The sequence below is a fragment of the Ralstonia sp. TCR112 genome, assembly GCF_007997035.1.
Taxonomy (GTDB): domain Bacteria; phylum Pseudomonadota; class Gammaproteobacteria; order Burkholderiales; family Burkholderiaceae; genus Ralstonia; species Ralstonia edaphi.
Genome location: NZ_VOSS01000003.1, coordinates 56,798 through 114,468, shown reverse-complemented (window position 1 = coordinate 114,468; position 57,671 = coordinate 56,798). Strand labels below are relative to the sequence as shown.

Annotated in this window: 48 protein-coding genes, 1 tRNA gene and 3 pseudogenes (2 of these 52 running past the window's edge); 17 read left to right on the top strand and 35 right to left on the bottom strand. The window is 63.7% G+C overall.

Going from position 1 to position 57,671, the window contains the following annotated elements; translation table 11 throughout:
- A pseudogene (locus FUT88_RS01680) lies at positions 1–1,443 on the bottom strand (dipeptidase) (it extends 287 nt beyond the left edge of the window).
- A gap of 132 nt (positions 1,444–1,575) precedes the next feature.
- On the opposite strand from FUT88_RS01680, the gene FUT88_RS01675 reads away from it, so the two are divergent.
- Positions 1,576–1,968 carry a DUF4440 domain-containing protein gene (locus tag FUT88_RS01675; RefSeq protein WP_027677559.1) on the top strand — a complete coding sequence of 131 codons (393 nt, stop codon included), beginning with the start codon at positions 1,576–1,578 and terminating at the stop codon, positions 1,966–1,968.
- A 55-nt stretch (positions 1,969–2,023) separates the two neighbouring features.
- On the opposite strand, the gene FUT88_RS01670 is transcribed toward FUT88_RS01675, so the two are convergent.
- From FUT88_RS01670 to FUT88_RS01660, 3 genes are all read right to left on the bottom strand, one after another.
- Positions 2,024–2,099 (bottom strand) — tRNA-His (locus FUT88_RS01670).
- Between the two features lie 88 nt (positions 2,100–2,187).
- Complete coding sequence (gene dusA / locus FUT88_RS01665) at positions 2,188–3,222, bottom strand: tRNA dihydrouridine(20/20a) synthase DusA (protein WP_147213549.1); 1,035 nt, start codon at positions 3,220–3,222, stop codon at positions 2,188–2,190.
- A gap of 43 nt (positions 3,223–3,265) precedes the next feature.
- A complete protein-coding gene (locus FUT88_RS01660; RefSeq protein ID WP_147213548.1) occupies positions 3,266–4,375 on the bottom strand; it encodes an enoyl-CoA hydratase/isomerase family protein in 1,110 nt (369 codons plus the stop codon).
- A 146-nt stretch (positions 4,376–4,521) separates the two neighbouring features.
- Here FUT88_RS01660 and FUT88_RS01655 point away from each other — a divergent pair, with 146 nt between their 5' ends.
- Entirely contained in the window at positions 4,522–5,427 is a 906-nt protein-coding gene (locus FUT88_RS01655) for a sterol desaturase family protein (protein ID WP_147213547.1), read from the top strand.
- Here the strand turns inward: FUT88_RS01655 and FUT88_RS01650 are convergent.
- A complete protein-coding gene (locus FUT88_RS01650) occupies positions 5,420–6,289 on the bottom strand; it encodes a LysR substrate-binding domain-containing protein (protein ID WP_027677563.1) in 870 nt (289 codons plus the stop codon). The genes FUT88_RS01655 and FUT88_RS01650 overlap by 8 nt on opposite strands.
- Positions 6,290–6,476: 187 nt before the next feature.
- Here FUT88_RS01650 and FUT88_RS01645 point away from each other — a divergent pair, with 187 nt between their 5' ends.
- The 7 genes from FUT88_RS01645 (at position 6,477) to metC (ending at position 13,066) form a co-directional block, all read left to right on the top strand.
- Positions 6,477–7,313 carry a transporter substrate-binding domain-containing protein gene (locus tag FUT88_RS01645; protein WP_147213546.1) on the top strand — a complete coding sequence of 279 codons (837 nt, stop codon included), beginning with the start codon at positions 6,477–6,479 and terminating at the stop codon, positions 7,311–7,313.
- A gap of 16 nt (positions 7,314–7,329) precedes the next feature.
- Positions 7,330–8,022: an amino acid ABC transporter permease gene (locus FUT88_RS01640; RefSeq protein ID WP_147213545.1), complete on the top strand. Its 693-nt coding sequence runs from the start codon at positions 7,330–7,332 to the stop codon at positions 8,020–8,022.
- Between the two features lie 4 nt (positions 8,023–8,026).
- The gene (locus FUT88_RS01635) at positions 8,027–8,719 is read left to right on the top strand and encodes an amino acid ABC transporter permease (RefSeq protein WP_147213544.1); all 693 of its coding nucleotides are present in this window, start codon (positions 8,027–8,029) and stop codon (positions 8,717–8,719) included.
- 28 nt (positions 8,720–8,747) lie between these two features.
- Positions 8,748–9,503, top strand: a complete 756-nt coding sequence (locus FUT88_RS01630) for an amino acid ABC transporter ATP-binding protein (protein ID WP_147213543.1) — start codon at positions 8,748–8,750, stop codon at positions 9,501–9,503.
- Positions 9,504–9,577: 74 nt separating this feature from the next.
- Entirely contained in the window at positions 9,578–10,171 is a 594-nt protein-coding gene (locus FUT88_RS01625; protein ID WP_147213542.1) for a cysteine dioxygenase family protein, read from the top strand.
- 91 nt (positions 10,172–10,262) lie between these two features.
- Positions 10,263–11,852: a rhodanese-like domain-containing protein gene (locus tag FUT88_RS01620; protein WP_147213541.1), complete on the top strand. Its 1,590-nt coding sequence runs from the start codon at positions 10,263–10,265 to the stop codon at positions 11,850–11,852.
- Positions 11,853–11,878: 26 nt separating this feature from the next.
- The gene (gene metC / locus FUT88_RS01615) at positions 11,879–13,066 is read left to right on the top strand and encodes a cystathionine beta-lyase (RefSeq protein ID WP_147213540.1); all 1,188 of its coding nucleotides are present in this window, start codon (positions 11,879–11,881) and stop codon (positions 13,064–13,066) included.
- A gap of 73 nt (positions 13,067–13,139) precedes the next feature.
- Here metC and typA read toward each other — a convergent pair whose 3' ends face one another.
- A complete protein-coding gene (typA, locus tag FUT88_RS01610) occupies positions 13,140–14,960 on the bottom strand; it encodes a translational GTPase TypA (protein ID WP_027677570.1) in 1,821 nt (606 codons plus the stop codon).
- Positions 14,961–15,279: 319 nt separating this feature from the next.
- Between typA and FUT88_RS01605 the strand changes: the two genes are divergently transcribed.
- The 4 genes from FUT88_RS01605 to FUT88_RS01590 all read left to right on the top strand — a co-directional run bounded on the left by FUT88_RS01605 (position 15,280) and on the right by FUT88_RS01590 (position 20,234).
- Entirely contained in the window at positions 15,280–15,729 is a 450-nt protein-coding gene (locus FUT88_RS01605) for a MarR family winged helix-turn-helix transcriptional regulator (RefSeq protein WP_027677571.1), read from the top strand.
- A 69-nt stretch (positions 15,730–15,798) separates the two neighbouring features.
- The gene (locus FUT88_RS01600; RefSeq protein WP_147213539.1) at positions 15,799–17,328 is read left to right on the top strand and encodes an AdeC/AdeK/OprM family multidrug efflux complex outer membrane factor; all 1,530 of its coding nucleotides are present in this window, start codon (positions 15,799–15,801) and stop codon (positions 17,326–17,328) included.
- A 56-nt stretch (positions 17,329–17,384) separates the two neighbouring features.
- On the top strand, positions 17,385–18,674 hold the full coding sequence (locus FUT88_RS01595; protein WP_147213538.1) for an HlyD family secretion protein: 1,290 nt from the start codon (positions 17,385–17,387) through the stop codon (positions 18,672–18,674).
- A 3-nt stretch (positions 18,675–18,677) separates the two neighbouring features.
- Positions 18,678–20,234, top strand: a complete 1,557-nt coding sequence (locus tag FUT88_RS01590) for a DHA2 family efflux MFS transporter permease subunit (protein WP_147213537.1) — start codon at positions 18,678–18,680, stop codon at positions 20,232–20,234.
- A gap of 66 nt (positions 20,235–20,300) precedes the next feature.
- On the opposite strand, the gene truB is transcribed toward FUT88_RS01590, so the two are convergent.
- From truB to FUT88_RS01550, 9 genes are all read right to left on the bottom strand, one after another.
- Complete coding sequence (gene truB, locus FUT88_RS01585; protein WP_147213536.1) at positions 20,301–21,257, bottom strand: tRNA pseudouridine(55) synthase TruB; 957 nt, start codon at positions 21,255–21,257, stop codon at positions 20,301–20,303.
- Positions 21,258–21,259: 2 nt separating this feature from the next.
- Complete coding sequence (gene rbfA, locus FUT88_RS01580; protein ID WP_004626422.1) at positions 21,260–21,631, bottom strand: 30S ribosome-binding factor RbfA; 372 nt, start codon at positions 21,629–21,631, stop codon at positions 21,260–21,262.
- Between the two features lie 124 nt (positions 21,632–21,755).
- Complete coding sequence (locus FUT88_RS26505; RefSeq protein ID WP_261796856.1) at positions 21,756–22,505, bottom strand: translation initiation factor IF-2; 750 nt, start codon at positions 22,503–22,505, stop codon at positions 21,756–21,758.
- Entirely contained in the window at positions 22,433–24,649 is a 2,217-nt protein-coding gene (infB, locus tag FUT88_RS01575; protein ID WP_261796854.1) for a translation initiation factor IF-2, read from the bottom strand. Before infB ends, FUT88_RS26505 begins: the two co-directional genes overlap by 73 nt.
- Before the next feature lie 62 nt (positions 24,650–24,711).
- Positions 24,712–26,187, bottom strand: a complete 1,476-nt coding sequence (gene nusA, locus FUT88_RS01570; protein ID WP_147213535.1) for a transcription termination factor NusA — start codon at positions 26,185–26,187, stop codon at positions 24,712–24,714.
- Positions 26,184–26,672: a ribosome maturation factor RimP gene (rimP, locus tag FUT88_RS01565; RefSeq protein WP_024975916.1), complete on the bottom strand. Its 489-nt coding sequence runs from the start codon at positions 26,670–26,672 to the stop codon at positions 26,184–26,186. Before rimP ends, nusA begins: the two co-directional genes overlap by 4 nt.
- A 207-nt stretch (positions 26,673–26,879) precedes the next feature.
- Positions 26,880–28,664 carry a pseudouridine synthase gene (locus tag FUT88_RS01560; protein ID WP_147213572.1) on the bottom strand — a complete coding sequence of 595 codons (1,785 nt, stop codon included), beginning with the start codon at positions 28,662–28,664 and terminating at the stop codon, positions 26,880–26,882.
- Positions 28,665–28,754: 90 nt separating this feature from the next.
- Positions 28,755–29,597, bottom strand: coding sequence for an SMC-Scp complex subunit ScpB (scpB, locus tag FUT88_RS01555; RefSeq protein WP_147213533.1), 843 nt, complete (start codon positions 29,595–29,597; stop codon positions 28,755–28,757).
- Between the two features lie 487 nt (positions 29,598–30,084).
- Positions 30,085–30,828 (bottom strand): sulfite exporter TauE/SafE family protein, encoded by a 744-nt coding sequence (locus tag FUT88_RS01550; RefSeq protein ID WP_147213532.1) that lies wholly within the window; start codon positions 30,826–30,828, stop codon positions 30,085–30,087.
- A gap of 181 nt (positions 30,829–31,009) precedes the next feature.
- Here FUT88_RS01550 and fnr point away from each other — a divergent pair, with 181 nt between their 5' ends.
- On the top strand, positions 31,010–31,738 hold the full coding sequence (gene fnr, locus FUT88_RS01545) for a fumarate/nitrate reduction transcriptional regulator Fnr (RefSeq protein WP_147213530.1): 729 nt from the start codon (positions 31,010–31,012) through the stop codon (positions 31,736–31,738).
- A 21-nt stretch (positions 31,739–31,759) separates the two neighbouring features.
- Here the strand turns inward: fnr and FUT88_RS01540 are convergent, their stop codons facing one another.
- From FUT88_RS01540 to FUT88_RS01500, 9 genes are all read right to left on the bottom strand, one after another.
- Positions 31,760–32,014, bottom strand: a complete 255-nt coding sequence (locus FUT88_RS01540) for a hypothetical protein (RefSeq protein WP_004626404.1) — start codon at positions 32,012–32,014, stop codon at positions 31,760–31,762.
- A complete protein-coding gene (locus FUT88_RS01535) occupies positions 32,011–32,238 on the bottom strand; it encodes a FixH family protein (RefSeq protein ID WP_147213529.1) in 228 nt (75 codons plus the stop codon). Before FUT88_RS01535 ends, FUT88_RS01540 begins: the two co-directional genes overlap by 4 nt.
- 26 nt (positions 32,239–32,264) lie before the next feature.
- Entirely contained in the window at positions 32,265–33,728 is a 1,464-nt protein-coding gene (ccoG, locus tag FUT88_RS01530) for a cytochrome c oxidase accessory protein CcoG (RefSeq protein ID WP_147213527.1), read from the bottom strand.
- Entirely contained in the window at positions 33,725–34,648 is a 924-nt protein-coding gene (gene ccoP, locus FUT88_RS01525; RefSeq protein WP_147213526.1) for a cytochrome-c oxidase, cbb3-type subunit III, read from the bottom strand. Before ccoP ends, ccoG begins: the two co-directional genes overlap by 4 nt.
- A gap of 12 nt (positions 34,649–34,660) precedes the next feature.
- Positions 34,661–34,843: a cbb3-type cytochrome oxidase subunit 3 gene (locus tag FUT88_RS01520; protein WP_009238364.1), complete on the bottom strand. Its 183-nt coding sequence runs from the start codon at positions 34,841–34,843 to the stop codon at positions 34,661–34,663.
- 3 nt (positions 34,844–34,846) lie between these two features.
- The gene (ccoO, locus tag FUT88_RS01515; RefSeq protein ID WP_147213524.1) at positions 34,847–35,530 is read right to left on the bottom strand and encodes a cytochrome-c oxidase, cbb3-type subunit II; all 684 of its coding nucleotides are present in this window, start codon (positions 35,528–35,530) and stop codon (positions 34,847–34,849) included.
- A 10-nt stretch (positions 35,531–35,540) separates the two neighbouring features.
- Positions 35,541–36,998, bottom strand: a complete 1,458-nt coding sequence (gene ccoN / locus FUT88_RS01510; RefSeq protein WP_147213523.1) for a cytochrome-c oxidase, cbb3-type subunit I — start codon at positions 36,996–36,998, stop codon at positions 35,541–35,543.
- A 95-nt stretch (positions 36,999–37,093) separates the two neighbouring features.
- Entirely contained in the window at positions 37,094–37,273 is a 180-nt protein-coding gene (gene ccoS, locus FUT88_RS01505; protein ID WP_147213522.1) for a cbb3-type cytochrome oxidase assembly protein CcoS, read from the bottom strand.
- 10 nt (positions 37,274–37,283) lie between these two features.
- Complete coding sequence (locus FUT88_RS01500; protein ID WP_147213521.1) at positions 37,284–39,830, bottom strand: heavy metal translocating P-type ATPase; 2,547 nt, start codon at positions 39,828–39,830, stop codon at positions 37,284–37,286.
- 175 nt (positions 39,831–40,005) lie between these two features.
- Between FUT88_RS01500 and FUT88_RS01495 the strand changes: the two are divergent.
- A pseudogene (locus tag FUT88_RS01495) lies at positions 40,006–40,847 on the top strand (2-phosphosulfolactate phosphatase).
- Positions 40,848–40,874: 27 nt separating this feature from the next.
- Here FUT88_RS01495 and zapE read toward each other — a convergent pair.
- The 9 genes and pseudogenes from zapE to ugpB all read right to left on the bottom strand — a co-directional run bounded on the left by zapE (position 40,875) and on the right by ugpB (position 53,238).
- The gene (gene zapE, locus FUT88_RS01490) at positions 40,875–41,972 is read right to left on the bottom strand and encodes a cell division protein ZapE (protein ID WP_147213519.1); all 1,098 of its coding nucleotides are present in this window, start codon (positions 41,970–41,972) and stop codon (positions 40,875–40,877) included.
- A gap of 101 nt (positions 41,973–42,073) precedes the next feature.
- Complete coding sequence (gene lpdA / locus FUT88_RS01485) at positions 42,074–43,510, bottom strand: dihydrolipoyl dehydrogenase (RefSeq protein WP_147213518.1); 1,437 nt, start codon at positions 43,508–43,510, stop codon at positions 42,074–42,076.
- 186 nt (positions 43,511–43,696) lie between these two features.
- A complete protein-coding gene (gene odhB / locus FUT88_RS01480) occupies positions 43,697–44,950 on the bottom strand; it encodes a 2-oxoglutarate dehydrogenase complex dihydrolipoyllysine-residue succinyltransferase (RefSeq protein ID WP_024975929.1) in 1,254 nt (417 codons plus the stop codon).
- Between the two features lie 134 nt (positions 44,951–45,084).
- Positions 45,085–47,948, bottom strand: a pseudogene (locus FUT88_RS01475) (2-oxoglutarate dehydrogenase E1 component).
- Positions 47,949–48,239: 291 nt separating this feature from the next.
- The gene (gene ugpQ, locus FUT88_RS01470) at positions 48,240–48,992 is read right to left on the bottom strand and encodes a glycerophosphodiester phosphodiesterase (protein WP_147213516.1); all 753 of its coding nucleotides are present in this window, start codon (positions 48,990–48,992) and stop codon (positions 48,240–48,242) included.
- Positions 48,989–50,086, bottom strand: coding sequence for a sn-glycerol-3-phosphate import ATP-binding protein UgpC (locus FUT88_RS01465; protein ID WP_147213515.1), 1,098 nt, complete (start codon positions 50,084–50,086; stop codon positions 48,989–48,991). The genes ugpQ and FUT88_RS01465 overlap by 4 nt, the downstream gene beginning before the upstream one ends.
- A 10-nt stretch (positions 50,087–50,096) precedes the next feature.
- Complete coding sequence (ugpE, locus tag FUT88_RS01460; protein WP_027677598.1) at positions 50,097–50,945, bottom strand: sn-glycerol-3-phosphate ABC transporter permease UgpE; 849 nt, start codon at positions 50,943–50,945, stop codon at positions 50,097–50,099.
- An 18-nt stretch (positions 50,946–50,963) separates the two neighbouring features.
- Positions 50,964–51,845, bottom strand: coding sequence for a sn-glycerol-3-phosphate ABC transporter permease UgpA (ugpA, locus tag FUT88_RS01455; RefSeq protein WP_147213514.1), 882 nt, complete (start codon positions 51,843–51,845; stop codon positions 50,964–50,966).
- A gap of 76 nt (positions 51,846–51,921) precedes the next feature.
- Positions 51,922–53,238: a sn-glycerol-3-phosphate ABC transporter substrate-binding protein UgpB gene (gene ugpB, locus FUT88_RS01450; RefSeq protein WP_147213513.1), complete on the bottom strand. Its 1,317-nt coding sequence runs from the start codon at positions 53,236–53,238 to the stop codon at positions 51,922–51,924.
- A 197-nt stretch (positions 53,239–53,435) separates the two neighbouring features.
- Here ugpB and FUT88_RS01445 point away from each other — a divergent pair, with 197 nt between their 5' ends.
- Both FUT88_RS01445 and FUT88_RS01440 read left to right on the top strand, forming a co-directional pair.
- A complete protein-coding gene (locus FUT88_RS01445) occupies positions 53,436–54,329 on the top strand; it encodes an HAD family hydrolase (protein WP_147213511.1) in 894 nt (297 codons plus the stop codon).
- Between the two features lie 165 nt (positions 54,330–54,494).
- A complete protein-coding gene (locus tag FUT88_RS01440) occupies positions 54,495–54,824 on the top strand; it encodes a hypothetical protein (protein WP_147213510.1) in 330 nt (109 codons plus the stop codon).
- A gap of 113 nt (positions 54,825–54,937) precedes the next feature.
- On the opposite strand, the gene ntrC is transcribed toward FUT88_RS01440, so the two are convergent.
- Positions 54,938–56,446: a nitrogen regulation protein NR(I) gene (ntrC, locus tag FUT88_RS01435; protein ID WP_147213509.1), complete on the bottom strand. Its 1,509-nt coding sequence runs from the start codon at positions 56,444–56,446 to the stop codon at positions 54,938–54,940.
- 67 nt (positions 56,447–56,513) lie between these two features.
- Positions 56,514–57,671 carry the 3' portion of a nitrogen regulation protein NR(II) gene (glnL, locus tag FUT88_RS01430; protein ID WP_147213507.1) on the bottom strand. It continues 45 nt past the right edge of the window, so 1,158 of the gene's 1,203 nt are visible here — the last part of the coding sequence; the start codon falls outside the window, past its right edge; it ends in the stop codon at positions 56,514–56,516.

Here is a 57,671-nt window from a genome sequence, read left to right as displayed (position 1 = left end):
GGTTGATCTCAACGGCGACATGGTTGGCATTGGCCCATGCGTTGATCTTGCCGGCGATCTCTCCGCGCAGGGCGTCGGGCGTTTTGCCGCGCGGCATGCGCACGTTGGCGGTCACCTCCACGCGGCCATTCTTGTCACCGATCACGGTGGGCGAAATGGTGAGCGGGCCCATGAAATCATCCTTGTAGGCGACGCCCATGGTGTTGCCGAGGTAATCGGTGCCGTAAACGTCGGTCAGATACCGCACGGCGTGGGCGTAGGCGTTGTCTGCCAGGCCAAGATCGGCTGCGCGCAGGAGCAGCGCCAGGCGCGGCAGCGGGTTGACGCCCTCTTCCGGACGCGAGCCGTGCGCCGACGTGCCGGTCACCTTCACGACGATGCTGTCCGCCGTGCGCGCGATGTCGATTGAGAACTTGCCTTGCGCCGCTAGGCTGTTCACAAACGCGTCGCGCTTGGCTTCCAGCGCGGCGGCGGCCACGCCCAGATCCCCGCCCTTGAGCGTGGCCGTGGCCGTTTGTGGGATGGAACTGGCCGACGCCGCGCCCGTCATCGCGACGATGGCGGTATGCGAAGCGTCGCCAGCCTGCGCTGGGAAGAAGACTTTCAATGCGCCCGTGCCTTTCTCTGCCACCACGGCCGGATACTTGCTGTCGAGCACGATGTTGTACGCGGGCAATTGGGTGTGCTCGCGGTAGTACTTCATGCCGTCACCGCCGGTTTCTTCGGTGGTTTCGATCATCAGGCGGATCGTGCGGGCGAGCGGCACCCCGCTGTCCTTGACCGTTTTCATGGCATACATCGCGGCGGCGATCGAACCCTTGTCGTCAATCGTGCCGCGGCCGTACAGCAGATTGCCGACACGCGTGACCTTGAACGGATCGAGCTTGGTGCCGTCGCCGAGCACCCATTCCTCCGCCTTTGCGGGCACAACGTCGGCGTGGGTCAGAATGCCGAATTCGTCCGAGCCGGTGCCTGGCAACGTGACTTCAAAGACGCGGTTGTCGACGTTGCGGTATTTCAGGCCGAAGTCTCGCGCCATGCCCTCGACCAGCTTGCCAAACGCGACGATGGCGGGGTTTTCGTACTGCGGGATCTTGTCGTCGCGCACCGTGGGCAGCGCGACCATCTTCTCGATCGACGCAATCACGGCCTGCTGGTTGTGCAGGCGGTTGTACAGACCCAGCAGCGCCCGATATTGACGAGGTCATCGCCGGCAAGCGGGGCTTTCTTCTGATACGCAGCGACACTGCCTGCGACTTGTGGATCGGCCTTCGCGGCTGCCGTGAGAAAGCTGTTCAGGTCAGCCGATGCCTTGGATTGTTCGGCGGCGAGCAGCGCGTCGAGTTGCGGTTTCTGAAGCGTGGCGGCAAAGGCGCCGGCGCCGCAAGCCAGCGACAGTGCGATCGTCAGCGAAGACAGGCCAATACGGGCAGTGCGTTGCATCGAAGTGGATTCCGGGAAGGGCGAAGGCGCCATCATAGGGGCGAAGCGCGAGCCACGCATTGTGCAGCGCGAAAAATGCTAAGCCACGCCCACTGCGCGGTATGCTGGGAGCTTTCCAAGGAGGCCTGCCGCATGGAACCGTCTCTGGATACCGCCCCTGGTCTGCTGAACGTGCTCGAAGAACTGCGCCGGCGCGAGCCCATCTTCCATCGCCCCGAGTTCGGCACGCGCCGCGAAGACTTCGAGCGCATGACCACGGAAGACTTCTGGGAAACCGGTGCGTCAGGCCAACGCTACAGCCGCAGCTATGTGCTCGGCGTTCTCGATGCCCGGCACGGCCATATCGGCGAGGATTTCTGGCAAACGCGCGATTTCCGCTGCCAGGAGATCGCGCCGGACAACTACCTGCTGACGTACACGCTGGTGCAGTCGAACCGCACAACGCGGCGGGCGACGTTGTGGCGGCGAACGGCGGATGGCTGGAAGGTTGTGTACCACCAAGGCACGGTGGTCGCTGACGCATAGACATTGCGCACAGATGCAAAAAAGCCCGCAAAAGCGGGCTTTTTTACTGAAACTTTGGGGTGACTGATGGGATTCGAACCCACGACAACCAGAATCACAATCTGGGACTCTACCAACTGAGCTACAGCCACCGTCGTACGAACAGCAAAACTGACAGCTGCTCGGCGAAAAACGAGATTATACAAACATTCTTCCGGCGTGCCTAGGGGGTCGTGCGATTTATGCTGCGACCGCCTCCTCGTTCGATTCTTCGCCGCGCCGCAGGTGCGCCCGCGCTTCGTCGAACAACGCATGCGCGTCGGCCAACGTCTTCACGCGGCCGAGCGCCTTGGAATCCGACAGCACGCGGCGCCAGCCACGCGCCCCGGCCACGCCGCGATACAGCCCCAGCATGTGCCGCACCGCCGCCCCCGCGTAGCCGCCGCGCTCAACCCAGCGGCCGACGTAGCGGATCATCGCGTCTTCCACCTCGGCGCGCGTGGCGGCCTCGGTGCCTGCGCCGTAGTACCGCGCATCGAACGCGGCCATCAGATGCGGATGGTGATACGCCTCGCGGCCGATCATGACGCCATCAACGTGCGCAAGATGCGTATCGATCTGCTCCAGCGTCTGCACCCCGCCGTTGAGCAGAATTTCCAGATGCGGGAAATCCCGCTTGAGCTGATAAACGACTTCGTAGCGCAGCGGCGGAATCTCGCGGTTTTCCTTCGGGCTCAGGCCTTTGAGGATGGCGTTGCGCGCGTGGACGATGAATGTCTCGCAGCCGGCCTCGGCGATGGTGCCGACGAAATCCCGCACAAAATCGTAGGTCTCGATGGCGTCGATGCCGATGCGGTGCTTGACCGTGACCGGAATCGACACCGCATCGCGCATCGCCTTGACGCCCTGCGCGACGAGCTTGGGCTCGGCCATCAGGCACGCGCCAAACGCCCCTCGCTGCACGCGCTCCGACGGGCAGCCGCAGTTGAGGTTGATTTCCTTGTAGCCCCACTGCTGGCCGAGGCGCGCGGCCTGAGCCAGATCATGAGGTTCGCTGCCGCCCAGTTGCAGCGCCACGGGGTGCTCGACTTCGTCGAAATCGAGGTGACGCGGCACGTCGCCGTGCAGCAGCGCACCGGTGGTCACCATTTCCGTGTAGAGCCACGTGTGGCGCGAGATCTGGCGATGGAAGAACCGGCAATGTCGGTCAGTCCAATCCATCATGGGCGCGACCGACAAGCGGCGGGGGTTCGGCGTGGGGCGTTCAGCGGTCACAGCAAGTCAACGATTCAACATCCAGGCGCGCAGTTTACCGGTTCTAGTCCGACAGCCCCAGCAGCGGATGCTGCTCACGGCGCCAAGGCGAAACAAAGAAGGCGGCGACTTCGTCCTCGCGCACGGCGTCGATGCTGGCGTGCTTCCACTTGGGCGCATGGTCCTTGTCGACGGCGAGCGCGCGAATGCCTTCGATACCGTCGCCTTCGGCAAACACGTGCGTCATCATGTCGAGTTCGCGGCGCAGCTCATCGGCCAGCGTAGTGTGGCGGCCGCGGCGGATCAGCTCCAGCGTCACCGCCATCATCAACGGCGAGCGCTTGGCCATGTGCGCAGCGGTCTGCGCGGCCCATTCGGCATCCGTGCTGCCGGCCAGATCCGCGAAGATGCCTTGCACGCTGCCCTGGCTGAAGCAGGCATCGATCGCCTCGCGGTGCGGCGCGATGATGGCCTTGGCATCATCGGGCGCCGATGCGGCTTCGGTAAAGCACGCGGCGATCTGCTCGGCGCTGCTCCAGTTGCCGTCGCGCAGACGCTGGACGATGGCCGCCAGCGCCTCGGTAGTGACGTGGCAATCGGCGAGGCCAACCGACAGCGCGTCCGCCGCTTCGATCATCTGCCCGGTCACCCCCAGGTATTCGCCCACATGGCCCGGCACGCGCGCCAGGAACCAGCCGCCGCCCACATCCGGAAACAGGCCGATGTTGGTTTCGGGCATGGCCATCTTCGTGCGCTCGGTCACCACGCGCAGCGATGCGCCTTGCGAGATGCCCATGCCACCGCCCATCACCACGCCGTCCATCAGCGCGATATACGGCTTGGCATAGCTGAAGATGAGGTGGTTGAGGCGGTATTCCTCGGTGAAAAAGGTGATGAGCTGCGGGTCGCCGGCCGTGGCGGCGCGGTGGAAGAAGCGGATGTCGCCGCCGGCACACAGGGCCTTGCCGCCCTCGCCACGCAGGATGACGGCGTGGACTTCCGGATCGTGCTGCCACGCCAGCAGCGCATGCGACATCGTGCGGATCATCTCCAGCGACAGCGCGTTCAGCGCCTGCGGCCGGTTCAGCGTCAGCCAGCCGATGCCGCCGCGTACTTCGGCGATCACGTTGGGTTGAACTTCAGCCTGGGGCGCGGGGGAAGCGGTGGATTGCATGTCTCGGATGTTGTTGTGGGAATAACGGCACGCACTGTACACGACCGCGTATTGAAGCGAGGAAGGGCTCTAGCGTGCCCCCTTTCGCGGCGCGGGTGTTGGGCGTATACCTGCCGGTTGGAGACAACACACATCACAACAATCCAATGACCCCTGCCAACGCCGCCCCGGGCGCGTCGAGTTTCGACCCCGGCCTGATTCTGCTGGCCTTCGCGCCGGTTTTCCTGCTGACCATCGGCGCCGAAGCGTGGTACTGGCGCAAGCGCGACCCGTCCGTCTACAGCTTCAAGGACACCGTTTCAAACGCCTGCCTCGCGCTCATGCACCAGGCGTCGGATGCATTCTTCCTGTGGCTGATGATCAAGACGGTGTACGCATGGACGTACAGCCACGGCCTGCGCGCGGTGCCTGAAACGTGGTGGTCATTCGTGCTGCTTCTGCTGTTGCAGGATTTTCTGTACTACTTCTTCCACCGCGCCAGCCATCGCGTGCGCTGGATGTGGGCCTCGCATGTGACGCACCACTCGTCGGAAGGCATGAATTTTTCGACAGCATTCCGCCAGAGCCTGACCTATCCGATTTCCGGCATGTGGCTGTTCTGGATTCCGCTTGCATGGATCGGCTTTACGCCGGACTGGGTGATCCTGGCCGTGGGCCTGAACCTAGCGTTCCAGTTTTTCGTCCATACGCGGCTGGGGGCGCTGGATTCGCGCAACGCGGGCTTCTGGCGGTGGCTCGGGCAATACGTGAATACGCCGTCGGTGCATCGCGTGCACCACGCCAAGAATCCGCAGTACATCGACCGCAACTACGCCGGCGTGCTGACCATCTGGGATCGCATGTTCGGCAGCTTCGTGCCGGAGGAGGACGCCCCCGTTTTCGGCATCACGCGGCAGGTCCACACACACAACCCGATCACCCTCACCTTCCACGAATGGCGCGACATGTGGGCCGACGTGTTTCGCGACCGGGACATTCGCTACCTGTGGAAACCGCCGGAGTGGCGCAGCCCGCGCGCTGCAGTCACGGCCGAGGCGATGCCGCTCACATGAACGGCGGCCCGAAGCGGGTGGCGACGCGATCGGTGGAATCGAACAGATCGCGCAGCACGGCGCTCGTGCACGTCGGCTGCACGTACAGATAAAACGCCACTTCGGGCAGGCGCGGCAGGCCATCGGCTTCTGTCAGCACGCGCATGTTTGCGTCGAGCAATTCGGTCGTGCGCGCCGTCACGCCCAGCCCCGCGCTGATCGCGGCCTTGATGCCCGTCAGCGTGGGCGACAGATAACTCGTGCGCCACGGAATGTGGTGCGCATCCAGGCATTCGATCGACAGCTGGCGGAACAGGCTCAGCTCGTCGGCCATGACCAGCGGCACCGGTGCGGCGGGATTGAAGATGAAGTCTTCCGCGCAGATCCACACCATCGGCGACGTGCGCAGCTTGATGCCGGGAAAGGCATCGTCATAGCGCGTGGAGATCGCCAGATCGAGCGTCTTGTCGCGCAGCGCGTCCATCAGGAACGGGCTGCGGCCAACGTTGATTTCCATCTGCAATTCCGGCGAGAGCTTGGACAGCCGACGCAGCAGATTCGGCAGGATCGAATCGGCCACATCGTGCGGCGAGCCGATCCGGATTTTCTCGATCGGGCCACCGGTCTGGATGACCTGCACGGCCTGGTCGTTCAACGCCAGGATCTTGTGCGCATAGGCAACGAGCCGCACGCCATCGGGCGTCATCGTCTTGTGGCGGCCGCGTTTTTCGAACAGCGCGCAGCCCATTTCCTCCTCCAGCCGCTGCATCTGCTGCGTGACCGCAGACTGCGTGCGCCCCACCCGCGCCGCTGCCGCGGCAAACGTTTCGTGCTGTGCGATCGCCACGAATGTGCGCAGCAGATCGATGTCCAGATTTCGCATCTCGGCCCCGATACTTCGGAGTTTCTAATCGTTTCCCGCCAAAAATTAAATTGTTCTGCGCGATTCTGGCCGATAACCTGCCCGAAACACAAATAACACTGAACGAACAATACGTTCAGGCAGACACCCGAGCCGCAGGGGCATCGCGGTCCGACACTGAATCGGTTTCATACAAAGGAGGAGCATCATGCGGGTATGGAAATGGGCACAAGCCGCGGCAACCCTCGCCTTGGGCACGCTGGGCGTGGCGAGCGTGGCGCATGCCGACGCGCTGGCAGACATCAAGTCGCGCGGCACGCTCGTCTGCGGCACCCAGAACGCCAGCGAGCCGTATGCCTTTCCCGACGCCGCAACGCGGCAGATCGTCGGCTTTGACGTGGATGTGTGCAGCGCATTGGCCAAGGGCCTAGGCGTCAAGCTGGAGCACCGTGCGCTGTCGACCGATGCCCGCATTCCCGAACTGAAGACGCATCGCGTGGATGTGCTGGCCGCTGCCGTGGCGTGGATGCCGGCGCGCGCCGCGCAGGTCGATTTCAGCAACCAGTATTTCGTTGCGCCGATCCGTGTGCTGGTGCGGGCCGACTCGCCCATCCAGACGCTCGATCAGCTTGCCAACAAGAAGATCGCCGCGTCGGAAGGTTCCAGCTCGGCAGCCGTGTCGGTGACGCGCCTGCCGGATTCGCGGCTGCTGACATTCCACGATATTTCGTCGGCGTATCTGGCGTTGCAGCAAGGCAAGGTTGATGGGCTGGTGGCGGGGCAACTCGTGCTGGCGCGCTTTGCCAACGAGGCGGCGCAGAAAGGCGGCCAGCAATATCGGCTGCTGAGCGCGCCGGTTTATGAAGAGCGCTGGGGCGTGGTGATGAACAAGAACGAGCTTGCGCTCATGGCGGCCGTCAACAAGGTGCTGGCGGATTACGACCAGTCGAACGGCCTGCAGACGAGCTTCGACAAGTGGCTCGGCGCCAAGTCGGTCTACAAGTTCTGGCGCGACTACAAGGTCGAACCGATCAAGCCGCAGTAAGCCCCGGGCGGCCGACATGTTCGATCTCTCCTTCCTGCTCGAAGACGGCTATTTGCGCCTCTTGCGGGACGGCATTCTGACCACGCTGCGTCTGTTTGTCGTCTCGGGCCTGCTGGCCATCGCCGTCGGCGTGTCGCTGGCAACGCTGCGAGCGCTGCCGGTGCGCGTGTTCAAGGCGTTCGTCATCGTGGTTGTGGAATACCACCGCAACGTGCCGATGCTGGTGCAGATCCTGGTGTGGTATTTCGGCGTGCCGCAGCTGCTGCCGGAATCGCTCAAAGCCTGGATCAACGCCGGCAATACCGAATTCTTCTTTGCGGCGATTGCCTTGGCGCTGAACTCCGGCGCGTTCATCTCCGAAGACCTGCGTTCGGGCCTGCGTGCGATTCCGCATACGCAGCAGGAGGCGGCGTGGTCGATCGGGCTCACGCATCTGCAGGCGCTGCGCTACGTGATCCTGCCGCAGGCAATTCGCGTGGCGCTGCCCGCGCTGCTCAACCAGGCATTGCTGTTGTTCAAGAACAGCTCGCTGGCGATGGCAATCGGCGTGCATGAACTGCTTTACCGTACCCGGCAGATCGACAACCTCACCTTCCGCACCTTCGACGTGTTTCTCATCGCCACGCTGCTGTATCTGCTCGGCACGCTCGCGTTGATGGCACTGTCGGAACGCGTGGCCAAGCGTCGAACGACGCCGCTGGGGGTCTGACGCCATGCTTGAAATCCTGCATGACTATCTGGCGTTGTTCCTGGTCGGGTCGTGGCCGAATGGACCGCTCGGCGGCGTTGCGGTGACGCTGGTGCTCTCGGTGCTGGGCTTGGTGATGTCGTTCCCGATTGCGGTGCTGATCGGTCTGGCACACGTGAGCCCTTGGCGCTGGCTGCGTCGCACTGCCGGTGTGTGGTCGCGTCTGGTACGCGGCATTCCGCTGCTGATGATCATCTTCTGGGCGTACTTTGCAGTGCCGCTGCTGGTGGGCAAGGAGGTGTCGGCGTTCACCACGGCCGTCTGCGCAATCATCGTCTACGAAAGCGCATTCCTCTCGCAGATCGTGCGCGCCGGGCTCGAAGGCCTGCCGCGCGGGCAGATGGAAGCCGCGCGCTCGAATGGCCTGTCGTGGCTGCAGAGCATGCGCTACGTGCAGCTGCCGCAAGCGCTGACCAACATGCTTCCGTCGATCGTCAACCAGTTCGTGTCGATCATCAAGGCAACGTCGCTCGCCTATGTGATTGGCGTGCCGGAGCTGACGTACTCGGCCGCGCAGGTCAACACCATCACGCTGACCAAGCCGCTGGAGACGTTTCTCGTGCTGGCAGCCTTCTACTTCGTTTTGTGCTTCGCCATCTCGCGATTTGCGGGACAGCTGGAGCGCCGCATTGCCCGCCATCGCGCCGGGCTTGCCTAGGAACAAACCCTGCCGGAGACCCCATCCCATGCTGGCATTTGAAAACGTCGACAAGTACTACGACGACTACCACGCGCTCAAAGGCATCCACGCCACCATCGCGCGCGGTGAAGTCGTCGTGGTGTGCGGCCCCTCGGGGTCGGGCAAATCCACGTTGATCCGCACGGTCACGCGGCTGGAGGCCATTCAGGGCGGATGCATCCGTTTCGAGGGGCGCGATGTCCATGCCCGCGATATGCGCGTCAACCAGTTGCGGGCGCGCATCGGCTTCGTGTTCCAGAACTTCAATCTGTTCCAGAACCTTTCGGTGCGACAGAACCTGATTCTCGGGCCGACCAAGGTGCTCGGTCTGTCGCGCGACGAAGCGACGGCGCAGGCCGAGGCGCTGCTTGCCAAGGTGGGCCTTGCCCACAAGATCGACGCGATGCCCGCCAACCTGTCGGGCGGCCAGCAGCAGCGCGTGGCCATTGCGCGGGCGCTGGCGATGAAGCCGCCGCTCATGCTGTTCGACGAGCCGACCAGCGCGCTCGATCCCGAGATGGTGCAAGAGGTGCTGCACGTGATGCGCGAGCTGGCCGGCGACGGGCTCACGATGATGATCGTGACCCACGAGATGGGCTTCGCGCGCGACGTATCGAGCCGCGTCTGGTTCATGGACCACGGCCAGCTGCTGGAGGACGCGCCGCCCGACCAGTTCTTCAGCCGCCCGAAGCACGCTCGCGCACAGCGCTTCCTGCAAGACGTCCTGCGACCTGCACCTCGCATTGCCGAACTCGTCGCCTGACGCTGATACCGACAACGACAACAACGCCGCGAAATACAACGCAAGGCGCCCCAATCCCTCAGGAGAATCCATTCATGTCCCCGTCTCTTCCTCAACAACGCCAAGCGGCCGTGATCGATGCCATTGCCGCCATGAAAGCCGCACTCGCGTCTGAAGACGAAACGCGGCCCGCGCTGGCCGACGTGCTCGAGCAGGTCAAAGGCCTCGCCGCGCGCACCGAGTTCTGGCAAGACACCGATTTCCCGGCCCCTGCCGACGGCGAGCTGCACGCCCGCTACCTGATCCACGAAGACGCCGACCAGACCTACGCGCTGTACCTGAACGTCATGCGCCCCGGCAAGAAGATCACGCCGCACAACCACACCACGTGGGCCTGCATCGCCGCGGTGGACGGCACGGAATACAACTATGTCTACCGCCGTACCGACGACCGCGCCACGCCCGGTGTCGGCACGCTGGAAATGACCGACACCGTCGTCGTCGAGCCCGGCACCGGCATCGCGCTGGCGGCCGAAGACATCCACGCCGTCGAGATCAAGGGCGAGGCGCCGATCCGCCATCTGCACATGTACGGACGCGCGCTCGAAACGCTGACCGAGCGCATCACGTTCGACCTCGAAACCGGCCGCTATCAGACCATGGGCATCGGCGTGAAGACGCGCCGCTAACCGGCCAACCACAACCCGAATCGCGTTGCCTGCAATCCGCGCTGCGTGCGCGGAGGGCGTCGTTCACCCTTTTGATTCGTTTCGCATCGATATGACATCGTTCGTTACCGCCAAGACCCTGAAAGCGTGGCTGCACGACGGCGCCGAGATCGCGCTGTTCGACGTGCGCGAGCACGGCCAGTACGGCGAAGCCCACCTCTTCTACGCCATCCCGCTGCCGTACAGCCGCCTTGAGATCGACGCCCCGCGCCTTGCGCCTCGCCGCGCTGTGCGCATGGTCATTTATGACGACAACGACGGCGTTGCCGAGCGCGCGGCCGAACGCCTGAACGCCATCGGCTACAGCAACGTGCACGTGCTGCAAGGCGGCGCACAAGGCTGGTCGCACGCAGGCTTCACGCTGTTTGCCGGCGTCAACGTGCCGTCCAAGACCTTCGGTGAACTCGTCGAGATGGCGTACCACACGCCGCGCGTCACCGCGCGTGAACTTGCGGCCATGCGTGAACGCGGCGACGACGTCGTCATCGTCGATGGCCGCCCCGTCAGCGAATACCTGAAGATGACGATCCCGTCGTCGATCTGCTGCCCGAACGGCGAGCTTGGGCTGCGCATCCGCGAGCTTGTGCCGGACACGACCACGCCGATCGTCGTCAATTGCGCGGGCCGCACACGCAGCATCATCGGCGCGCAGACGCTGATCAACCTCGGCATCCCGAACCCGGTGATGGCGCTGGAGAACGGCACGCAAGGCTGGTATCTGGAAGACCTGCCGCTGGAGCACGGCAGCACGCGGCGCTATCCCGATGTCATTGCCCCGGCCACCGTCAAAGACATGCGCGACGCCAGCCAGCAACTCGCCACACGTTTTGCCGTGCCCGAGGTGGATGCGGCAACGCTCGCACGCTGGGTCGCAGAAGGCGAGCACAGCCTCTTCCTGTGCGATGTCCGCACACCGGAGGAATTCGCCAAGGGCAGCCTGCCGGGTGCGCAGCATGCGCCGGGCGGCCAGTTGATCCAGGCAACCGACCAGTACGTCGGCGTGCGCCATGCCCGCCTTGTGCTGTTCGATGCCGACGGCGTGCGCGCGCCAATCGTTGCAAGCTGGCTGCGGCAACTCGGCCACGATGCCTATGTGCTGCGTGACGGGTTGAACAGCAATGCGAGCCTGCCGGCGCCCGCAACGGCGCTGCCGCAGCCGTTGCCCGAGATCAGCGCGCAGGCACTTGCCGGCGCGCTGGCGGCAGGCACCGTGCACGTCATCGACTTGCGTCCCAGCATGACCTTCCGCCGTGCCCATGTGCCTGGCGCCACTTGGGCCATTCGCCCGCGCCTGCCGGCCCTGGCCGCTGACCGCGATACCGTCCTGATTGCCGACGACCCGCGCATCGCACAGCTCGCCGCCGCAGATTGGGCCGCACGCGCGCCGCAGGCCGCATCGCGTCTCAAACTGCTTGCCGGAGGCATTGCCGCGTGGACTGCCGCCGGCTACGCCACCGAAGGTTCCGACAGCGCACCGCCCGACGCCGATTGCATCGACTATCTCTTCTTCGTGCATGATCGGCACGACGGCAACAAGGCTGCGGCCAGGCAATACCTGGCCTGGGAAACCGGCCTCCTCGCCCAGCTCGATGCGCAGGAACTTGGCGCCTTCCGCGTGGGCGCCGCTGCCGTACAGCCATGACACGCAACCGACAGGATCTACACACCATGTCATCGCAGAAAACGGAGCCACGACTGGCCACCCGCCTGGTCAAAGGCGGCACCTCGCCGGCGTTTGAAGGCGGCCGGGCCGTCAACCCGCCCGTCGTGCGCGCCTCCACCGTGCTGTTCGATTCGATGGACGACATGAACGACGCGCGCCGCCGCCGCAGCACAGTACGCATGTTCACCTACGGCGCGCGCGGCAACCCGACGGGCTTCGCGCTGGAAGACGTCGTCGCGCAACTCGAAGGCGGGTATCGCACGCGACTTTTCCCGACCGGGCTGGCTGCCATCTCCATGGTGTTCCTCGCGTTCGCGCGCCCTGGCGATCATGTATTGATTGCCGATTGCGTCTACCAGCCGCTGCGCCATTTCGTCGATACGTTCCTGCGCCCCTGGGGCGTGGAGGTGACGTACTTCCGCGCCGACGGCACCGATGTCGCACTGCAACTCAGGCCGACGACCAGGCTCGTCTACGTGGAATGCCCCGGCTCGCTCGTCTACGAGATGTGCGACCTGCCTGCGCTGGCTGAGATCGCGCATCGCCATGGAGCACTCGTCGTCGCCGACAACACGTGGGGCTCGGGCCTCCAATACCGTCCGCTCACGCTCGGCGCAGACGTTTCCATCATGGCGGCGACCAAATACCTCAGCGGACACTCCGATGTGATGATGGGCACAGTCACCACCACGCAAGCGTGCTGGCAAACCCTCGCCACGATGTGCGACGCGCAGGGCGTGGCGGTCAGCCCTGACGATGCCTACCTCGTGCTGCGCGGCACCCGCACGCTGGCGGCGCGCCTTGCCATGCACGAACGCCACGCGCTGGAGATTGCACGCTGGCTGGTGGCACGGCCGGAAGTCGCGCGGGTCTTCTGCCCCGCCCTTCCCGAGGACCCCGGACACGCCCTCTGGCAACGCGATTGCACCGGCACCAACGGACTGGTCTCATTCGAATTCGCTCGAGCCGATCCGCAAGCCGCCGCGCGCTTTGTCGACGCGCTGACGCTGTTCGGCATCGGCGCCTCTTGGGGTGGGTTCGAGAGCCTGGCGACTGTCAGCAACGTGGCGGGCACGCGCACCTGCACGGCTTGGTCCGCCGCCGGCCCGATCGTGCGCCTGCACATCGGACTGGAAGACCCGCAAGACCTGATCGACGATCTGGCGCAAGCCTTCGCCCGCGTTCAGGCATAACGCGAGCGTCATCGCCGAGCAAAAAAAACGCCCCGAAACCTCGGGGCGTTCTTCTTGGCAGATCGACTGGCGATCAGACCGCTTCTTCACGCGATGCGCGCTTGCGCTCGTGTTCCTTCAGGTGGCGCTTGCGGAGGCGGATGCTCTTCGGCGTGACTTCCACCAGCTCATCGTCGGCGATGAACTCCACCGCGTATTCCAGCGACATCTGGATGGGCGGCACCAGGCGCACGGCTTCGTCGGTACCCGACGCGCGCACGTTGGTCAGCTGCTTGCCCTTGATCGGGTTGACGACCAGATCATTGTCGCGGCTGTGGATGCCGATGATCATGCCTTCGTACAGCGCGTCGCCCGGCGACACGAACATGCGACCGCGATCCTGCAGCTTCCACAGCGCGTAGGCCACGGCAGCGCCGTCGTCCTGCGAGATCAGCACGCCGTTGTGACGCTCGCCCAGGTCGCCTTCCTTGACCGGCGAGTAGTCGTCGAAGATGTGGCTGATCAGGCCCGTGCCACGCGTCAGCGTCAGGAATTCACCCTGGAAGCCGATCAGGCCACGGGCGGGAATGCGGTATTCCAGACGCGTACGGCCCTTGCCGTCCGACGCCATGTCGAGCAGTTCGCCCTTGCGGCGGCCCAGCTCTTCCATCACGCCGCCCTGGTGGCTGTCTTCCACGTCCACGGTCAGGCGTTCGAACGGCTCGCATTTCACGCCGTCGATTTCCTTGAACACCACGCGCGGGCGCGACACGGCCAGCTCGTAGCCTTCACGGCGCATGTTTTCCACCAGAATCGTCAAGTGCAGTTCGCCACGGCCCGACACTTCGAAAACCGTGTCGTCGCCGGTGTCCTTCACGCGCAGTGCCACGTTCGACTTCAGCTCACGGTCCAGACGGTCGCGCAGCTGGCGGCTCGTCACGAATTTGCCTTCGCGGCCCGCCAGCGGCGAGGTGTTGACGCAGAAGTTCATCGTCAGCGTCGGCTCGTCCACCTTCAGCATCGGCAGCGCGTCCTGGGCGTCCGGCGCACACACCGTGCAGCCGATGCCCAGCTCTTCAATACCGTTGATCAGCACGATGTCGCCGGCTTCCGCTTCTTGCACCAGCTCGCGCTCCAGGCCGCGGAACTTCAGCACCTGGTTGATGCGGCCCTTGATCGGCGCGCCTTCCGGACCGAACTTGACCACCACGTCCTGCAGCGGACGCACGCGGCCACGCGTGATACGGCCCACGCCGATCTTGCCGACGTAGCTCGAATAGTCGAGCGAGATGATCTGCAGCTGGAGCGGGCCGTTCGGGTCGTCGTCACGCTGCGGCACCTTCTCCAGAATGGTCTCGAACAGCGGCTTCATGTCGCCGCTGCGCACATCGTCGGTCAAGCCGGCGTAGCCGTTCAGGCCCGAGGCGTACACGATGGGGAAGTCGAGCTGCTCGTCAGTGGCGCCCAGCTTGTCGAACAGTTCGAAGGTCTCGTTGATCACCCAGTCCGGACGTGCGCCCGGGCGATCCACCTTGTTGACCACGACGATCGGCTTCAGACCCAGGGCCAACGCCTTGCGCGTCACAAAGCGCGTCTGCGGCATCGGGCCTTCTTGGGCATCCACCAGCAGCAGCACGCCGTCGACCATCGACAGCACACGCTCCACTTCGCCGCCGAAGTCGGCGTGCCCCGGCGTGTCGACGATGTTGATGTGCGTGCCGTTGTATTCGACCGCGCAGTTCTTGGCCAGGATCGTGATGCCGCGTTCTTTTTCGATGTCGTTCGAATCCATCACGCGCTCGGCGATCTGCTCGTTCTCGCGGAACGTGCCGGCTTGGCGAAGGAGCTGGTCGACCAGTGTGGTTTTGCCGTGGTCGACGTGGGCAATGATTGCGATGTTGCGAAGCGCGCGCATGGGATGTGAACTCGAAAAGACGTGACACGAGCCCGGGACAGCACCCAAATTCAGCTCGCGGAATAACCTGACATTCTAGCATGCTGCGATGCGCAAGAGATGACACTCCTTGACGAATCGATGAAGGGACGTTGCATGAGTGGATCAAAGATCACTAATTATTTCTAAAACTGAAATCACATGTTCGGCACCTTGCCGTTTGGTGCGTCGATTCGTATATTTGTCCGGACAATGATTGTGCAAACATAAGATGTCCGAACAAACAAGACCCACCACCGAAGTTGCTGCCGGAACGCTCTTCCGGGTGGAGGACTACCGCATGTGTGAAAGCGTTGGCTATCTCGTCGGGCGCGCAAAGACAGCGCTGTCCATGGCGATCGAGCAGGAAGTCGCTGCGATGGACGTGACGCACTCCCAGGCCAGTTGCCTGGTGCTGCTCGCCAACGGCCGCTGCCAGACCGCCACTGACCTCGGCCGCGAACTGAACACCGACATCGGCTCGCTCACGCGCATGCTGAGCCGCATGGAAAAGCGCGGCCTGATCGAGCGCGTGCGCAGCGAGTCCGACCGCCGCGTCGTGCACTTGGAGGTGACCGAAGCCGGCCGTGACTTGGCCGACCGGATGCCGGCCATCTACACGCACGTGCTGAACCGCTTTTTTGCCGGCTTTACACCGGCTGACGTCGATACGCTGCGCGAGCTTCTCAAGCGCATTCTCAGCAACGGCGCCGCCACGGAAGGCCATCGCGCGCGCCCCGCAGATCACTGACGTCGCTCTATCCGACATTGCACCAGCCGCCCCGAACGCCCTCCTCGATCGCTTGATACATCAAACAACATGAACGCCTTGAACTCCGCCCCTCAGGCACTTTCGCCCCAAAGCCGCGCCGGCAGCACGCGCGCGCAATGGCCGGCGCGCCTGGGCGTGGCGCTTTCCGCCGTGACGCTGGCTGTGCTGGCCGGCTGCGCGAACCTCGGCAATTCGCACAGCACGCAGACGCTGACCGCGCCCGGGCAGCTCGCGAGCGCGCAATCGTTGCCTTCACAAGGTGGTCAGTGGCCTTCGCAGAATTGGGTCGACCAGTTCAACGATCCGCAACTGCGCGCGCTGGTGGACGAGGCGATCAAGGACAACCCGAACCTGCAGGTCGCCTTTGCCCGCGTTCGCGCTTCGCGTGCGATGGCCGATGTGGTGCGCGGCAATCTGTATCCGAGCGTCGGGCTCGATGCCGACATGACGCGTCAGCGCCTGTCGGAATACGACATGTTTGAAGGCACGCCGCTCGCTGGCCGCTGGTTTACAGAATCGAAGATCCAGCTCGGCGTGAGCTACGACCTGGATTTCTGGGGCAAGAATCGCTCCGCGCTGGAAGCTGCGCTGTCTGACGACAAAGCAATGGAAGCGGAGAGCCAGGCTTCGCGACTGATTCTGTCGACCACGGTGGCACGCACCTACGCCAAGCTGGCCGCGCTCTACGCGCAGCGCGACGTGGCTGAACGTGCGATCGCGCAACGCAAGGACTTGACGAACCTGGCAGGCCAACGCTTGCGTGCCGGCCTCGATACGCAAGTCGAAACGACGCAGGCGCGCGCCAACGTCGCCGCGGCGCAAACGGAACTCGAGCAGGTGGACGAGCAAATTACGCTCGCCCGCAACCAGCTGGCCGCACTGCTGGGCAAAGGCCCGGACCGCGGCCTGGCGATTGCGCGCCCCACGCTGCTCGCACAAGCCACGCCCAAGCTGCCGAACAATCTGACCATCGACCTGATCGGCCGGCGGCCAGATCTCGTGGCCGCGCGCTGGCGCGTGGAAGCCGCGTCGAAGGATATCGACGTGGCCAAGGCGCAGTTCCTGCCGGACATCAGCCTGACGGCATTCCTCGGGCTCGCTTCGATTGCTCCGGAAAACCTGCTGCTGGGCGCATCGCGTCAGCTCGGTATCGGCCCGGCGCTCAAGTTGCCGATCTTCCAGGGCGGCAAGCTGCGCGCCAATCTGCGCGGCAAGTACGCGAACTATGACGCTGCTGTCGCGAGCTACAACCAGACGCTGACCGAGGCGCTGCACGACACCGCTGACCAGATCACCACGCTGCACAGCATCGATTCGCAGATCACGATCCAGCGCAACGCCTTGAGCGAAGCCGAGCGCGCCTACAGCCTTGCCCGCACGCGCTACAGCGCCGGTCTCGGCACCCAGCTGGTCGTGCTGAATGCGGAGACCACCGTGCTGCAGCAACGCAAGCTCGCGACCGATCTGCAGGCACGCCGACTTGACGCGCAGATGGCCCTCATCAAGGCCCTCGGCGGCGGCTACACGGCAGAAGACCTGCCGGGCGCCAAGCCCGAGACTGCCGCATCGCATGGCTGACCTGTACTGAATTGAACTGAACCGACCGTTCCAACGCATTCTTTCGAGCCAACATCATGAGTGACAACAAGCCCCAAGCCGCTCCGTCCGCTGCTCCCGCCCCCGCAGCCCCTGCGGCAACGCCCACCGGTAACGGCAATGCCAACGGAAAGCGCAAGCGCATGCTGACCACGCTGGCCGCCGCACTGGTGGTTGCCGGCGTCGGCTACGGCCTCTACTGGGGCCTGTACGGCCGCTGGTTCGAGTCGACCGACGATGCCTACGTGCAAGGCAACGTGGTTCAGGTAACCCCGCAAGTGGCGGGCACCGTGGTGGCCATCCGCGCCGACGACACGCAGCTTGTCACCTCCGGCCAGCCCGTGATCGAACTGGACCGTGCCGACGCACGCGTTGCGCTGGAGCAGGCAGAAGCCGCGCTCGCGCAGACGGTGCGCCAGGTGCGCACGCTGTACTCGAACACCAGCGCGTACACCGCCACACTGGCCATGCGTGAGAGCGATCTCGCCAAAGCGAAGGACGACCTGGCACGCCGCAAGCAGATCGCCGGTACGGGCGCCGTGTCGCAGGAAGAAATCTCGCACGCACAGACCGCTGTGCAGGCTGCGCAGTCCGCATTGGAAGCCGCCAAGGAACAACTGCAGGGCAACCGCGTGCTGACCGAGCAGACCACGCTGGAGCGTCACCCGAACGTGTTGCAAGCCGCCGCCAAGGTCCGCGAGGCTTATCTCGCCTATGCACGTACCAGTTTGCCGGCATCGGTCACGGGCTATGTGGCCAAGCGTTCGGTCCAGGTCGGCCAGCGCGTCGCCCCGGGCACGCCGCTGATGGCAATCGTGCCGCTGGACCAGCTCTGGGTGGACGCCAACTTCAAGGAAGTCCAAGTGCGCCACATGCGCGTCGGCCAGCCGGTTGAACTGGTGGCTGACGTGTATGGCAGCAGCGTGACGTACCACGGCAAGGTGGTCGGTTTCTCGGCGGGTACGGGCTCGGCGTTCTCGCTGCTGCCGGCACAGAACGCCACCGGCAACTGGATCAAGGTCGTGCAACGCTTGCCGGTGCGCGTGTCGCTCGATCCGAAGGAATTGAAGGACCATCCGCTGCGCGTGGGCCTGTCGATGGAAGCCAAGGTCGACATCCATAACGAAGGTGGTCAGAGTCTGGCTACCGCGCCGACGGCGTCGCCGCTGCAAACGACGGTGTACGACCAGGCCGGCAAGGATGCAGATCAGGTCATCGCCAGCATCATCAGCGCCAATGCCGGACGCGGCGGTGCCACGGCACCAGCGGCTGCCAACGTGCCGGCCGCATCGGCTCCGCGCAATTCACAACCCGCACCCAAGGTCTGACGCATGGCAACTGCCGCGCCCAAGCCGCTACCGCCGCTGACCGGCGCCAAACTGGCGATCGGTACGGTGGCGCTGTCGCTGGCCACCTTCATGAACGTGCTGGATTCGTCCATCGCCAACGTCTCGATCCCGGCAATTTCGGGCGACCTGGGCGTGGCCCCAAACCAGGGCACGTGGGTCATCACCTCGTTTGCGGTGGCCAACGCCATCTCGGTGCCGCTGACGGGGTGGTTGACGCAGCGTTTCGGACAAGTGCGCCTGTTCGTCACGTCCATCATGCTGTTCGTCCTGTCGTCATGGGCGTGCGGGCTGGCGCCCAATATGGGCATGCTGATCGCCGCCCGGATCATCCAGGGCGCCGTGGCGGGACCCATGATTCCGCTGTCGCAATCGTTGCTGCTGTCGACCTATCCGCCCGCCAAAAGCTCAATGGCGTTGGCACTATGGGGGATGACCACGCTGGTCGCGCCGATCATGGGGCCGATCTTCGGCGGCTGGATTTCCGACAACATGAGCTGGCCCTGGATCTTCTACATCAACATCCCGGTGGGCATCCTGGCCGCCTACGCGACGTGGGTCATCTACAAGGACCGTGAATCGCCGACGCGCTCGCTACCGATCGACAAGATCGGCCTGGCGCTGTTGATCGTGTGGGTCGGCTCGCTGCAGTTGATGCTCGACCGCGGCAAGGAGCTCGACTGGTTCAACTCGACCGAGGTCGTGGTGCTGACGGTCATTGCCATCGTGGGCTTCGCATTCTTCCTGGTGTGGGAACTGACCGAAGATCACCCCGTGGTGGACCTGACGCTGTTCAAGGGGCGCAACTTCAGCGCGGGCGTCGTCGCCATCTCGGTGGCGTACGGCCTGTTCTTCGGCAACCTCGTGATCCTGCCACTGTGGCTGCAGACCATCGTTGGCTACACCGCTACCGATGCGGGCCTGATCATGGCGCCGGTGGGCATCTTCGCCATCATCCTGTCGCCCGTGATCGGCAAGAACCTGCCGAAGATGGACGCACGCTGGGTGGCGACGACAGCGTTCATTACCTTCGCGCTGGTGTTCTGGATGCGCTCGCGCTTTACCGTGCAGGTCGATACGTGGACGCTGATGATCCCGACGCTGATCCAGGGCGCTGCCATGGCGATGTTCTTCATCCCGCTCACGTCGATCATCCTGTCGGGCCTGTCGCCCGAGCGGATTCCGGCGGCATCGGGGCTGTCGAACTTCGTCCGGATCATGTTCGGCGGCATCGGCGCCTCGATCTCGACCACGGTGTGGGACAACCGCTCTGCCCTGCACCACGCGCAACTGGTCGAACACGTGAATCCTTACAACCCGGCGTATGCGTCCTCGATCAACCAGTACACGCAGCTGGGCATGCCAAACCTGCAAGCCAACGGCGCGATTGAACGCGTGATTTCGCAGCAGGCCGCCATGCTTGGGGCCAACGACATCTTTTGGATTTCGGCCGTGCTGTTTATCGTGCTGATCGTCTTCATCTGGCTGACAAAGCCGGCGAAGTCAGCCGGAGGCGCCGAAGCCGCAGCCGGCGCGCACTGATCCAATATCGCGCAAACAAAAAAGCCACGCGTAGCTGCGTGGCTTTTTTTTGGTCAGTCGTCCGACTTAAAGATGGACGAGCCGTTCCGGTCGCAATACACCGTCTTGCCAGGCAGCCACACCGAGCAGCGACGCACCGGCATCCGCGGCAATCGCGTCACGCAAGCCGTAGACGCGCACATGATCCGCATTCGGCAACGCCAGTCGCAACGGCAAGCGCTGGCCATGCAAGAAACGGCGGCTCTCCTCTGCATCCAACTCCACGCGCGGCAACGTCTGCAATAGCGCATCGACGGGCGCGAGCAATGCACCGCGTGCATCTTCAGCAGCAGCATCGAATGCTTCGAGTGTCACCGCGCCGTCCAGCGTCAAATTGCCCACCTGGGTACGACGCAGTGCGACCAGATGCCCGCCGCAGCCCAGCGCCTCGCCAATGTCTTCGCCCAACGTGCGGATGTACGTGCCCTTGCTGCAGGACACACGCAACGTGATGGTCGGCTCGGCCGACTCCAGATCCGTGGCCAGCACATCGATCGCGTGAATCGTGACCCGCCGCGCAGCGCGTTCCACAGTCTGCCCCGCGCGCGCGTATTCGTACAACGGCTTGCCGTCCTTCTTCAACGCAGAGTGCATCGGCGGCACCTGATCGATTTCGCCGACAAAGCGCGCGATGACGGCCTGCAGTTGCTCCGGCGTGACGGATACCGGGCGCTCACTCAGCAACTCGCCTTCCGCATCCGCAGTGCTCGTCTTGATACCGAGGCGCACGACGGTCTCGTACGTCTTGTCCGCATCCAGCAAATCCTGCGAAAACTTGGTCGCTTCACCAAAGCACAGTGGCAGCAACCCCGTGGCAAGCGGATCGAGCGTACCGGTATGCCCCGCCTTCTTGGCCCACAGCAGGCGCTTGGCACGGATCAGCGCATCGTTGCTCGACCAACCGATCGGCTTGTCCAGCAGCAACACACCGTGCACGTTGCGACGCGGCGGCTTCTGTGGCTTGGGCGCATGTTGCTCAGCCATCTTCAGTCGTCTTTGGCGCGCGTGGCGTTGGCCTCGTCGATCAGTCGCGACATCTCGATACCGCGCTCGACCGAACCGTCAAAGTGGAAATGCAGAGTCGGTACGGTATGGATATGCAGGCGCTTGAACAGCAGCGAATGCAGGTAGCCCGCCTTCTCGTTCAGGATGGCGCCGGCGACTTCCGGTTCGGCACCGAGCACCGTGAAATAGATCTTGGCGTGCGCGTAGTCCGGCGTGAGCGTGACAGATTGCAGCGTCACCAGACCCATTGCCGGGTTCTTGATTTCGCGCTGGATCAATTCGGCCAGATCACGCTGGATCTGGTCGGCAATGCGCACGTTGCGGCCAGCGGCCGATCCCGATTTCTTCGGCATAGTATGTTCCTCGCATGGGCGCCGCCAGCGCGCGCGGCCGGCCCCAAAAGACAAAACGGTGGCGCGGGACGCGCCCGGGCCACCGTCGCAAATCGAACCGGACACCGCAGTGTCGGCCAACGTATTACAGCGTACGCGCCACCTCGGTGATCTCGTAGATCTCGAGCTGATCGCCTTCCTGAACGTCGTTGAAGTTCTTGATCGACAGGCCGCATTCGAAGCCTTGCTTCACTTCCTTCACATCGTCCTTGAAGCGCTTGAGCGAATCGAGCTCGCCCGAGAAGATGACCACGTTCGCACGCAGCACCCGCACCAGCGAATTGCGCTTGACGAAGCCGTCCAGCACCATACAGCCGGCCACCGCGCCAACCTTCGGCACGTGGAAGACTTGACGCACCTCCACCAGGCCCGTCGTTTCTTCGCGCTTTTCCGGCGACAGCATGCCCGACATCGCGGCCTTCACCTCATCCACAGCGTCATAGATGATGTTGTAGTAGCGGATGTCGATGCCCTGATGCTCGGCCAGCTTGCGCGCGCCTGCGTCGGCCCGCGTATTGAAGCCGATAATGACGGCCTTCGACGCGGTTGCCAGGTTGACGTCCGACTCGGTGATACCGCCCACGGCGGCGTGCACGATCTGTACCCGCACTTCGTCGGTCGACAGCTTCTGCAGCGAGTGCACCAGTGCTTCCTGCGAACCCTGAACGTCGGCCTTGATAATCAGCGGCAGCGACTTCACGTCGCCTTCGCTCATCTGCTCGAGCATGTTCTCCAGCTTCGCAGCCTGTTGGCGCGCCAGCTTCACATCGCGGAACTTGCCTTGGCGGAACAGCGCGATTTCGCGCGCCTTGCGTTCGTCCGGCAGCACCAGCACTTCTTCGCCGCGCCCGGCACTTCCGACAGACCCTGGATTTCCACCGGAATCGACGGACCGGCTTCCTTCGCCGGCTTGCCGTTTTCGTCCAGCATGGCACGCACGCGGCCGTAGGCCGTGCCCGCGAGCACCACGTCGCCGCGCTTGAGCGTACCGCTCTGCACCAGCACCGTTGCGATCGGCCCCTTGCCCTTGTCCAGTTGCGCTTCCACGACCAGACCCTTGGCCGGGGCGTTGACCGGCGCCTTCAGTTCCAGCACTTCGGCCTGCAGCAGCACGTTTTCGAGCAGGCTGTCGATACCTTCGCCGGTCTTGGCGGACACCGGCACGAACGGGACATCGCCGCCGTACTCTTCCGGAATTACGCTCTCAGCCACCAGTTCCTGCTTGACGCGGTCGGGGTTGGCTTCGGGCTTGTCGACCTTGGTGATCGCCACCACGATGGGCACCTCGGCTGCCTTCGCGTGGGCGATGGCTTCCTTCGTCTGCGGCATGACGCCGTCGTCGGCGGCCACTACCAGAATCACGATGTCGGTTGCCTTGGCACCGCGTGCACGCATGGCCGTGAAGGCCTCGTGACCCGGGGTGTCCAGGAACGTAATGACGCCGCGGTCGGTTTCGACGTGGTACGCGCCAATGTGCTGCGTAATGCCGCCGGCTTCGCCCGCCGCAACCTTGGCGCGACGGATGTAGTCCAGCAGCGAGGTCTTGCCGTGGTCGACGTGACCCATGACGGTCACGACCGGCGGACGCGTTTCGGCTTCAGCGTTCGTCGGCTCTTCCACGCCGCCAATCAGCAGCGCTTCCGGATCGTCCAGCTTGGCCGCAACCGCCTGGTGGCCCATTTCTTCGACCACGATCATCGCGGTCTCTTGGTCCAGCACCTGGTTGATCGTGACCATCTGGCCGAGCTTCATCATCTGCTTGATGACTTCGGCGGCCTTGACCGACATCTTGTGCGCCAGATCGGCCACGGAGATGGTTTCCGGCACGTGCACTTCACGCACGACCGGCTCGGTCGGCGCCTGGAATGCATTGCGGTTGTCGTCGCCATGGCGATTGCGGCCGCCCTTGGAGCCGGAGCGCCAGCCGTCGGCACCGCCGCCAGTGTCGCCGCGCGTCTTCAGGCCGCCACGCTTGCCGGTACGGTTATCGTCTTGCCAGCCCGACTTGCCACGACCGCCCTTCTTGTCACCGGTAGGCGAACTCGGTGCAGCAGCTGCAGGAGCCGGGGCAGCCGGCTTCTTGGCAGTAGCAGCCGGACGTGCTTCGCCAGCCGGCTTGACCGGCTTGTGCAGCGTGCCCGACTGCTCGGCCTTCTTGACCTCTTCAGCCTTGCGCTCGGCAGGCGTCTTCAGCACGCGAGCCGGGGCGCTCATCATCTCGCGGATCGCGCGGGCTTCGGCTTCAGCAGCTTCGCGGCGCTTGCGCGCAGCGTCTTCCTCGGCCTTGATCTTGTCGGCGGCGACGCGCGCTTCGTCGGCAGCCTTCTGCGCGGCTTCGCGTTCGGTTGCCAGGCGTGCGGCGTCCTCCTCGGCCTTGCGGCGCGGGGCTTCGTCCGAGGCTTCAGCGGCAGCTCGGGCAGCCACGGCTTCCTCTTCCGCCTTCTTGGCGGCGAGTTCAGCCTGACGCTTCTGCTCGGCTTCGGCGGCTTCCTGGCGTGCGCGGCGCTCGGCTTCCTCGCGCTCCATCGCTTCCTGGCGTGCCTTCAGCTCGGCTTCCTGGCGGGCCAGCAATTCGGCCTGGCGGCGCTGTTCTTCCTCGCGACGCGCGACTTCCTCGGCATCGACCACCGGCGCGGCCTCTGCGGCCTCCGATTCAGTCTGTGCCGCGTTCGGCTCATCACGCTTGACCAGCACGCGCTTCTTCTTGACTTCCACTTGCACGGTACGCGTCTTGCCCGTGGCATCCGCCTGGCGGATCTCGCTGGTTTCGCGTTTGGTGATCGTGATCTTCTTGCGCGCGCCATCCTCGGCGCTGCCGTGTGCTCGCTTGAGATAGTCGAGCAGACGGGTCTTGTCCGATTCGGTGATGACGTCTTCCGGCGTCGCCTTTTGCACGCCCGCGGCCTGCAATTGTTCCAGCAACGCCGATGCGCTACGGTTCAATTCGCCAGCGAGTTGGGCAACTGTTGTGCTTGCCATTCAAACCCTTTCGATGCTTGGTTTCAGTGAGGATTGCGATAAACGGTCAACGCTTATGCGACTCACGAAAACCAGTGTTCACGCGCCTTCATGATCAGCGCCTTGGCCTGTTCTTCGTTGACGCCGGTCATCTCGACCAATTCGTCCACGGCCAGCTCGGCCAAGTCGTCACGCGTCTGGATGTTCCCCTCGGCCAGCTTGCCGATCAGCTCCGGGGTCAGCCCCTCGAGGTCGCGCAGGTCTTGCGACACCTTCTCGACCTTTTCTTCCTTCGCCAGCTCCATCGTCAACAGCACGTCGCGAGCGCGGTTGCGCAGCTCGTTGACGGTGTCTTCGTCGAACGCTTCGATTTCCAGCATTTCCTGCAGCGGCACGTAGGCCACTTCTTCGAGCGAGCTGAAGCCCTCTTCGATCAGGATGTCCGCAACCTCTTCGTCCACGTCCAGCTTCGCCATAAACAACTGGCGAACGACGGAGCTTTCTTCAGCCTGCTTCTGCGCAGACTCTGCCGGCGTCATGATGTTGATCTGCCAGCCGGTCAACTCCGACGCCAGGCGAACGTTCTGGCCGCTCCGGCCGATGGCCACGGCGAGGTTCTCCTCGTCGACCACCACGTCCATGCTGTGCTTTTCCTCGTCTACGACGATGGATTGCACTTGCGCCGGCGCCAGCGCACCGATCACAAACTGCGCTGGGTCTTCCGACCACAGCACGATGTCTACGGCTTCGCCGCCAACCTCGTTACGCACGGCGGTCACGCGGGTGCCGCGCACACCGACGCAAGTGCCAATCGGATCAATGCGCTTGTCGTGTGCAACGACCGCGATTTTCGCACGCACGCCCGGATCGCGCGCGGCAGCCTTGATCTCCAGGAGGCCCTGTTCCATTTCCGGCACTTCGTTTTCGAAGAGCTTGATGAGGAACTCGGGGCACGTGCGCGAAAGCTCGATCTGCGGGCCGCGTGCGGTACGGTCGACATTCAGGATGTACGCGCGGACACGGTCGCCCGTGCGCAGGTTTTCCTTCGGGATCATCTGATCGCGGGCCAGCAGCGCCTCGACACGGCCCGTTTCAACGATCAGGCCCTTTTTGTCGGCGCGCTTGATCGTGCCGGTCATGACCTTCTCGCCACGATCCAGGTAGTCGTTCAGGATCTGCTCGCGCTCGGCATCGCGGATGCGCTGCAGGATCACCTGCTTGGCAGCCTGCGCGCCGATGCGGCCGAACTCGACCGATTCAATCTGCTCTTCGACGAAGTCGTCGACTTCCAGATCAGGATTCTGCTCCTTGGCTTCGAACAGCAGAATCTGCTTGTCCGGCTCCTGCAGGCCTGCATCGTCGGGAACGACGAGCCAGCGACGGAAGGTTTCGTGTTCGCCCGACTCACGGTCGATCGCCACGCGCACATCCACGTCTTCTTCAAAGCGCTTCTTGGTCGCAGAAGCCAATGCGGCCTCCAGCGCCCCGAACACCACATCCTTGTCGACGTTTTTTTCGCGCGCAAGCGCATCGACGAGCAACAGAACTTCGCGGCTCATTGCTTGTTCCCTTTGTTTCGATTTCCTTTGAAGTCCAGCACGGGCACCAGCCGGGCGCGGTCGAGTTCCGACAGCGTGAATTCCAGCAGCGCGGGGCCTTCCTTGCCCTCAAACTCGAGGCCGATTCGTTCCTGGCCCGGCTCGCCCGTCGGAGCCTGAATGATTCCCGTGAAATTCTTTTGCCCGCCCACTGGCAAGCGCAGCGTCACCTTGACCTCAAGGCCAGCGAAGCGCGTGAAGTCGGCCAGCGTGCGCAGCGGGCGGTCCAGCCCAGGCGACGACACTTCCAGCCGTTCGTAGTTGACGTTTTCAACCTCGAACACGCGTGTGAGCTGATGGCTCACTTTTTCGCAATCTTCAATGACGATGCCGTTCTCTGCCTGATCGATATACACGCGCAGCAGCCCGGCGGGCGCGCGCTCCACTTCCACCAGTTCATAACCCATGGCGGTGAGGGTTTTCTCAATCAGATCAGTCAGATGCACGTTTTTCCTGAAGAATTTCCCGGTATGGCCACCCTGCCGAAGCAAAAAAAAATGGGCGCAACGCCCATATCATTCGCCCATCTTCTACAGGATGACTTTTGATTAGACTCACATTGTAATACGCCTCGAGGCAAAACGCAAAAATTGCCCCGCAGCTGCCACGAAATGGGGCGTTGCGACGATTGCCGCACACAACGCCCACATTTTTCAGCGCTTACCGCCGCGCTTGCCGCCACCGCGCGGCGCCTTGTTGCCGTTCGGCATGCCACCACCGCTCTTTCCGGGGCGCTTGTTGCCGGGCATGCGATTGCCGTCACGCATACCACCGCCCCCGACCGCGCCGCCGCGACCGTTCGCACGCTCGCCCATACGGGTGCGCGCTGTCAGCGTGGTCGGTCCGCCCACATTGATGTAGCCCATCGACGTTTGCATCGGATCGGGCTGACGCGGGCTGGAGGGACGGCGCTGCGCGGGTTGCGCACGATTGCCGTTCTCGATACCCATTCCGCGTGACTGGAAGTTCGCTTCCCCGGCAAAACCGGACGACATCGGCCCCATCAGCACCGGCGCGGGCCCACGGCGACGGTTGCCCTGGCGATCTTGCCCGCCACCGGAACTGGCCGTCGGCACCTTCATGCCCAGGGTGCCCATCAGCGTACGCACATCCTCTGCCGACACCTCCTGCCAACGGCCGCGCTTGAGACCACGCGGCAGCACGAAGCTGCCATAGCGCGTACGGATCAGTCGCGACACGGTCAGGTTGACCGCCTCGAACATACGACGCACTTCACGGTTCCGGCCCTCGGTCAGGGCGACGTGATACCAGTGATTGACACCTTCGCCGCCGCCGTCGACGCAGCGCAGGAAGTTGGCTTCGCCGTCCTGGAGCGGGATGCCGTGCAGCAGCTTCTGGCGGTCAGTCTCAGTCAATTCGCCGAGCGTACGCACTGCGTATTCACGCTCAACGCCATAGCGCGGGTGCATGAAACGGTTGGCGATGTCGCCGGAAGTCGTGAAGATCAGCAGGCCTTCGGTGTTGAAGTCGAGGCGACCGACGGCAACCCACTTGCCTGTCTTCATGCGCGGCAACGCATCGAACACGGTCGGACGGCCTTCCGGATCGGACTGGCTGACAATTTCACCGGCCGGCTTGTGATACAGCAGCACGCGCGGCGGTTTGTTTGGAAGCTTGCGCTGGATCAGCTTGCCGTTCACACGCACCTGGTCGGTCGCGAGAATGCGTTGGCCGATGTGGGCCGGCAGACCATTCACGGAGACGCGCCCTTGCAGGATCAGGTCTTCCATGTCGCGGCGCGAGCCAAGTCCGGCATCAGCCAGGATCTTGTGCAGCTTCGGCGCGTCGTCGTCAGAAGTCAGTTCGCGCGTCTTGGGAGGCTGCGACGCGCCGCCGGCGTCGGTCTCCGAGTCATACGCACCGGAAATCACATACTGGAAGACGTCTTCCGAGCCCTTGCCGCCCTTCAACCCCTTACCGCCACGATTCTGATTCTGGCCGCCGACCTTACCCTGCGGTTTGCCGTTGCGGTTCTGCTGCTTGCCACGACCACCGGCGTTCTTGCCAGCTGCGCCTTCCGTGCGCTCGCTGCGCTCGGCACGTTCTGCCGGCTGGCCTTCGCCCTGGCGGCGACGGTTCTTGCCGAAACGGCCGCGCGGGCCACGTCGCTCGCCCTGCCCCTCGGCGGGCGCCTGCTCCGTCGGCACAACGCCTTCTGCGGTAACCACCGCCGACTCACCGGCCGCCTCTTTCGGCTTGCGTGCCCGGGGGGTGCGGCTCTTGCGCGGTTGCGCCGGCTGGCCGGCGTCTGCACCACCCGCATCAGCGGCTTCGCCTTCGGGGCGACCATCCTGCTGCTGGCGGCGAGAAGCCACCAGGTTGCGCAAGCCGCGGCGCAATCCCTTGCGACGAGGCGCGGCCTCAGTCCCATCACCGCCGTCTTGTCGCGGCGGCTGAGCGTCGGCGTCGGCCGGCATACGTGTATCCATGGAGTCTGACTGGGTGCTCACAACGTCTTTCAAATCTAGGGGTTCAAGCCATGCGCCGACTGCGCGGTGGACATGGCGTTATGAATGTTCATTGGCAGGAGCCGCAGGCGGCTCGGCCGGTGTTTTGTGTTCGTCTTCGGACGCGACCTCGGTCGCACTCACCGCCTGCGATTCGGCCTCCAGGGCCGGTTCCTGGCTCGCGACCACCTCAGACTGCGCCGGCGTTTCAGCAACCACCTCGACAGGCGCCTCGGCCACCGGCAATTCCGAGGTTTCCGCCACCGAAACGTCTGCACTTTCGGCACCTTCCGGCGCGTCGTTGACCATCGCCGTCAACTCTTCCACTGCAATTGCGCCGCCCTCGAATTCGATGGCGCCCTGCTCGAGCAGGCTTGCCTGCGCTTGGGCGCGGGCATCTTCCAACGGCGGCAGTTCATCGAGCGAGCGCAGGCCGAGGTCGTCGAGAAACTGCTTGGTCGTCGCATACAGCGCCGGGCGGCCCGGCACGTCACGATGACCAATGACTTCGATCCAGCCGCGGTCTTCGATCTGCTTGATGACCTGCGTGTTGACCGTCACGCCGCGAATGTCTTCGATGTCACCGCGCGTAACGGGCTGGCGATACGCGATGATCGCCAGCGTCTCCATCACGGCGCGCGAGTACTTGGGCGGCTTTTCCGGGTGCAGGCGATCGAGATACACACGCATCTCGGGGCGGCTCTGCAAACGCCAGCCGGAGGCCAGCGCAACCAGTTCGACACCGCGATTGAGCCAGTCCTGGCGCAGCTCTTCGAGCAGCACACGGATGGTATCTGCGGAAACATCCTCATCGAACAGCTTGCGCAAGTCATTGACTCGCAACGGGTCCTGCGCGCAGATCAGCGCGGTCTCGAGGACGATCTTCGCCTCTTGGGTATTCATCGGGTTGAGCGGCTCGTCATTGCTCGCGCGCGGCCAGTCGCCGTCACGCTTGAGGTTTGTCGTCCCGCCGCGAAGCACGCGGCATTTCTGAATGCTGTTTGCCCACCCGGGCCCGGCGCGCGAAGGCCAATTAATTCAATTGGACCCTGCACCGAAACGCAGTGGCTGTGCCCGCAAAGTAGGGCCGGAGGAGCGAGTTGATCCGGTGCCGGTCAGGCACCACAAGGGCAATTTCTTCCGCCGCCATGGGGACGGATACTGCACCGGACGACTACCGAGAAGAATGGCAGCCCGCCCGAATCGACTGTCCAGGGTGACTCTACCGCTGGATGGCATCGCTTGGCACCGCGCTTGGGATTGTTGATTTGCGCGGTTGGCGAATCGAATTGTTGTCGATTGTAGGGCAATTTCCGGCGACGCCGCAACCGGGAAGATGACCTAGGTCCCCGTCCCAGACCGGATGGCATTTGGCGCGCGCTTTAAACGCTTACAGCACCAGACAGAATCCGTGTGCGTTCAGCATCTCAGGAAGCCAGATCGCGTGCGCCAACCCCCAGATTCCGAACCCGGCGATGGCGACGCCGGCGGCGCCGCGCGCCCATCGCCGGCGGGACAGTCCGCGCAGCCAGCCTGCCAGGCCCGACATCATCAGCAGGTTGGGCAGCGTACCCGCCCCAAAGGCTAGCATGACCACGGCTCCGGAAGCGGCGTTGCCTGCCAGCAACGCCACAGCCAATGCGCCATAGACCATGCCGCACGGCACCAGCCCCCAGGCCATACCCGTGACATAGCGGCGCAGCAACGGCGGCTGACGTTGTAGCCTGCTGCCCAGCATGGCGGCCCCTTGAGACAGAGCTCCAGCAAACCGGCCGAACAAGCGCTCAAGCCATACACTGCGCCACACATCTCCGGCGGAACGCACGAGCAGCAAAATCCCGTAGGCGAGTAGCAACGCGCTGGCAAACGCGAACAAGCCACGTTGAATCGGCAGCCATTGCTGGCGCCAGACGGTCGCGCCCATCGCACCCATGATCGCGCCAAGCAGCGCATAGGTGGTCAGCCGGCCGGCATGCATGACGACCTGCTCGAACCATAGCCGGCGACGGGACACGATCCGCACTGCCACGGCGCCACGTTCGGCCGCGAGGGCGATACCGCTGCACATTGCCAGACAATGCACACCGCCCAGCAACGCAATCAGGAAAACGCTCAGCAGCGCGGCGGCACTCATCTTTCTGACGCTCTTTTGATATGGGCCAAAGTTTTCGTTTTACTGTTGCGAACTAAGCGTAATTGCCGCGTTTTGCCGCATCGGAAATGTCCGAGGACAAGGAGGTCACCGTTATAATAAGGCTGAGTTGCGCCACAAGAATTACTCATTTCACTTTCTCGAAATTCAGTCGCCCCCACCCGTGCTCACTCGAATCGCACTTACCGACCAAGCCTCGCGTTGTTCCACCTGTGTACTCGGGCAGATCTGCCTGCCGGTGGGAATGAACTCGGACGATGTGCGCAAGATGGACGATTTGGTCGGCGAGCGCATCCGCATTAAGAAGGGGCAATCGCTCTACTCCCTGGGTGAGCCGCTGGAAGCGGTGTACGGTATTCGTTTCGGCACGCTCAAAACCCATCTGACGCTGGAAGACGGTCGACACCAGATCACGGGGTTCCATCTGCCGGGTGAAATCGTCGGGCTCGACGGGATTGGCGATATGCGCCACGTGTCGGACGCCACCGCGCTCGAAGACACCGAGGTCTGCGTGGTGCGCTACGACGAGCTGCAACAGCTGTCACGCCGGCTGCCTTCGCTGCAGCATCAGTTCCTGCGCATCATGAGCAAGGAAATTTCGCAGGATCATCTGATGCTGCTCACGCTCGGTTCCATGCGTGCGGAAGAGCGTCTCGCCGCGTTCCTGCTCAATCTCTCGAAGCGCTCTGCCCAGCGCGGCTATTCGTCGACCGAATTTGTGCTGCGCATGAGCCGCGAAGAACTGGGCAGCTATCTAGGGTTGAAGCTCGAAACCGTCAGCCGCCTGTTCTCGCGCTTTGCCGAAGCGGGTCTTATTCAGATCCGCCAACGCCACGTCAAGCTGATCGACCTGGCGGGCCTGCGCCAGGTCATGAGCGGTCAGGCCGCCTAAGCCGCCTCTTATGGCGCCCGCTCAAACGAGCGGGTGTTCATGCGCTTCCAGTTTGCCGATGCCCGGCGACACATAGAGCGTCAGCGCGCTCGACAATCCGCAGAGCAACCAGAATACAAAGAACGACACGGTGTAGACCGCCTGGGCCGACACCGTGATCTGCTCGCCGAAGAAGCGCAGATCGGCGGGATCGACCACCGCAAAAACCACAAGCTCAGCCAGCGCGGCCGACAGAAATGCCGGCCACAGTATCCACATCAGCAGTCGACGCTTCATCGGGCCTCCGCATGAATGGCATGCATGGGCGAGGCGATCGTCTTTTCGACGACCAAACCGCGCCGCACGACGTTATCGTGAATGACGGCATCGGGATGCGACATCGCCAACCAGATGGTGACGCCACAGCCGATCATGGCGACGAACGGCCCTGCCATCAGCAGCCACGGCCATGGCTCGCGCCACCACGGACGGGCCTGTGCGGAAGATTGCGTTGCGTGCATCGTTGCCTCCTGTTGGGGATGCCGCATCAGCGCGGCACGATGAAGCTCGAGGGTTCGCGCAGTACGAGGCTGTCGCTACCACTGTCTGCATGGATGACGAAACGGATTTTGTGCGAGCCCGGAGCAGCATCATCTGCGGGCCGGCGCACGCGCACTGGCAGCAAGCGGTTGGCCGCTGGCGGGAGCTCCAGTGTGGTGGATTCGCCCTGACCGCCCTGCACGTCGAGTTCCGGCATGCCCTCGGCGGTGATCGTCACGCGTATGGGATGCTCGGAGGCGTTCATCAGCTGCAGGCGATAAACGTTCTCGATCTTGCCGCCGTCCACTTCACGGGCCAGCGCACCACGATCGCGAATCACGTCAACCTTGAGGGGCTGGCGCATGGCCAACGCCACGATGAACCCTGTGATGAGCACCAGCATGATGCCGGTGTAGATGAGCACGCGCGGGCGCAGCAGATGCCGACGGGCTTCCTTCGAACTGAGCCGATCGCGCATCGCCCGTTCCGACGTATAGCGGATCAGACCGCGCGGGTAGCGCATCTTGTCCATGACCTGATCGCAGGCGTCAATGCAGGCGCCGCAACCAATGCATTCGTATTGCAGCCCCTGGCGGATGTCGATGCCGGTCGGGCAGACCTGTACACAGATACTGCAGTCGACGCAAGAACCCAGACCTTGCGCTTCGAAATCGGCATTGCGCGAACGGCTGCCGCGCGGCTCGCCGCGCTGGGTGTCATACGTAACGACGTAGGTGTCGGGGTCGACCATCACGCTCTGGAAACGAGCGTACGGGCACATGTAGCGGCACACCTGCTCGCGCATGAACCCGGCGTTGCCCCAAGTCGCGAATGCGTAGAACAGCATCCAGAAAGTCTGCCAAGGGCCGAGCGACAGCGTCCATGTCTCCATGCCCAGGTCGCGGATTGGCGTGAAGAAGCCGACGAAGGTGAAACCGGTCCACAGCGCGATCAAAACCCAGGCCGAATGCTTGGCTGCCTTGAGGCGCAGCTTGCGCAGGCTCCAACGCTCGCCGTCGAGCCGGATGCGGGCAAAGCGGTCGCCTTCGATATGCCGCTCGATCCACATGAAGATTTCGGTGTAGACCGTCTGCGGACAGGCATAGCCGCAGAAGAGCCGCCCTGCCACCGCCGTGAACAGGAACAGCGCCAGCGCCGACAGCACCAGCAGCACCGTCAGATAGATGACGTCCTGGGGCCACAGCACGAGGCCAAAGAGGTAGAACTTGCGCGCCCCCAGGTCGAACAGCACGGCTTGGCGACCATTCCACTGGAACCACGGCAAGCCATAGAAGATGGCTTGCGTGGCCAGCACCAGCCAGACACGCCAACGCGCAAAGGCGCCGGTGACGGCGCGCGGATAAATCTTGCGCCGCACCTCATAGAGCATCTGCTCGGTCGGTGCATCCTCGGCGCCCGCCGCCGCAGTGGCGGGCGTCATGGGGCGCCAGGCTGGTTCTTTGTCGCTCATTGCGTGTGACTCGTGTTGCTATTCGACAGACCCCAGACATAGGCCGCCAGCATGCGGATCTTCTCCGGCGAGAGCAGGTTCTCGTGTGCCGGCATCGTGTTGTCACGGCCCTTGAGGATGGTCTCGACGATGGTCGCTTCCGAACTGCCGTACAGCCAGACGCGGTCGGTCAGGTTGGGCGCGCCCAGGGCCTGATTGCCCTTGCCGGTGGCCATGTGACAGGCCGCGCAGACCGACTTGAACGTCGGTTCGCCGCGTGCCGCCTTGATGGGGTCGTAAGACAGGCCCGACAGCGAGCGCACGTAATTGGCCACGTTGACAGCCTGATTGCCGTCCACCACTGCCGCCAGCGACGGCATGACACCGTGACGCCCCTTGGTGATGGTGGTCAGGATCGTGTCCGGCTCGCCGCCGTACAGCCAGTCGCCGTCGGTCAGGTTCGGGAAGCCCTTCGAGCCGCCAGCGTCCGAGCCATGGCACTGCGCACAGTTGTTCAGGAACAGGCGCTGGCCGATCTCATGGGCTTGCGGATCAGCGGCGATCTGCTTGATGTCCATGCCGGCGTACCGCTCATAGAGCGGGCGGACCTGCGCTTCGGCCGCCGCACGCTGCGAGGCCAGCTCGCCACGCGTGGAGAAACCGAGCACACCGCCGTATGCACCCAAACCGGGGTAAAGGATCAGATACCCCAACGCAAAGATGCACGACAGCAGGAACATCCACATCCACCAGCGCGGCAGCGGATTGTTCAGTTCGCGCAAATCGCCGTCCCAGACGTGGCCGGTATCTTCACCGGCGCTGTGCCCCGGTGCCACTTGAATACGCCGCTGGGAGAACAGCAGCCAGACACACCACACGATGCCGACCAGGGCGATCGCTGCGATGTAATACCCCCAGAACTCCGAAATGAAGTCGCTCATGATTCTGTGTCCTTATTGATGCGGGCGCGACGCGTCTGCGCGCGCACCGGCGACCTCGGCCTCATCGGGCAGCAGGAACGGCAGCATGGCCGATTCCGCATTCGCAGCGCGGCGATGCGCAGAGAACGCCCACCAGGTAATGCAGACGAACAGCACGAGAAAGACGGCCGTCGCAATTGCACTCAGCATGGCCATGGCTCACTCCTTGGCAGCAACGGTGGCAGGTGCAGCAGCCGGCCCGACAGCCACGTCGCGGACGTTGCGCAGTTCCACACCGAGGCCTTGCAGATAGGCGACCACGGCGTCCTCTTCCGTCTTGCCCGCCAGTTGCTCGCGCGCACCGGCGATCTGTGCATCCGTGTACGGCACACCGAGCTGGCGCAGGACGTGCATCTTCTTTTCGATGTCGCTGTTGTCCAGCGGCGTCTTCGACAGCCACGCATACGACGGCATGTTCGACTCGGGCACCACCTCGCGCGGATCACGCAGGTGGATGCGATGCCAGTCATCCGAGTAGCGCTGTCCCACACGCGCCAGGTCCGGACCCGTGCGCTTGGAACCCCACAGGAACGGATGATCGAAGACCGATTCACCCGCCAGCGAATAGTGGCCGTAGCGCTCGGTTTCGGCGCGAAGCGTACGCACTTGCTGCGAGTGGCAGCCGACGCAGCCTTCGCGGATGTAGATGTCGCGCCCCGCCAGCCGCAGCGGCGAATACGGTGCGATGCCGTTGACCGGTTCAGTGGTCGAATGCTGGAAGAACAGCGGCACGATCTGCACCAGCCCCGCGATGCTGACCACCACCAGCGTCAGCACGATCAGGAAGCCGATGTTCTTTTCCAGCGTCTCGTGCGAGAAAAACTTGTTGGATTGGTTGCTCATGTTCCCCTCCTCACTGAGCCGCGACCATCGGGGTCTGGGCGGATTGAGGAATCGGTGCATCGATTGCCTTGCTGCCCTGGATGGTCTTGAACACGTTGAATGCCATCAGCAGCATGCCGCCCAGGAAGCACAGGCCGCCAGCCAAGCGAATCAGGTAGAACGGATACGTTGCCTTGACTGCCTCGACAAAGCTGTAGGTGAGCGTGCCGTCAGCCTCGGTGGCACGCCACATCAGGCCTTGCATCACGCCGGCAACCCACATGGCGGCGATGTAGAGCACCACGCCGATGGTCGCCACCCAGAAGTGCACCTCGATCAGGCGCGTGCTGTACATCTTCTGTTGACCGAACAGGCGCGGGATCATGTAGTACATCGAACCGATGGTGATCATTGCCACCCAGCCCAGAGCACCGGAGTGCACGTGGCCGATCGTCCAGTCGGTGTAGTGCGACAGCGCATTCACGGTCTTGATGGACATCATCGAGCCCTCGAACGTCGCCATGCCGTAGAACGACAGTGCCACCACCAGGAACTTCAGGATCGGATCGGTGCGCAGCTTGTGCCAGGCACCCGAGAGGGTCATGATCCCGTTGATCATGCCGCCCCACGACGGCGCCAGCAGGATCAGCGAGAACACCATGCCGAGCGACTGCGCCCAGTCGGGCAGTGCCGTGTATTGCAGGTGGTGCGGGCCGGCCCACATGTAGGTGAAGTTCAACGCCCAGAAGTGCACGATCGACAGGCGATACGAATAGATCGGGCGCTCGGCCTGCTTGGGCACGAAGTAATACATCATGCCGAGGAAGCTGGTGGTCAGGAAGAAGCCCACTGCGTTGTGGCCATACCACCATTGCACCATCGCATCCTGCACGCCCGCGTAAGCCGAATACGACTTCAACAGCGACACAGGAAGCTCAGCGTTGTTGACGATATGCAGCAGCGCGATCGTGATGATGTAGGCGCCGAAGAACCAGTTGGCCACGTAGATGTGGCGGGTCTTGCGCTTGGCGATCGTGCCGAAGAAGACGATCGCATAGGCCACCCACACCACGGTGATCAGGATGTCGATCGGCCATTCGAGCTCGGCGTATTCCTTCGAGCTTGTGTAGCCCAGCGGCAGCGTGATGGCCGCCGCCACGATCACTGCCTGCCAGCCCCAGAACGTGAAGGCAGCGAGCTTGTCGGAAAGCAGGCGCACCTGGCAGGTCCGCTGCACGATGTAGTAAGACGTCGCAAACAGCGCGCTACCGCCAAACGCAAAGATGACGGCATTCGTGTGTAGAGGACGCAGCCGGCCGTAGGTCAGCCAGGGCACCCCGAAATTCAGTTGCGGCCAGATCAACTGGGCCGCGATCAGCGCACCGACCGCCATACCGACGATGCCCCAGACGATCGTCATGATCGAGAACTGGCGAACAACGCGGTAGTTGAAGGTCTGGGTGGGCTGCAACGCGCTGGACGATTGCATGCTTGCTCCCCGAGAGTGTTGGTTTGATAGGGTCATGTTAAGAATGGGGCGACATTCGGGTCTTGACGTGCATCAAGGCACCCCAGCCAACGTGGTCAAGTAGTTCCGTCCCGCGACACTGCGTCACGCACAGGGGTATCAGGGTCGAGCAGAATCGATTCGGCAGGCGCCTTGAGATCGTCGTACTGTCCCGAGCCAACGGCCCACCAGAGCACCCCGACAATTGCCACCACCAGCATCAGCGACAGCGGAATCAACAGGAATAGGGTTTCCATGGCAGCCCTCCTAGACCGCGCGCGACAAGCGCCACGCATTGAGCGCCACCAGCAGGGATGACACAGACATGCCAATGCCCGCAGCCAGTGGCGAGAGCCATCCCAGCGTGGCGAGCGGAATACTGATCGCGTTGTAGGCAAAGGCCCAGCCGAGGTTCTGGCGCACCACGCGCAACGTGCGGCGGCCAATCGATACGGCCTCGCTGATCGCGTACAGGCGCGGCTCGGTGAGGATCGCGTCGGCGCCGGCCTGGGCCAGCGGCGCACCCGATCCGATGGCGATTGACACCTGCGCCTGTGCGAGCAGTGGCGCATCGTTGATTCCGTCGCCGACGGCCAGCACACGAGCGCCGTCCGCCTGCAGCTTGTGCACGTAGGCGCGCTTATCTTCGGGGCTGGCTCCGCCTACGGCGTGATCGATGCCGAGGCGATTGGCCCACCAGTGCACCGTCTCAGGCGCATCCCCTGAGACGAGGTGCAAGCGCAGTCCTTGTGCACGCAGCGCGCTCAGGCATGCGGGTGCATCGGCACGTGGCGTATCGGCCAGCGTGAAGCGCGCAAGCGGTTGGCCATCGCGGCCGAGCCAGACCGACGTGCATGCGGCTGGCGGCGGCACCTCCTCCATGGGCGCTTCGGCGCCATAACGGACCGACGCAATGGGCTGATCTGCGTAATGCACCGCGGCAAACGACTGCGTGCCCAAACGCATCAACCTGTTCCCAGCCATGGCATACACGCCCTGCCCCGGCACATTCGCCACGCGCCCCAACTCGGGCAACGGCATTGCGTCTGAGGTCGCAGCGCGCAACGACTGGGCGATCGGATGGTTCTCGGATTGCTCCATCGCGCATGCCAATGCGAGGCAGTGCTCGGCATCGACATCGGCGAAGGTCTCGATGCTCAGCAAGCGCAAACGCCCCTCGGTGAGCGTGCCGGTCTTGTCGAGCAGCACATCGGTTACGGCTGCAAGGCTTTCGATGGCGTGGCCCCGCGTGACCAGCACACCGCGCCGGGCCAGCGCACCGCTAGCCGCAGCCAGCGCGGACGGCGTGGCCAGCGACAGCGCACACGGGCAACTCACCACCAGCACCGCCACGGTGACGGCGAACATGCGTGCCGGATCGATCCACCACCATGCAATCGCAGTCAGCAACGCCCAGCCGAGCAGCACTGCCACGAAGCGCCCGGCCACACGGTCAGCAAGCTCGGCCATGCGCGGCTTGTCCGTCAGGGCGCGATCGAGCAGATCGACGATGGCAGCAAGCCGTGTCTGCGCCCCTACGCGGTTCACACGCACGCGAATCGCGCTGACCACGTTGTAGCTGCCTGCCAGCACGATCGCGCCCACGTCGCGCGGGCGCGGCACACTTTCACCGGAGAGAAGCGATTCGTCGATCTCGGTGGTGCCGTGTTCGATGGTGCCGTCTGCCGGCAGCACCTCACCGGCGCGCACTTCCACGCAATCGCCCTGCTGCAAGCTGGCCACAGGGATGGTTTCGAGCGCACCACTTTCGCCATTGACGCGTCTGCAGGTGGCTGGCAACTGACGGACCAGTGCTTCGGCGCCGGAAGCCGCGCTCTGCCGCGCACGCAGTTCGAGATAACGCGCGGCCAGCAGAAACGCGACGAACATCGTCACGGAATCGAAATACGTTTCACCATGACCGCGCAGGGTGGCGACCACGCTGGCAATGAACGCCGCGCCAATCCCAAGCGCCACGGGCACATCCATGCCGACGTGCGCGTGCCTGACCTGCCGCCACGCGTTGACGAAAATGGGCCGCGCAGAAATCAATACCACCGGCACGGTCAGCAGCAGGCTCGCCCACTGCATCAACCGTGTCTGGCTCATGGGGATGTCGCTGCCGTGCAGGTACACCGGCCATGCGTACATCATCACTTGCATCATGCCGAGCATCGCCAATCCCAGGCGGATCAGCAGGCTGCGGCGCTCACGTGCCTCGGCAGTGCGGCGGGCGGATGGCTGATCGGGCCAGGCTTCATATCCGACGTCGGCAATGGCGGCGAATACCGCGGACAGCCGCATTGCTCCGGCATCTCCGACGATGCGCGCCCGCTCCGTCGCGTAATTGACGGTGGCCTCACGCACGCCCGGCACACGGGAGAGCGCCCGCTCGATCAGCCAGACGCATGCGGCACAGCGCATGCCGCTGATGGCCAGGGAAAGTTCTTCAGTGCCGTCTGCGCGGGGGCGCACAAAGCGCTCACGCATGACCGGCAGATCGTAGGTTGCCCAAACCGCCTCGGCTTCTGCGCGGCGGTCTCCTTCGATGGGTTTGGCGAAGGCGATTGGGCCGTCATAGACGTGCCCCATGCCGGAAGCGTGCAGCGTTTGCGCGACAGCCTGGCAACCGGCACAGCAAAATTCCCGAGACTTGCCGCCGATGTCGGCATGGAGTGCGGTAGCGCCGTCCAGCGGCGATGCACAGTGATAGCAAGTGACGACGCCCGACGCGACAGCCCCTCTCGAGCCAATAGGCGAGCTTGTGCCGGCAACCGGCGCGGTTGAATCGGTGGGGGCGAATGTCGTCGTCATTATGAAGACGATGCTAGCCAGCATCCCCGGGCGCGCCTTGATGCGCATCAAGCCCGCGGCAATAAGAACCGACGGGACATGCGACCCTCAGCGCACTCTCAGCAACCTCCCCTCCCCATAAAAAAACAGGCCGCCTATAGTGAATAGCTGCACCGGGGCAAACAGGAGGGGCGACATGGCAACCGAATTCAGCCTGTACAACATCCACTGTGAATGGGGCGAGCACGGCGCCTCCACGCTCGCGCCGCATTGCGACGCCGTTATCGTGGTGGACGTGCTGTCTTTCTGCACCTGTGTGGATGTGGCTGTGGCGCGCGGGGCACGCATCTATCCGTATCCATGGCGCGACGCCAGCGCCGAAACGTTCGCGCGCCGCGCTGGCGCCATGCTGGCGGGGTACAACCGCGGCCAGGCGGGCTATACGCTCTCGCCGGCGTCGCTGCGGGAGTTGCCAGCCGGCAGCAGTCTGGTCCTGCCCTCGCCCAATGGGGCAACGCTGGCACTGGCGACCGGATCGACGCCGACGTTTGCAGGTTGCCTGCGCAACGCGCGCGCCGTCGCAGAAGCCGCGTCGCGGCTGGGCCGGCGCGTGGCAGTGGTCGCCTCAGGAGAACGCTGGGCCGACGGCAGCCTGCGCCCGGCCCTGGAAGATTGGCTCGCGGCCGGTGCGATCGTGCATCACCTGTCGGAAACCGTGGCAGGGTTCCTGCCGCAAGCGCTGTCGCCGGAGGCCCTCGCCGCCCGTGCGATCTATCGAGAGGCGTCGCAGACCGGCATGATGAAAGCGTGGCTGCTCGATTCCGTGTCGGGCCGCGAACTGTGCGAACGCGGCTTTACCGAAGACGTGACGATGGCGTCGCAAACCGATGTGAGCAATGTCGCGCCCATGCTGGTGGAAGGCGCGTTCCGCAACGTCAACCGCAAAACCGAGCGCCTGCCGCAGGACTTCTTTGGCGCAACCCTGCGGACATCGCAGCACCGCCGTCGCACCGCAACCCGCCGCCGACGTCACACTGAGCCCCGGGGGCGCGGCGCCGGGCGAAATCAGGTCAGCGACGTATCCACCTCGCGGCGAGGTGCCTCGAGGTATTCGCGCGACTGCATCTCGACGATGCGCGACACGGTGCGCTGGAATTCGTTGGCCATCTGGCCTTCTGTGTACAGCTCGTCTGCCGGCACCTCCGCCGACATCAGCAGCTTGACCTTGTGGTCGTAGAACACGTCGATCAGCCACGTGAAGCGGCGCGCCTCGGACGCCATGCGCGGCGTCATTTTCGGCACATCGGCCAGGATGACGGTGTGAAAGCGCGAGGCGATTTCCAGGTAATCGTTCTGTGAGCGCGGCCCCCCGCACAGCGTGGCGAAGTCAAACCACACCACGCCGCCGGCCTTACGGGCTGCCCGAATCTCACGATGCTCGATGCGCAGCACCGGCGATTCGTCCGGCACTCCCGCCACGGCGGCAAATGCATCGCGCAATGCCGAGTTGGCCTTGGCGCCCAGCGGCGTGTAGTACGCCTGCACCTGCTCCATTGCGCGCTTGCGGTAATCGACGCCTGCGTCGACGTTGAGGACGTCGAGCTTCTCCTGCAGCAGCGCAATGGCCGGCAGCACACGCTCGCGGTGCAGGCCATCCGGATACAGCAAGTCCGGCCGATAGTTGGACGTCATGACAAACTGCACGCCGTTGGCAAAGAGCTGATCGAGCAAGCGGTGCAGGATCATCGCGTCGGCAACGTCGCTGACATGGAATTCGTCAAAGCAAATCAGGCGGTAGCGCTTGGCGATGCGGCGCGCCAGTTCGTCCAGCGGATCCGCCCGGCCGCGCAGTTCTTCCAGTTGACGATGCACTTCGCGCATGAACTCGTGGAAGTGCAGACGCGTCTTGCGCACCACCGGCACGCAGCTATAAAACGCATCCATCAGGAACGACTTGCCGCGCCCCACCCCGCCCCACATGTAGACGCCACGGGGCAAATCAGGGCGCACGAGCATCTTGCGCAGCGCATTCGAACGACGGGCCTTGTAGGCAACCCATTCGTCGTAGCACCGCTGCAGGCGATCGACAGCGCGTTGCTGCGCTTCGTCAGGCCGATAGCCGCGCGCCTTCAGTTCCTGTAGGTAGGTTTCCTGGACGTTCATCTGCTTGATCTGCTTGGGGCGCCGTTTGCGGGCCCAAATGGACCGATGCCCGGCAATCTTGTGGATTCACCGGGCATCGTGCTTGCCTTGCGGCTTGCGATTTACATATTGAGCTGACGCTTGTCGACGGCCAGCGCAGCTTCGCGCATCACTTCCGACATCGACGGGTGCGGATGGCAGATGCGGCCGATGTCTTCGGCTGCAGCCTTGAACTCCATCGCCACCACGGCTTCGGCAACCAGGTCCGAGGCGTTGGCTGCGACGATGTGCACGCCCAGGATTTCATCGGTCTTCGCATCGGCGATGACCTTCACGAAACCGTCGGAAGCGCCCATGCCCAGCGCGCGGCCGTTCGCCATGAACGGGAACTGGCCAGCCTTGATCTCGCGGCCCTCGGCCTTGAGCTGCTGCTCCGTCTTGCCGACCCATGCAATTTCCGGGTAGGTGTAGATGACCCACGGAATGCAGTTGTAGTCGATGTGCGGCTTCTGGCCGACGATGCGCTCGGCCACGGCCACGCCTTCGTCTTCTGCCTTGTGCGCCAGCATCGGGCCGCGCACCACGTCACCGATCGCCCACAGGTTCGGCAGCTTCGTCGCGCAGTGCTCGTCCACTTCGATAAAGCCACGCTGATCCGCCGCCAGGCCGATCGCTTCCAGGCCCAGGTTGTCGGTGTTCGGCACGCGGCCGATCGACACGATCAGCTTGTCGCACTCCAGCACTTGCGCAGCGCCGGCAGCGTCGGTGTAGTTGACCTTCACGCCCTTGGCCGACGATTCGATCTCGCCGACCTTCACGCCGACGTTGATCTTCAGGCCCTGCTTGGTCAGCAGCTTGTTGGCTTCCTTGGCAACCGATTCGTCAGCCGCGCCGAGGAAGCTCGGCAGCGCTTCGAGGATCGTCACTTCTGCACCCAGACGGCGCCACACCGAGCCCAGCTCCAGGCCGATCACGCCAGCGCCGATTACGCCCAGCTTCTTCGGCACTTCGCCAAACTTCAGTGCGCCTTCGTTGTCGGCAATGGTCACGTTGTCGACCTTCACGCCCGGCAGATGGCGGGCCTTCGAGCCGGTGGCGATGATCACGTGCTTGGCGGTCACGACTTCCGCGCCGGCCTTGCCTGCGATCTCGACCTGATAGCCGGCATCGGTCTTGCCGACGAACTTGCCGTGGCCCTTGAGCAGCGTCACCTTGTTCTTGCGGAACAGGAATTCGATGCCCTTCGTCATCTTGCCGACGATGTCGTCCTTGCGCTTGAGCATCTTGGCCACGTCGACCTTGACGCCATCCACCGTGATGCCGTGGTCGGCCAGGTGGTGGTTCACGTTCTCGAACTCTTCCGACGAGGCCAGCAGCGCCTTCGACGGAATGCAGCCGACGTTCAGGCAGGTGCCGCCCAGGCGCGGCTCGCCCTTCGGATCGTCATAGGGGTTGTCTTCGCAGCAGGCCACGTTCAGGCCCAGCTGACCAGCGCGGATGGCGGCGATGTAACCGCCGGGGCCGGCGCCGATCACCAGCACGTCAAATTCTTTGCTCATGGAGAAATCCTTTAGTCCGTCTTCCCGCTCAGGCGGGAACGACAACAGTCGGTTTAAACCTGTTCACGGTCCGTAGCGAGCGGCCCGAGGTTGGCCTGACGAATTTGCCAGAATCGGCAGCCGTACATGGGTACGGCGGGCATCGCAAGGTCAAGATCGGGGCGTGCAGTAGGACCGTAGGCAGGTTTACAGATCCAGCAGCAGGCGGGCCGGGTCTTCCAGCGCTTCCTTCATCGCCACCAGGCCCAGCACGGCTTCGCGGCCGTCGATGATGCGGTGGTCATAAGACATAGCCAGGTAGTTCATCGGGCGAACCACGACTTGGCCGTTTTCCACCACGGCACGATCCTTGGTGGCGTGCACGCCAAGGATGGCCGATTGCGGCGGGTTGATGATCGGGGTCGACAGCATCGAGCCGAACGTGCCGCCGTTCGAGATCGAGAACGTGCCGCCAGTCAGGTCGTCCAGCGTCAGCTTGCCGTCCTTGGCCTTTTGGCCGAATTCGGCAATCTTCTTCTCGATATCGGCCAGGCTCATCTGGTCGGCATTGCGCAGGATGGGCACCACCAGGCCACGCGGCGAGCCGACAGCGATACCGATGTCGAAGTAGCCGTGGTAGACGATGTCGTTGCCGTCAACCGATGCGTTGATGACCGGGTACTTCTTCAGCGCGTGGACAGCCGCCTTCACGAAGAACGACATGAAGCCCAGCTTCACGCCGTGGGTCTTCTCGAACTGGTCCTTGAACTTGGCGCGCAAGTCCATCACCGGCTTCATGTTGACTTCGTTGAAGGTGGTGAGGATGGCGTTGGTCGATTGCGACTGCACCAGGCGCTCGGCGATACGGGCACGCAGGCGGCTCATCGGCACGCGCTCTTCCGGGCGGTCGCCCAGGGCGGCGAAGTCCACCGGTGCAGCCACTTGCTGCAGCGCCGGACGTGCGGCCTGCGGAGCGGCAGCAGCAGCCGGCTTGGCACCACCAGCGACGGCACCCAGCACGTCACCCTTGGTGATGCGGCCATCGCGGCCCGTGCCAGCGACTTGGCCAGCCGACAGGTTGTTCTCAGCCATCAGCTTGGCGGCCGACGGCATGGCCACGCCACCTGCTGCAGCGGCCGCCGGAGCGGCAGCAGCCGGTGCCGGTGCAGCAGCTGCGGGAGCCGGTGCAGCAGCGGCCGGAGCAGCGGCGCCTGCCTTGCCTTCGGTGTCGATCTTGGCCAGCAGTTGTTCCGACGTCACGGTTGCGCCGTCCGCCACCAGCACTTCAGCCAGCACGCCAGCCGACGGGGCCGGCACTTCCAGCACGACCTTGTCGGTCTCGACTTCGATCAGGATTTCGTCCTGGGCCACGGCTTCGCCCGGCTTCTTCTTCCAGGAGATCAGCGTGCCTTCTTCAACGGACTCGGAAAACTGCGGGACCTTGACTTCAACGATAGCCATTTCGGTGGTTCCTTGGATTCATGTGCGCGTGCTCCTCTTGTGCGGGAGCCGCGCTAATTCGATATACGGTGGAATTCGGGAGCGAAGATGCGTCAAGGCGACAGCCGAAGCTGCCGCCTTGGTACAGAGGTCGCTTACTTGTTCAGCACGAAGCCCTTGAGCTTGCTAAATGCGGCATCGATCAGCGCCTTCTGCTGCTCGTTGTGCTTTGCGTAGTAGCCCACGGCCGGCGATGCCGATGCCGGACGGCCTGCGTAGCCCAGCTTCTGACCCTCGGTCATGTTCTCGAGAATGTAGTGCTGCACGAAGAACCAGGCACCCTGGTTCTGCGGCTCGTCCTGGCACCACACCACTTCAGCGAGGTTCGGATACTTCTTCAGCTCGGCTGCGAACGCCTTGTGCGGGAACGGATAGAGCTGCTCCACACGGATGATGGCCGTGTCGGTCAGGCCACGTTCCTTGCGGGCGTTAACCAGGTCGTAGTAGACCTTGCCCGAGCAGGCCACGACGCGCTTGACCTTGGCGGCGTTCAGATCTTCGGTCGTATCGGCGATCACCGTTTCGAAATGGCCCTTGGCCAGATCCGACAGCGGCGACACAGCGTCCTTGCTGCGCAGCAGCGACTTCGGCGTCAGGATGATCAGCGGCTTGCGGAACATCCGGATCATCTGGCGACGCAGCAGGTGGAAGATCTGTGCCGGCGTGGTCGGCTGCACGACTTGCATGTTGTGGTCTGCGCAGAGCTGCAGGTAGCGCTCCAGGCGTGCCGAGCTGTGCTCCGGACCTTGACCTTCGTAGCCGTGCGGCAGCATCAGCGTCAGACCCGAGGCGCGGCCCCACTTCACTTCGCCCGACGAGATGAACTGGTCGATCACGACCTGCGCACCGTTGGCAAAGTCGCCGAACTGGGCTTCCCAGATCACCAGGGTGTTCGGCTCGGCCGACGAGTAACCGTACTCGAAGCCCATCACGGCTTCTTCCGACAGCACCGAGTCGATCACCGTAAAGGGAGCTTGGCTCTCCGACACGTTCTGCAGCGGGACGTAGCTGCCGGCGTCCCAACGCTCGCGGTTCTGATCGTGCAGCACGGCGTGGCGGTGCGTGAACGTGCCACGGCCGGCATCCTGACCGGTGATGCGCACCGGGTAGCCCGACGCCACCAGCGATGCGAAGGCCAGGTGCTCGCCCATGCCCCAGTCCAGCGGCAGCTCGCCCTTGCCCATCTTGGCGCGGTTGTTGACGACGTTCTCAACCAGCGGGTGCAGCTTGAAGTGATCGGGGATGGCGGTGATGCGCTCGGCCAGACGCTTGAGTTCGGCCATCGGCACAGCAGTATCCGCAGCATCCGTCCACTTGCGGTTCAGGAACGGCAGCCAATCCACTGCGAACTTGTTCTTGAAGTTCGACAGGACCGGGTCGACCGTGTGCTTGCCCGCGTCCATGGCGGCGCGGAATTCCTGCACCAGGGCGTCCGGCTCTTCGGCCTTCAGCGTGTTTTGCGTGACCAGCTTGTCGGCATAGAGCTTGCGCGTGCCGGGGTGCGTGCCGATCTTCTTGTACATCAGCGGCTGCGTCATCGCCGGCGTATCCTGCTCGTTGTGGCCGAGCTTGCGGAAGCAGATGATGTCGACCGCGATGTCCTTCTGGAACTCGGTACGGAAGTCCACGGCCAGTTGCATGGCCAGCACGACGGCTTCCGGATCGTCGCCGTTGACGTGCAGGACCGGCGCTTCGATCATCTTGACCACGTCGGTGCAATACAGCGTTGAGCGCGAGTCGCGCGGGTCCGACGTCGTGAAACCGATCTGGTTGTTGATGACGATGTGGATCGTGCCGCCCGTGCCGTAACCACGCGTTTGCGCGAGGTTCAGCGTTTCCATCACAACGCCCTGGCCTGCGAAGGCCGCATCGCCGTGCACCTGCACAGCCAGCACTTGCGCGCCGTGCTTGTCACCGCGACGCTCCTGACGTGCCTTGACCGAGCCTTCCACGACCGGGTTGACAATTTCCAGGTGCGACGGGTTGAACGCCAGCGACAGGTGGACGGGGCCACCCGGGGTCGTCACGTCGCTCGAGAAGCCCTTGTGGTACTTCACGTCGCCGGCCGGCAGGTCGTCCACGTGCTTGCCTTCGAATTCGGCAAACAGGTCCGCCGGCATCTTGCCCAGCGTGTTGACCAGCACGTTCAGACGGCCGCGGTGGGCCATGCCGATCACGATTTCCTGCACGCCCTTGGCGCCGGAATGCTGGATCAGTTCGTCCATGGCCGCGATGAAGCTCTCGCCGCCTTCCAGCGAGAAACGCTTCTGACCGACGTACTTCGTATGCAGGAAGCGCTCGAGGCCTTCAGCGGCCGTCAGGCGTTCCAGGATGTGCTTCTTCTTTTCAGCCGAGAACGTCGGCTTGGAGCGAATGGTTTCCAGACGCTCTTGCCACCAGCGCTTCTGTGCCTGGTCGCTGATGTACATGAATTCCGCGCCGATCGAACCGCAGTACGTTTCGCGCAGGTTGTTGAGCAGCTCGCGCAGGCTCATCGATTCCTTGCCGAAATACGTATTGCTGGCGTTGAAAACGATGTCCTGGTCGCTTCGGTGAAGCCGTAGAAAGCCGGGTCCAGATCCGGAACCGGGGGGCGCTCCTGACGCTTGAGCGGATCAAGATCGGCCCAACGCAGGCCCACGTTGCGGTACGCGGCAATCAGCTGCGTTGCCGCCACGCGCTTGCGACCCATGTCGGAATCGGCAGACGCGACGATCGTCCTGATCGGGCCATGCTTGGCGCGCTCAGCGAACGAGGTGACGATGGGGGCGTGGGGGATATCCCGGGCGTTGGAACCGTCGACGGCAGGGACGTTCTGCAGCGCATCGAAGTACGCGCGCAGTGCCTCGCTAACGGACGTGGGATCTTGAAGATACGCTTCGTACTGATCTTCAACGTAGGCGGCGTTACCGCCGGACAGGTACGAAGTGTCCAGGTACTGCTTATACAGCTCTGTCATGGGGCGCTCACTTTTCTCCGGGTCTGCCGGAGTTCAGCGGGTTCATCAACCTTCCGCGACACGGCTTGACCGGTTAGCGGATCGCAAACTAAATCGCCTGAAATCACCTGGTCGGACCGGATCGCGCAAGGCAGAAAGGAGGTACCGAGACAGCTTTTACAGACAAGTTGTGCGGGAAGGACCTAAGTCTTCACGGAGGGGAAGCATAGCATGTTTATAAGCAATATTCCGATTCTTTGACGTGACAAAGGACCGTTGTTATGCCACGTCAAAGCCATGCTTCCATCACATTCAGGCGGGCGAAATACGGTCGACCCAGTCGGTGATCAGGCCGTCCAGCCCGGCGCCCCAGAGCCACTGCGCGCGATCCAGGTCGTTGACGGTATAGCAGCAGACGCGAAACCCCGCGGCGTGTGCCTCGTCAATGATCTCCGGTGTCAGTTCGCGATGATTGGCGTCGAGGGCAACACAATCCAAAGCGTGCAGGCGATCGAGCCAATCCGCAGGCAGTTTGTCGAGCAGCAACGCGCGAGGCAATTCCGGCGCAGCCTCGCGCGCGGCTGCCAGCGCGTCTTCGGAAAACGACGACAGCAGCGGCGGCACCTCGGCGCCGGCCCACAGCGTGCGGGCGTCGAGCGCGACAGCGGCGCCCGTGCGCCACTCCGCGCCAGGCACCGGCTTGATCTCGATATTGGCGAGGAAGTTGTTGGCGCGCAGGTAGCGCGCGATGGCTGCCAGCGTGGGCACAGGCTCGCCGGCGTAGGCAGGGCTGTGCCAACTGCCGGCGTCCAGTTGCGCGATCTGTGCAAGCGTGAGCGCGTCGAGGCGGCCGGCACCATTCGTGGTGCGCTCCAGCGTGGCGTCGTGCAACAGGACCGATGCGCCGTCACCGGACAGCTTCACGTCGAACTCGAACATGCGGTAGCCGAACGAAGCGCCATGTCGGAAGGCGGCTAGCGTGTTCTCGGGCGCCAGCTTGCCCGCTCCGCGGTGCGCAATCGCACGCGGATACGGCCAGGCCGGCAAAGCGCGCGCGCCGCTCATGCCAGGGCCTCGATGCGGCGCGTGGTTTGCGGGTCGAACCAGTGCAGATGTTCTGCCGAGGCGGTGATCGGGAGCTTGTCACCAGCCTTTACGCTGGCGTGCGGCTCAAGACGAACCACGACCGGATGACCGGCCAGCGTGCCATACGCGAACGCGTCCGCGCCGAGCGCCTCGACCACGCGCACGTCGATCAGGGCGATGGCCTGATCGGCGGAGCATGGTTCGATGTGCTCGGGGCGCAAACCCATCAGCGCGCGCTCGGGCAGATGCAGACCCATCGGCAGGTGGCCGAGCGTGGCGGCAGCGTCGCCCTCCTTCGCGCCGTCTACCCGAATCTGCGTGCCGCCGCCGGCATGGCGCGACACGGGCACGAGGTTCATCGGCGGCGAACCGATGAAACCGGCCACGAACGTGCTGGCCGGACGCGAATACACCTCAAGCGGTGTGCCGATCTGCTCAACGCGGCCGCCGTTGAGCACCATCATGCGATCGGCCAGCGTCATCGCTTCGACCTGATCGTGCGTGACGTACAGGCTCGTGGTGCGCAGACGGCGATGCAGATCCTTCAGTTCCAGGCGCATCTGCACGCGCAGCTTGGCGTCGAGGTTGGAAAGCGGCTCATCGAACAGGAACACGGCCGGCTCACGCACGATCGCGCGGCCCATGGCCACACGCTGGCGTTGGCCGCCCGAGAGCTGGCGCGGCTTGCGATCCAGCAGCTTGCCCAGTTCGAGAATGCCCGCGGCCTGCTCCACACGGGCTTGAATATCGCTCCTGGGCAAGCCGCGGATCTTCAGCCCGTAGGCCATGTTGTCGAACACGCTCATGTGCGGATACAGGGCGTAGTTCTGGAACACCATCGCGATATCGCGCTCGGCCGGCTCGAGTTCGTTGACGACGCGGTCGCCAATCCAAACCTCGCCGCCGGTAATGGGTTCGAGGCCCGCCACCATGCGCAGCAGCGTGGACTTGCCGCAGCCCGACGGGCCGACGATGACGATGAACTCCCCGTCGCCGATTTCCATGTCGATGCCGTGCACGACCTGGAGGTTGGCGTAGTGCTTCTGGACGTTGCGTAGCGAAAGTTTTGCCATCTTGCTTCTTTTACTTTTCGGTTTCGACGAGGCCCTTCACGAACCACCGCTGCATGCCGATCACGATTGCCGCGGGCGGCAGCATGGCCAGCATCACGGTGGCCATCAGCAGGTTCCAGTCGGTGGCGGAATCGCCGGAGCGGGAGATCATTTGCGTCACGCCCAGCACGATGGGGGTCATGTTCTTTTCCGTCGTGATCAGCAGCGGCCAGAGGTACTGGTTCCAGCCGTAGATGAACTGGATCACGAACAGTGCCGCGATGCTGGTGCGCGAAAGCGGCAGCACCACGTCCCAGAAGAACTTCAGCGGGCCCGCGCCATCGATGCGCGCGGCTTCCGCCAATTCATCGGGAATGGTCAGGAAGAACTGCCGGAACAGGAACGTGGCCGTGGCCGACGCGATGATCGGAATCGTCAGGCCCGCGTAGCTGTTCAGCATGCCAAGATCCGACACAACCTTGTACGTGGGCAGGATCCGCACTTCCACCGGCAGCATCAACGTGACGAAGATGAGCCAGAAGAATGTCTTGCGCAGCGGGAACTTGAAATAGACGATCGCGAAGGCCGAGATGATCGAAATCGCGATCTTCCCGAGCGAGATGCCCAACGCCATGATCAGGCTGTTCATGAGCATGGTGCCGACTGGCGTGGCCGAATTGCCCATGCCCGACGTGAGCACCGTGCGGTAGTTTTCGATGAGGTGCGGACCGGGGATCAGCGTCATGGGGGCCTGCAGCACGTCTTCGGCCGTCAACGACGACGCGACGAACACGACATACACCGGAAACGCCACGACGATCACACCGAGAATCAGCACGACGTGGGTGAGGAAGTCCAGGAACGGACGGCGTTCAATCATGGTGCGGTTGCCCTCCTTTCAGTATTGGACTTTGCGTTCGACGTAGCGGAACTGGACGATCGTCAGCACGATCACCAGGCCCATGAGGATCACCGACTGCGCCGCCGATCCGCCGATATCGAGACCGCGCACGCCGTCTTGGTAGACCTTGAACACGAGCGTCTCCGTCGCCTTGAACGGCCCGCCCTGCGTGACCGAATCGATGATGGCGAAGGTGTCGAAGAACGCGTACACGACGTTCACCACCATCAGGAAAAACGTGGTAGGCGACAGCAGCGGGAACACGATCGACCAGAAGCGCTTCCACGGCCCGGCGCCGTCAATGGCCGCCGCTTCCATCAGCGACTTCGGAATGCTTTGCAGACCCGCCAGGAAGAAGAGGAAGTTGTAGCTGATCTGCTTCCAGGCCGCGATGATGACCACCAGCGTCAGCGCCTGCCCGCCGTTGAGCACGAAGTTCCAGTCCACGCCCAACTTGCGGATCACGAACGAGACGATGCCCAGCGAGGGGTTGAAGAGGAAGCTCCACAGCACGCCCGCAACGGCCGGCGCAATCGCGTACGGCCAGATCAGCAGGGTCTTGTAGAACGTGGCGCCACGCAGCGCACGGTCGGCAAAGTACGCCAGCGCCAGCGAAGTGCCGAGACCGACCAGAGCGACGCCAATGGCGAACACGGCTGTGGTCTGGAACGAGCCGAGATAGGTCGGATCAGCAAAGAGGTCGTGAAAGTTCTCCAGCCCCACGAATTCGAGGTTGATGCCGAAAGCATCCTGGCGCAGCAGCGACTGATACAGCGCTTGCCCGGCCGGCCAGAAGAAGAACACCAGAGTGATGACGATCTGCGGGGCCACCAGCACATACGGCAGCCAGCGCGATCGAAAAACGACGCGTTTTTCCATGCGACATTCCAAAAACGCACCGCCGGCCGGTGCAAGCGCACGAGGCCGGCGGTTTAGACGAGCGCTGAATCGGCGCTTATTCCTTGACGGTCTTTTCGAAGCGGACGAGCAGCTCGTTGCCGCGTGACACAGCCGTGTCCAGCGCTTCCTTCGGCGTCTTCTTGCCGGCCCAGACCGATTCCAGCTCTTCGTCGATCACCTGACGAATCTGCGGGAAGTTGCCCAGACGGATGCCGCGCGACTTGTCGGTCGTCTTGACGATCATCTGCTTGACGGCCACATCGGCGCCCGGGTTCTTGTCGTAGTAGCCGGACTTTTTCGTCAGTTCATACGCTTCCAGCGTCACAGGCAGATAACCCGTCGACTGGTGCCAGTCGGCCTGCACTTCGGGACGCGACAGGAACGTGAAGAACTTCGCCACGCCCTTGTACTCCTCAGCCTTGTGGCCGCCCATCACCCACAGCGAAGCGCCGCCGATGATGGTGTTCTGCGGGGCTCCAGGCACGCCGGCTTCGTACGGCAGCGGTGCGGGGCTGAAGCTGAACTTGGCGTTCTTGCGGATGTTCGCCAGCGCTGCCGACGAACCCGTGTGCATGGCGCACTCGCCGGCGATGAACTTCGCCTTCGGCTCGTCCTTGCGGCCGGCGTAGGTGAAGTAGCCCTTCTTCTGCATGTCCTGCAGGTTCTCGATGTGCTTGATCTGCACCGGGCCATTGAAGTTCAAGCGAGCCTTGGCACCACCAAAGCCGTTGTTCTCCGTGGCGAACGACACGTTGTGCCACGCCGAGAAGCTCTCCAGATGCACCCACGACTGCCAGTCGGTCGTGTAGCCGCAGGCCACGCCCGCTGCCTTCAGCTTGGCCGCGTCGACAGCCACTTCCTGCCACGTTGCGGGCGGCTTGTTCGGGTCAAGGCCGGCCTTCTTGAAGGCGTCCTTGTTGTAATACATGATCGTCGTCGAGCTGTTGAACGGGAACGACAGCATCTCGCCCTTGTTCGACGTGTAATAACCCGCCACGGCCGGCACGTAGGCCTTCGGGTCAAACTTCTCGCCGGCGTCCTTCATGATCTTGGCGACCGGCACGATAGCGCCCTTGGCGTTCATCATCGTTGCGGTACCGACCTCGAACACCTGCAGGATGGCCGGTGCATTGCCGGCGCGGAAGGCCGCGATGCCCGCCGCCAGCGATTCATCGTACTGGCCCTTGTAGACCGGCACGATCTTGTAGTCGGACTGGCTGGCGTTGAACTTGGTGGCGATCTCGTTCACCTTGTCGTTCAAGGCGCCTTCCATCGAATGCCACCACTGGATTTCCGTCACTGCGTACGCGCCCTGCGCAAACGTACACGCGGCCAGTACTGCTGCGGCCCCCGCAATCTTCTTGATCGACATCATTTCTCCTTGTTTCGACCCGGCGGGCTCCCTCGCTCCGCCCACGGCGCGCCGACTGTAAATGCACGGTCGGTCATTTTTATGACAGCGGGATGTTACTTGGCTTTCTGTCACAAAGAAATCGGGAAATCCCTCCAAGGTTTGGCTTGCAACGGCCGTTAGAATGGATTGAAGACACTCTCTATTGCACCCGCAGCATGCTCGCCCCACCCGCCACTCCTGCCGCTCCGGACTCGCCTGAAACCACGCCGGTCATCGCCGAGCGACGTGTTCCGCTGCCCTTGCATCAGCTCCCGGATGATGCACTGCGCAATATCACAGGCGTCTTCACCGACGTGGATGGAACCCTCACCACGAGGGGGAAGCTGCCCGCGCAGACGTACTCCGCGCTGGAGCGCCTGCATCGCGCCGGCATCAAGGTCGTGCCGGTCACGGGCCGGTCGATTGCCTGGTGCGAAGTCATTGCGCGGTTGTGGCCCGTCGATGCCGTGATCGGCGAAAACGGCGCGTTTGCCATGCGCGTCGATTCGCGCGGGCATCTCGCCACTGACTTTGTTGACGACGCGCAAACGCGCGCACGCAATCTCGAGCGCATCCGTGAAGTCGGTGCGGAAATCCGGCGGGCGGTGCCGGGCTCAGCGCTGGCGACGGATCAGGCCTGGCACGCAGCCGATCTGGCTGTCGATCATGCCGAGCAAGTCCCGCCGCTGCCGCAGCACGCCGTGCAGCACATCGTCGACATCATGCGCACGCACGGAATGCACGCAACCGTCAGCTCGATTCACGTCAACGGCTGGTTCGGCAAGCACGACAAGCTGAGCGCCAGCGTGTCGCTCGCGCGCCGCGCATTCGGCCTGGACCTGCATGCCGAGCGCGAACGCTGGGTCTTCGTGGGCGACTCCGCCAACGATGCGGCAATGTTCGAATTCTTCCCGCTCTCGGTGGGCGTGGCCAACGTGCTGGACGTGATCGATACGCTGCCCGTACCGCCGACGTACCTCACTGAGGCCGAAGGCGGCGGCGGCTTTGCCGAAGTCGCCGAGCGCATCCTGGAAGCGCGATCCCTCGCCCTGCCCGCGCCGCGCGCCTGAGGCGAAATCCTCGTACCGCGACACGAACTGGAGTTTGGCGTTGTCTGCCGCACACGGCACGCCGCTTGCGCCGAAATTGGGCGTTGCACCGCTTTGCACCATGTGACGGCCTCACAACGGTGCATGCGGCGCGACGCCTTTTCACGCAACCGACAGGAGCCCTCTATGCAAACAGAGAAACTGCGCCAGCGTTTTGAACATGCGGAAAGCACCATCGCCGAACTGGCCCGGACCTGTGCGTCGCACAAGGACGTGCCTGACTCGCTGAAGCAATCGATCCAGCAACTGGATGACCAAGCCCGCCAATGCCACTCACGGCTGGAAGGTGCTGAAGACCAGCAGACCTTCGTCGAGGCCGTCGACAGGCTGGAAGCGTATTCCGATCGCGCGAAAATGGCCTGCCAGAACGCCACCGGCAAGGTAGACCAGTCCGTGGAATCTGCCGTGATGCGCGCCCACGAAGAACTGTCCCAGTTGAAGCACAAGCTGCACTAAGCGCACCCCTATTCACGCACAAAAAAAAGAGGCGGATTCCCATATCGGAAATCCGCCCAATCCCAATCGCCAAGCTCGACGATATTCGGTGGACTGGCCCTGCTGACGGTGCGTCAGTCGAAGCCCAGCTCCTGCAATTTGCGCGTGATGGTGTTGCGGCCGATGCCCAGCCGCGTTGCCGCCTCAACACGACGACCGCGCGTGACACCAAGCGCAGCCTCCAGAATCGCCTTCTCGAAGCGACGCGTGAGCGCGTCCATCACATCGGGCTGGCCAGCCTCGAGCATGGCCTTGGCCTCGCCCGCAAGCGCGCGCTCCCAGCCTGCAGCGATGGATGCCCCTACTGAAGTCGTCGAAAGCAACGTATCGACCGACGGCGTCACGCCATACGGTTCGCCACCATGCGACGGCTCGCCGATGAAGGCGGGGCGCGCCGGGGCATCGCCCATGGCCGGCAGCATCTGCGCATTGCCACGCACCAGGTCAGCGGGCAGGTCCTTGGCCTCGATGGTCTGCGCCGGCGCCATCACGGTCAACCAGTTGCAGAGGTTTTCCAGTTGCCGCACGTTGCCGGGGAACGGCAACGTGGCGATATGCGCTAGCGCATCGTCCGACATGCGCTTGGGCTCCACGCCCAGTTCCTTGGCGCTCTTCTGCAGGAAATGGCGCGCCAGCAGCGTGATGTCTTCCGGGCGTTCACGCAACGCGGGCAAGCGCAGGCGGATCACGTTCAGGCGGTGGAACAAGTCCTCGCGGAACAGGCCGTCCTTGACGCGCGTTTCAAGATTCTGGTGCGTCGCCGCGATGACGCGAACGTTGGCCTTGAGCGGGTTGTGGCCGCCCACGCGATAGAAATGCCCATCCGACAGCACGCGCAGGAGCCGCGTCTGCAGATCGAACGGCATGTCGCCGATTTCGTCGAGGAACAGCGTGCCGCCCTCGGCTTGTTCGAAGCGCCCGCGGCGCATGGTCTGCGCGCCCGTAAAGGCGCCACGCTCATGGCCGAACAGCTCGGATTCGAGCAGGTCTTTCGGAATCGCCGCCGTGTTCAGCGCGATGAAGGGGCCGCTCGCACGCGGGCTGTGCTTATGCAGCGCCCGCGCTACCAGTTCCTTACCCGTGCCCGACTCCCCGGTGATCAGCACGGTCACGTTCGACTGCGACAGCCGCCCAATCGCGCGGAACACATCCTGCATGGCCGGCGCCTGACCGAGAATCTCCGGCGCATCGCTCAGGCGATCGTCGATTTCCTCTTCACGCAGGCTCTCTTCCAGCGCGCGGCGGATCAGCTCGACCGCGCGATCCACGTCGAACGGCTTGGCCAGGTACTCGAACGCACCGCCCTGGAACGCCGCTACGGCGCTGTCCAGGTCCGAATACGCCGTCATGATGATGACCGGCAGTCCGGGATGCTTGGTCTTGATGGCCTGCAGCAGATCGAGCCCCGAACCGCCCGGCATGCGGACGTCGGAAATCAGGACTTGCGGTGTTTCTTCGTCGAGCGCGTTGAGCGCGTCGCGCACGTTGGTAAAGCTGCGCGAGAGCAGGCTCTCACGTGCGAGCGCCTTCTCGAGGACCCAGCGGATGGATTGATCGTCGTCGACTATCCAGATTGGCTTCATGTGTTGGTTCGTCTGCTTGACTTCGTCTCGCCTGGGCCTTCTCGCGCTGCGTCGTTGAAGCTGACGCTCAGTGCAGCGGCACGAGAATGCGGAAATCCGTCTGACCTGGCCTGCTCTCGCATTCGATCAGTCCGTCGTGCTGCTGCACGAACGTCTGCGCGAGTGTCAGGCCCAGCCCACTTCCCCCCTCCCTTCCTGACACCAGCGGGAAGAAGATTCGCTCGCGGATGTCGTCCGGGATACCAGGACCGTTGTCCACTACATGCAAGTCCAATGCCAGCTTGTAAAGACGTTTTGCAATCGTAACTTTGCGTGCCACGCGAGTGCGCAAGATGATTTCGCCATCGCCCTGCGCAATGCGAGGGCCCAGCGCATGTGCCGCGTTATGAACGATGTTGAGCACCGCCTGGATGAGCTGCTCCTTGTCGCCTCGGAACTCCGGCAGGCTCGCGTCATAGTCGCGCACGATCCGCAGGCCCTGGGGGAACTCCGCCAGCACCACGGAGCGCACGCGCTCCAGCACCTCGTGGATGTTCACATCGCCCACGATATGCGGATGCCGGTGCGGTTCGAGCAGGCGGTCGACCAGCGTCTGCAGCCGGTCGGATTCCTTGATGATGACCTGCGTGTACTCGCGCAGCGAGCGCTCCGGCAGTTCGAACTCCAGCAACTGCGCCGCGCCGCGAATGCCGCCCAACGGGTTCTTGATCTCATGAGCCAGGTTGCGGATCAGCTCTTTGTTGGCAGAGGTCAGGTCCAGCAAGCGCTCCTCGCGCTCGCTGCGGATCTTCTGCTCGTTCGGCAGCAGCTCAAGCAGCACCGATCCTGGGGCAAAGTCCAGTGCACCGACCACGGCGTGCGCGTGCAGCGGCTCATGGCCCACACGGTCGAGTGACACGTCGCGCCGCTTGGCATCGAACTGGCGAGCCGCCACGGTGGCGATCATCTCCGCCAGCTCCGACGGATCGGCAAACAGCTCGTACAACGACATCTCCACCAACTGACGGCGGGACACGGCCAGCGCGGCTTCAGCGGCGGGATTGGCGTAGAAAATCGTCAGCGCCGGATGGCGGACGAAGAGGATGGGATTGGGCACCGCGTCGAGCCCGGGGAACGATGGCGGTGCACCATGTGAAAACGGAATCGGCGGCGGCCCGTCGATGGGCGCACCTGCGGAGACTTCCACGCCGGTGGCGAAGGCTGACGGCGCGGATGGCGTCGTCTG

Excerpts from the sequence above, each read along its gene's own strand:
- FUT88_RS01660 (WP_147213548.1), bottom strand. The coding sequence starts at position 4,375 with ATGCAATCCACCGCTTCCCCCGCGCCCCAGGCTGAAGTTCAACCCAAC.
- zapE (WP_147213519.1), bottom strand. The coding sequence starts at position 41,972 with ATGAACGTCCAGGAAACCTACCTACAGGAACTGAAGGCGCGCGGCTAT.
- FUT88_RS01630 (WP_147213543.1), top strand. The coding sequence starts at position 8,748 with ATGCTGGCATTTGAAAACGTCGACAAGTACTACGACGACTACCACGCG.
- scpB (WP_147213533.1), bottom strand. The coding sequence starts at position 29,597 with ATGAATACCCAAGAGGCGAAGATCGTCCTCGAGACCGCGCTGATCTGC.
- FUT88_RS01595 (WP_147213538.1), top strand. The coding sequence starts at position 17,385 with ATGAGTGACAACAAGCCCCAAGCCGCTCCGTCCGCTGCTCCCGCCCCC.
- rbfA (WP_004626422.1), bottom strand. The coding sequence starts at position 21,631 with ATGCCGAAGAAATCGGGATCGGCCGCTGGCCGCAACGTGCGCATTGCC.
- ccoG (WP_147213527.1), bottom strand. The coding sequence starts at position 33,728 with ATGAGCGACAAAGAACCAGCCTGGCGCCCCATGACGCCCGCCACTGCG.
- ntrC (WP_147213509.1), bottom strand. The coding sequence starts at position 56,446 with ATGAAGCCAATCTGGATAGTCGACGACGATCAATCCATCCGCTGGGTC.
- FUT88_RS01560 (WP_147213572.1), bottom strand. The coding sequence starts at position 28,664 with ATGCCGGCCGACGCCGACGCTCAGCCGCCGCGACAAGACGGCGGTGAT.
- ugpQ (WP_147213516.1), bottom strand. The coding sequence starts at position 48,992 with ATGAGCGGCGCGCGCGCTTTGCCGGCCTGGCCGTATCCGCGTGCGATT.
- nusA (WP_147213535.1), bottom strand. The coding sequence starts at position 26,187 with ATGAGCCGCGAAGTTCTGTTGCTCGTCGATGCGCTTGCGCGCGAAAAA.
- FUT88_RS01520 (WP_009238364.1), bottom strand. The coding sequence starts at position 34,843 with ATGGCCATGCTGAGTGCAATTGCGACGGCCGTCTTTCTCGTGCTGTTC.
- ugpB (WP_147213513.1), bottom strand. The coding sequence starts at position 53,238 with ATGTCGATCAAGAAGATTGCGGGGGCCGCAGCAGTACTGGCCGCGTGT.
- FUT88_RS01440 (WP_147213510.1), top strand. The coding sequence starts at position 54,495 with ATGCAAACAGAGAAACTGCGCCAGCGTTTTGAACATGCGGAAAGCACC.
- FUT88_RS01635 (WP_147213544.1), top strand. The coding sequence starts at position 8,027 with ATGCTTGAAATCCTGCATGACTATCTGGCGTTGTTCCTGGTCGGGTCG.
- FUT88_RS01590 (WP_147213537.1), top strand. The coding sequence starts at position 18,678 with ATGGCAACTGCCGCGCCCAAGCCGCTACCGCCGCTGACCGGCGCCAAA.
- FUT88_RS01650 (WP_027677563.1), bottom strand. The coding sequence starts at position 6,289 with ATGCGAAATCTGGACATCGATCTGCTGCGCACATTCGTGGCGATCGCA.
- FUT88_RS01445 (WP_147213511.1), top strand. The coding sequence starts at position 53,436 with ATGCTCGCCCCACCCGCCACTCCTGCCGCTCCGGACTCGCCTGAAACC.
- FUT88_RS01640 (WP_147213545.1), top strand. The coding sequence starts at position 7,330 with ATGTTCGATCTCTCCTTCCTGCTCGAAGACGGCTATTTGCGCCTCTTG.
- ccoO (WP_147213524.1), bottom strand. The coding sequence starts at position 35,530 with ATGAGCAACCAATCCAACAAGTTTTTCTCGCACGAGACGCTGGAAAAG.
- FUT88_RS01675 (WP_027677559.1), top strand. The coding sequence starts at position 1,576 with ATGGAACCGTCTCTGGATACCGCCCCTGGTCTGCTGAACGTGCTCGAA.
- FUT88_RS01540 (WP_004626404.1), bottom strand. The coding sequence starts at position 32,014 with ATGAAGCGTCGACTGCTGATGTGGATACTGTGGCCGGCATTTCTGTCG.
- typA (WP_027677570.1), bottom strand. The coding sequence starts at position 14,960 with ATGCGCGCGCTTCGCAACATCGCAATCATTGCCCACGTCGACCACGGC.
- odhB (WP_024975929.1), bottom strand. The coding sequence starts at position 44,950 with ATGGCTATCGTTGAAGTCAAGGTCCCGCAGTTTTCCGAGTCCGTTGAA.
- FUT88_RS01655 (WP_147213547.1), top strand. The coding sequence starts at position 4,522 with ATGACCCCTGCCAACGCCGCCCCGGGCGCGTCGAGTTTCGACCCCGGC.
- FUT88_RS01600 (WP_147213539.1), top strand. The coding sequence starts at position 15,799 with ATGAACGCCTTGAACTCCGCCCCTCAGGCACTTTCGCCCCAAAGCCGC.
- FUT88_RS01465 (WP_147213515.1), bottom strand. The coding sequence starts at position 50,086 with ATGGCAAAACTTTCGCTACGCAACGTCCAGAAGCACTACGCCAACCTC.
- FUT88_RS01500 (WP_147213521.1), bottom strand. The coding sequence starts at position 39,830 with ATGACGACGACATTCGCCCCCACCGATTCAACCGCGCCGGTTGCCGGC.
- ugpA (WP_147213514.1), bottom strand. The coding sequence starts at position 51,845 with ATGGAAAAACGCGTCGTTTTTCGATCGCGCTGGCTGCCGTATGTGCTG.
- lpdA (WP_147213518.1), bottom strand. The coding sequence starts at position 43,510 with ATGAGCAAAGAATTTGACGTGCTGGTGATCGGCGCCGGCCCCGGCGGT.
- FUT88_RS01605 (WP_027677571.1), top strand. The coding sequence starts at position 15,280 with ATGTGTGAAAGCGTTGGCTATCTCGTCGGGCGCGCAAAGACAGCGCTG.
- FUT88_RS01620 (WP_147213541.1), top strand. The coding sequence starts at position 10,263 with ATGACATCGTTCGTTACCGCCAAGACCCTGAAAGCGTGGCTGCACGAC.
- FUT88_RS01550 (WP_147213532.1), bottom strand. The coding sequence starts at position 30,828 with ATGAGTGCCGCCGCGCTGCTGAGCGTTTTCCTGATTGCGTTGCTGGGC.
- ccoS (WP_147213522.1), bottom strand. The coding sequence starts at position 37,273 with ATGGAAACCCTATTCCTGTTGATTCCGCTGTCGCTGATGCTGGTGGTG.
- ccoP (WP_147213526.1), bottom strand. The coding sequence starts at position 34,648 with ATGAGCGACTTCATTTCGGAGTTCTGGGGGTATTACATCGCAGCGATC.
- FUT88_RS01535 (WP_147213529.1), bottom strand. The coding sequence starts at position 32,238 with ATGCACGCAACGCAATCTTCCGCACAGGCCCGTCCGTGGTGGCGCGAG.
- infB (WP_261796854.1), bottom strand. The coding sequence starts at position 24,649 with ATGGCAAGCACAACAGTTGCCCAACTCGCTGGCGAATTGAACCGTAGC.
- metC (WP_147213540.1), top strand. The coding sequence starts at position 11,879 with ATGTCATCGCAGAAAACGGAGCCACGACTGGCCACCCGCCTGGTCAAA.
- FUT88_RS01645 (WP_147213546.1), top strand. The coding sequence starts at position 6,477 with ATGCGGGTATGGAAATGGGCACAAGCCGCGGCAACCCTCGCCTTGGGC.
- ugpE (WP_027677598.1), bottom strand. The coding sequence starts at position 50,945 with ATGATTGAACGCCGTCCGTTCCTGGACTTCCTCACCCACGTCGTGCTG.
- FUT88_RS01625 (WP_147213542.1), top strand. The coding sequence starts at position 9,578 with ATGTCCCCGTCTCTTCCTCAACAACGCCAAGCGGCCGTGATCGATGCC.
- ccoN (WP_147213523.1), bottom strand. The coding sequence starts at position 36,998 with ATGCAATCGTCCAGCGCGTTGCAGCCCACCCAGACCTTCAACTACCGC.
- truB (WP_147213536.1), bottom strand. The coding sequence starts at position 21,257 with ATGGCTGAGCAACATGCGCCCAAGCCACAGAAGCCGCCGCGTCGCAAC.